This is a genomic window from Nitrosomonas oligotropha (genome assembly GCF_900106555.1).
GTDB lineage: Bacteria > Pseudomonadota > Gammaproteobacteria > Burkholderiales > Nitrosomonadaceae > Nitrosomonas > Nitrosomonas oligotropha_A.
The window spans coordinates 1-57,671 of the sequence record NZ_FNOE01000008.1; the positions used below are offsets into that span (position 1 = coordinate 1).

The following is a 57,671-nucleotide window of genomic DNA, read 5'->3' on the forward strand; positions in this document are numbered from 1 at the left end:
TTCCTGACGATCCAATAATGTTAAGCGAGTGCGTTTGTGTATGTTCATCTACAGTATTCTCCTGAATACTGTAAACAACGCTAGGAATTCTTACAGTTAATCATAATGATTAGGGTTTGATCAGCAGTGGCAACCAGCGATACCCATCGCAGTGACTGCAATGCCGTCGACGCGCAGATGCATGCGTGGATCACCGCTATCGCCAGGTATGACGAACAAGCATTGGCGGAGCTATACGAAGCAACACTGGCGCGCGTTTACGGCATCGCGCTGCGGATCACATGTAACCCGCAAGCGGCGGAAGAAGTGAGCGAGAGGATGTGTACAGGCAGGTGTGGCGCGAAGCGCCGCGCTTCGATGCGCAACGCGGCAATGTCATCGCCTGGCTGCTGACGATCGCGCGCAGCCGGGCGTTGGATTATTTGCGCAAGGCGGACGATGCCGAGCTTTGCGAAGAACCGGAGCTGCTATTAACCAACGAACCTTCGCACGACGGCGATCCGCAAGATTTGCTGGCGGCGGCGCAAAATAACGCCAAATTGAATCAGGCGCTGCAACAGCTCGAACCGGTGCAGCGCCAATTAGTTGCGATGGCTTTCTTCCGCGGCTTGACGCACGAAGAAATCGCCGCTTTCAGCGATATGGCCTTGGGCACGATCAAATCGCATATCCGCCGCGCGCTCAAGCAGCTGCACGATGTGCTCGAGGACGATTTAGTCAAAGGTTTTGAACGATGAAAAAACGCTACTCATTAGACTCGGATAATCCGCAGCACGCCGACAAAGTTGAAGCGTCGCTGCTGGAAGGATTGGAACCAGCACAGCCGAGCGATCAACAACGCGCAAAAATCCGCGCCCAGCTTTTCCAGCGCATCCATGCCAGCACCGCAGCGGAATCCGCACGCATCACGGTACGCAGTGATCAGGGCCAATGGCACAAGATTCTCCCCGGCGTGCGCGCCAAAACACTCGATCAACATAACCGCGCTTTCCTGCTCGACATCGAACCCGGCGCCAGCCTGCCGATGCACCGCCACCACGAAGACGAAGAATGCATCGTGCTGCGCGGCTCCGCCAGCCTCGGTCACCTCAAGGTGAACAGCGGCGATTATCACCTGGCACGCGCGGGCAGCCGTCACGGCAAAATATCATCGGAAAGCAGCGCGTTGCTGTACCTGCGGGGTATACCGGTGGGCCACACCGCCGAAGTCGCGCGCGACCTGCTCACCGCATACCTGCCCGGCGATGGCCGCGAATTGATCACCATCCGCGCCAACGAAGGCGAGTGGTCAGAACTCGCACCCGGTGTCTCCAGCAAGCCGCTGCACGACGACGGTCAAACCCGCTCATCATTACTGCGCATCGCCGCCGGAACCCATTGGTCATCGCAGCAAGCATCGCTCGCCCACGATGAAGAATGCTTGTTGCTCGAAGGCGACGCGTTCTTCGGCGACACGCTGCTATGCAGCGGCGACTGGCAACTCGCGCCGACGGGTTCCGAATCCCGTCCGATTTCCTCCGATCGCGGCGCGCTGGTATTCATGCGCGGCGCGCGCATCGCGGCGTAACCGTTCGAGGCTCGCCCATGCGCATCGGTATTGATCTCGGCGGTACTAAAATTGAAGGCGTAGTGCTGGACGCTGACGGTAAAGAGCTGGTTCGAAAGCGCGTGGATACGCAGCAATCGGCTGGCTATTGGGCGATTTTGCACACTATTGTGCAGCTCACCCGGCAATTGGAAATGGAAACCGGCCAGCAATGCCCGGTAGGTATCGGCACGCCGGGCGCGATCTCGGCGGTCAGCGGCACGATGAAGAATTCCAATACCGTGTGTCTGAACGGACAACCGCTGTTCGAGGACTTGCAAGGACTATTGAACCGGCCACTGCGCATCGCCAACGACGCCAATTGCTTTGCCTTAAGCGAAGCGCTGGACGGCGCGGGCAAAGGTTACGGCGTGGTGTTCGGCGTCATCATGGGCACCGGCGTCGGCGGCGGCATCGTGTTCAACGGACAATTACATCAAGGCCGTCAACATATAGGCGGAGAATGGGGTCACAACATCCTGGAACGGAACGGGCCGGATTGCTACTGCGGGCAGAAGGGCTGCGTCGAAACATTCATTTCCGGTCCCGCCCTGGCCGCCGATTATCACCGCCACGGCGGCAATCGCGCCTTGCAAGCCAATGACATTGTCGCACTGGCAGCGCAAAGCGATGCCTTGACGGAAGCGGCGATGCAGCGCTTCCTCGACCGCTTCGGCCGCGCGCTGGCGACCGTCATCAACATCCTCGACCCCGATGTCATCGTGCTGGGCGGCGGATTATCGAATATCGACCGGCTCTATAGCGAAGGCCGCGAGAACGTCGCACGCTATGTGTTTAACGATCAATTCATCACGCCAATCTTGAAAAATATCCACGGCGACAGCTCCGGTGTTAGAGGGGCTGCGCAGTTGTGGCGGAGTGATGAAGTCTGACAGACAAACAACGAAAATCAAAAATACCCCTCGTTTAAAAATCCAAGATATACTGCCAATCAGCGTATATCACCAACTAAGGATACAAAATGCAAGTTTCTAAATGGGGCAATAGCTTAGCGGTAAGATTACCCGCCGCCGTAGTCGAAGTATTAGATCTCAAGGAAGGCGACGATATTGAAATTCATGTCACCGGATCGCGCAACCTGGAGATCAGCAAAACACCGGAAGCACGCGAGATTCTCGCCCGCTTAAGAAAATACCGGGGGAAATTACCGGCGGATTTCAAATTTGACCGTATCTAAGCCCATGATCGATAAGGCATTTCTGGATACCAACATTCTCTTGTACTTACTGTCTGCGCCCCCCCCCTGAGTATCGGCTTCAAGCAACACACTTCAACCGCTTCACGATCCCTCCCGAATTCAACAGCCAAACTTGCATAGGTTTGATGCGCCGCACTATTAACTCAGCCAGCAGGAATAGTCCAGCCGTTACTTGAATTAACGACGTTCCTGACTATTCTGAAGTCTGACTTTGGATTAGCCGGGACATGGAAAAAATATCACCGCCCCTCGGGAAAGCCGTTCCGGAAGCAAGTGCTCGCTTTAAAGTCATTTCACTGACCGACTGACTGAATGCCGGTGCTCTGGAGCTCGACGCGATGTCAGTCGCGATATTGGAAACCTAAGCTATCGCGGAAACCATCAAATCCTATTTGCATCATAGCCGCAGCCCCCGGATCTATTTTTACCGCGACAAGGAAAAGCGGGGAATCGATCTACTCATTGAAGAAAACGGAACACTCTATCCGGTCGAAATCAAAAAATCGGCAGCTGTTCACACTATGAAATTCAGAGGATTCAGTATGATCGAGAACCTCGACACCCCGATCGGTCATGGTGGAGTAATCTGTTTTGTAAATACCTGGATACTGCTATCCGATCATGTGGATGCGATACCGGTAGGGTATTTGTGATTGTCATGTCAGCAAGAAGCATTTGAGAAAATATCCTGGGAAGCTGCCAGTATATTTTAATTTCAGCGTTTTAATCTAAAGACCTATCAATTTCATTGCTTTACCATGAAATAAATACCAGTGTTTAGAAAATATTAAGAGTAGAAGAAATTATTCCCTTACTTTATGCAACAACAGTATACTCAATCGATCTTGTGATAGAATTCAATACAACCTATTAATTTATAGATACTTTTAAATTATTTTCAGCAGAACTATTTTGTCACATAAAGAATCCATCTTCTTTTTGCTATTCAAATCATTTCTTTCCGTAATTTCGTAGTGCTTTGCATGATGATCTAAAGTGAGCACGAATTGATAACTAAAGAATCTCAGATGAAACCTGACGTTTTCACCGAATATCGCACAATAGCAATCCCTCTTCAATCCTCTAAATCTACTGATGAACTAATTAATCATAACGAAGATCAAGAACGATTCTTTGTCGGTCGAAAAAATATCACAGAAAAATTAGTTGATCTGTTACAAAGCACCAGAAGACTAAGAGGCAGCTACTTGATTGCCGGTTATCGTGGCTCTGGAAAAACCAGTGTGGTTGACAAAGCTTTAAGTTCAGCTGTAGCGAACAAAAATGAGGAGAAGAAAAGAAATCTAAAGATATACCACGTAAGGATTAACTTAGGTGACAATAGTCAATTAACACCAATGAATATTTACTATTCCATTGCCAATATTTTGCGCAATACGATTGCTGATGGGAATAATAGTACCAAGTCACCACCATCAACGTGGGAAAAGATATCCAAATGGACGCGGAATTTTTTTTCAGAACCTTCCATTAAGCTACGAAATATAGGCGCAAGCTCTGTACTTTTCGCCTGCATGGCAGCGCCATTGATCCTCTTACTTAATCCAGAGCAGATACTTATTGTTTCTGAGTGGCTAATACCTATTTTATTACCTCTGACTGCATTGATTTGGATAGTCTTATATTTAAGAAATTATAACGAAATTAAAGCACTCAGGGATATTGATGAGCTGATTGAAAGGATGAGTTACGAGATCACTGAAGAACGGAATGCGACGCTGAAGCATGATTCAAGTATTTTATTTTCAAATAGTATTGGTTTTTCAAAACATAAAAAAAGACTTCCTATCAAAGCCAGGGAGGCTGAGGAACAGCTAATCAGGATCTTAAACCATAATGGGCTATTCAATAATGCTAATGCAAAAGTAGTCATTGTAATGGATGAAATAGATAAACTTTCGGATGACGAAGAGCTGTCCGAAATTCATCATCACGATCAATCTAGCACACAAGAGTCCGACAAAAGTAGCAAAATAAACACCCTGCTCGGCTCACTAAAAAATTTCATTACCACAGCGCCCGTCATATTCTTTTTTATATCAGGGCGAGAAACGTTAGATAGATACTATTCAGAAAAAGGAAGTCCAAATTCCTTATACGGTAGTCTCTTTGATCAAGTTTTCGAAATACCCAGTCTTTTATCCGACAAAGGAGAACGTAGTACAAGAAATACACAGCTCTATGCAGGGGTAGCAGAATATGTATGTCGACGAATTAGAAAGGTCCCCGAAATAAAGAAGGAATCCTATTTCACTTTGGAGGGCTTTTGGCTGAGGAAAAAATACCGGCCTGTGATGCCCGAAATAAAGAAGGAGTCCTATTTCACTTTGGAGGAGTATAGAAAATCTCTCGATACTTCTAATACCTCACCAGAGGAGATTCGTTATGGCATTGCTATCTTAATGAATTTTATTTTTTACCTTACCTTTCATTCATGGGGAAATCCAAAGAAACTTTCCTCGATATTTGAAAGCTTCACTTATCCGATTGGACTTGTTGAGAAATTAAACAAAGAAGAAAACTTACTCTTAATTTTGGATGATAAAGATTTGGGTAAGGCTAACAAATCTGAACAATGGCTAGTTTTCAATGTCAATCATTTGCGAAGTTTTTCTCTTGCATCCGAAATCACCACCCTTTTCCAGCATCATCTCAGTCGCGAAGTCTCGCAAATCAGCGACAAGCTAACTGTCTCTTCGTTTTCATCCTTGCATTTCATTCTCAAACTGCATTCATATGGTTTTAAACGCGAATCTCTGCACTTGATGTCAGAGGCTATCAACGTCTATCGTTCCCCTGAACTCAACACGATCGTCGATGATTTACTGACTAACATTTTTAAATCCTATATCAGGAGAGTGAGAAATGGACTTTACAGATACCGCTTTCACAGCGGATTTGAACAGGAACTCCGTTATATCAGCCATGTCAGCGGATTGGAATCGGCCTCTTTTAACTTCTCACTGGATTCGATGAGATATGTGAAACGTTTTTTTGAAGTCATTCTCGCCAACACCAGTAGTTCGGAAACTGATGTAACTTCCAGATCCCATCTCTCTTTGGGAGATATGTGCACCATCGAACAATCCTATAATGCTGCCTCCATACATTACCATACCGCCAGTAGAATCCTGGCGAATACATTGAAAGAAGAAGGATCCAGTATCAATCAAGAAACCTTAATGCAATACATTGAAGTTTTACTTAAGCATGGTGATCTTGAAGAACGTAGGCAGAATTATAACCACGCTGCTGCCATCTACTCAGAAGCAGATCATATTGTTCAGAGTCTCAGTAATGATAAAGAATTGAGTCTTCATCTCCAAAGTGGAGACTCGAAATGGGATTTATTGAAATTACCTTTCTGGGCTGGTCTCTACCTGGATTTAAAACGTAGCCCTCGTCCCTATAAAAAATATATACCCCACAAAAACAAAAAAATTCAACTACCAGAACATCTATATCGTTTGGAAGATCAGAGATTCCATTATCGCGCTGCCAGTCTGCATTTCTTTTTAGGTGAAGCAGAATCAGCTCTTGAATCCTTCGAAACCACTTTAGAGTATGCAAAATCTGCCCCTGATTCTCTACTATCTAAATTTGACGAACGAAATGCCTATATGATTGGCAATGCACAGGTCGGAATAGTTGAGAGTACCTTGATCCTTAAGTCGCGCAATCTATTCGAAGTAATTGTAAAACCCAAAGAGCCCGAGGATGAAGCGATCAATCCCCAGGAATCAAATAAAGAAGAATTTCTTAAAAACTTATTTATGTTTGTCTGCAAACCAAATGCGTCAAAAATGACGCCATTGGAGAAAGAGCAGACTTTAGATTCTTTACTGGATAGTGCCGTAGAGATTTTCGAGATGAATCGGTTATACATCAGTGCCGCGATGACGCACATTAAAGCTATCCACTACACCACTTCATTATTAGATTGCTTCGACTATGACTTCTTTAACAATACTAATTTAGTATGTGAATCCGAGTCAGATCAAGCACCTTTAAATTATAAGCAACTTATGGACAAGATGTATCCGAAACTCAAGAATAGAGCCCTAGAAGCAATCAAGTGCATTGATAAAGCTCGACAGTTAGAGTCGAATCAGAGCAACAAGACTATGCTGGCCTATGACTATTTAGGTAATTGGCCTGATCCAGATATTACGAGTATCTCAACCTTATTCGGGATGTTGCTTGAGTCGAATGAAGAAACCAAGATTTTAGAGGAAGGAATACTTTGGCAGCACTCACTGTGGACACACAAACTGGCCTCTTCTCTTTTCTGGACGGATTATGTGAAACGCAAAATAGAAAAATCTGATTTTCATAGTTCTAAAGATGCCATACCGCTACCGAAAGATTTAAGTATGCTCTCAGTTAGATCTACAATCGTCATGCGCTGGACTCATGCACGTAATTTATGTCGTAAGCACATCGATAAAAATTTGGTAAGATTCAAAAGGGCGACTGCAGAAAATCAACAATCTATTGAATTAGAACCATGTAGCACGCTTAGAATATTTGAAAGTATATTAGAAGATAGAAGCAAAATAGAGCTTTCAGCAGATGGAAAAAAACTAATTGAATATATCAATCTCAAGTATAGGAATGAAGAATCAGGAACCTCGAGTCAAAATGCGTCAAATACTAGTGATCTTCCCGTAGTATTAGAAAAGGCATATGAAGCTTCCAGACATCTTCACTTAGCTCAAGAATCCAGCCGTATCATTTCAAGAAAAAATTTAGATCTCATTTTTCCACGTTCACCACAGCTCTATTTAGCTCAATGGAAGCTATTATCAAATTTCACTTCGACTATTCTAATGAATCGCGAAGAAATTTTTAGCACCACACAAATAAAACTGAGCACTATCAGAGAGATTTCGTTCTTTCTACAAAAAATTTTCTTGGATATAGAAAAGAAAATGCCTCGAGAAAATTCCACCTTACCAATGCCTTTCGAGAAAATTCCACCTTCCCATTTTGATTACGAACACATCTATATGCGACTAATAGAATCCCTTGATAGCTCGATAAGTCTAATCGATAGAAATAGCCGTACACATATGGGTATATTTGAGTATAAATACTTTTGCCATGATGATCACAATGATCCCGAGTTCCGCATGGACTATACATTAGCTTATATGTTCACACCTCTCGCCAAATATTGGCAAACTGAAGTGAAAAAAACTCATAAAATATTTGTTGAAGCCACTGCCAAAGAAACTGTTGTCTTTACGAAATCTGTAAACAAAACACCACCCCTGCCAACGGCGGCAACGTAATCGCGATCGAATCGGCAAATCCCATCCAGGGCATTTGCACGCTGGCGATGTTGCCGAGGTTGCCCATGTTACTGCCGCCGTAATAGGCCGAATCGCTGTTGAAGATTTCGCGGTACATGCCCCCGGCGGGAACGCCGATGCGGTAGCCGATGCGCGGCACCGGAGTGAAGTTGAGGACGATCAGCACGAAGCCGCCGTCCTTGGCGCGGCGCAGGTAGCTGATGATGGATTGCTCGGCATCCTGGCAGCCGATCCATTGAAAGCCTTCGGCGGCGAAGTCGAGCTGGTGCAGCGCCGGGATATTTTTGTAGCAGTGATTCAAATCGCGCTGCAATGCTTGCGCTCCGGCATGCGGCGATTGTTGCAGCAATCCCCAGTCGAGTTCCGCATTGACGCGCCATTCCCGCTGTTGCGCAAATTCGTTGCCCATGAAGTTGAGTTTCTTGCCCGGCCAGGTCATTTGGTAAGTCAGCAGCAGACGCACGTTGGCGAACTTTTGCCAGTCGTCGCCGGGCATTTTGTTGAATAGCGAACCTTTGCCGTGCACCACTTCGTCGTGCGAGAACGGCAGCACAAAGTTTTCGCTATACGCATAAAGCTGGCTGAATGTGAGTAGGTCGTGGTGATAACGCCGGTAGATCGGATCTTGCTGCATATACGACAAACTGTCGTGCATCCAGCCCATATTCCATTTCATCGAAAATCCCAGGCCGCCGACGTAGGTCGGGCGCGACACTGCGGGCCAGGCGGTGGATTCTTCGGCGAGTGTCAGCGCGCCGGGAAATTCGCCGTGCACCATAACATTCAGATCGCGCAGGAAATCGATGGCTTCCAGGTTTTCCCGGCCGCCGTATTTGTTCGGCAGCCACTCGCCTTCCTTGCGCGAGTAATCGAGGTACAGCATCGAAGCGACCGCATCGACGCGCAATCCGTCCAGATGGAATTCGGATAGCCAGTAATGCGCGCTGGATAGCAGAAACGATTTCACTTCGTTGCGGCCAAAATTGAAAATGTACGTGCCCCAGTCCTGATGAAATCCCAGGCGCGGATCTTCGTGTTCATACAAGGCTGTGCCGTCAAAGCGCGCCAGCGCGAAAGTATCTTGCGGAAAATGCGCGGGCACCCAATCGAGAATTACACCGATGCCCGCCTGATGACAAGCATCGACAAAAAAGCGGAAATCATCGGCTGAGCCGTAGCGGCTGGTGACGGCAAAATAGCCGGTGGTTTGGTAACCCCACGATTCATCCAGCGGATGTTCCGAGACCGGCATCAATTCGATATGCGTATAGCCCATTTCCAGCACATACGGCAGCAGATGCTCGGCCAACTCACGGTAGCTATAAAAACGCCCATCCGGATGGCGCTTCCACGAACCGGCGTGAATCTCAAAAATGTTCAGCGGCGCGTGCAGCCAATCCCAGTTTTCGCGATGGGTCATCCATGCCGCATCTTGCCAGTCAAAACCGCTATCCGCGGGCACCAATGCCGCCGTCTGGGGGCGCAGTTCAAAGCGCTGGGCATAAGGGTCTGTTTTGATCAGAATTTCACCGCTGGCGCGGTTGCGAATCTCTAATTTGTACAGTGAACCGGGCGGCAATTCCGGAATGAACAGTTCCCAGACTCCGCTGGCGTGATGCACATGCATGGGGTACATACGGCCATCCCAGCGATTGAAATCACCGACGACACTGACGCGCTCCGCATTCGGCGCCCACACCGCGAAACGTATGCCGTTCACTCCGGCATTGCTGACAGAATGTGCGCCGAGCGTACGATACGTCTGCCATAACTTGCCTTCGTTGAACAAGTACAAATCGTGATCGGAAATTTGCGGTGCAAAAGCATACGGATCGAATAACTCATAAACGATATGCCGTTCCCCTTTTTTCTCGATGCGCAAACGGTAAGGCATAGCAGGCGAAGTATCTCCGCGCCACTCGAAAATTCCATCCGGATGAATACGCTGCATCGGCTCAAAACCGGTTGCCGTCCTGATCCATACCTGTACGTCATAGGGACGGAACACCCGTACCAGCGTTTGACCCTGCTCACGGTGCAACCCGAGGTAGGCATAGGGATCATGCAGGCGGGCATCGAGCAGCGCATTTTGCATGACATTGGTTTTTCTGACTGTAATCACATTATTTGACCGGTTGGCTGATATCTTGGGAATTATAGCGTGTCTGCTCTTTGACTTAAGACAATTGAACTGAAAGCTTAATGTAAGAAAATGCCATAATACGATACTATATCGACATGCATTAGAAAGGGACATCGCGATGGACAATCATAATGAACCACACTATGCCAGTGAATCCCCGGCGCAGCACAATACCGGCAGTCACTTCCACAGCAACATCTCGCACGATACACTGGCACTGATACTGGCCGGAGGACGCGGCAGCCGCTTGCATCAACTGACGGATTGGCGCGCCAAACCGGCGGTTCCCTTCGGCGGCAAATTCCGCATCATCGACTTCCCGCTCTCCAACTGCGTGAATTCAGGCTTCCGGCGTATTGGTGTGGTAACGCAATACAAAGCGCAGAGTTTGATCCGCCATATCCAGCACGGTTGGAGTTTTCTCGATGGCCGCTTCAAGGAATTCATCGAGTTGCTACCCGCGCAGCAGCGCACAGCCGATGAAACCTGGTATCAGGGCACGGCCGATGCGGTTTTTCAGAATATCGACATCATGCAGCGCCACACAGCCAAATACGTGATGATTCTCGGCGGCGATCACATTTATAAAATGGATTACAGAAAATTGCTGGCCGAACATATCGAAAAAGCAGCCGATATGACGGTGGCCTGCCTTGAAGTTCCGGTAGAGGAAGCCAGTGCTTTCGGCGTGATGGGCGTCGATACGGCATGGCAAGTTACCAGTTTCACCGAAAAACCGGCTCACCCGGCATCAATACCGGATCAACCGGGGAAAGCGCTGGTGAGCATGGGAATTTATGTATTCAATGCCGCATTTCTTTATGAACAATTGATACGCGATCATAAAACCCATGACTCAGCGCATGATTTCGGCAAAGACATCATTCCCTACCTAGTGCCTCGCAATCGTGTCTTCGCCCACCGGTTTCAGCATAGCTGCGTCAATATGGCTCACGACACAATACCTTATTGGCGTGACGTGGGAACGATCGACGCGTATTGGGAAGCCAATGTAGATCTGGTCGGCGTCACGCCGGAATTGAATTTGTATGATGCGGATTGGCCAATCTGGACGCATCAGGAACAATTACCGCCCGCCAAGTTCGTTTTCGACGACGACAACCGGCGCGGCCAGGCTTTGGATTCTTCGGTATCGGGCGGTTGCATTATCAGTGGCGCGACAGTGCGCCGTTCCCTGCTGTTTTCCAATGTCAAAGTAAATAGTTTTAGCAGCGTAGAAGACTCGGTCATACTGCCCGATGTGGTGGTCGGCCGGCATGCGCGCCTGCGCCGTGTGGTCGTGGAAAAAAGATGTTCCATTCCCGAAGGGCTGGTCGTGGGATACGATCCCGATGAGGATCGTAAGCGGTTCTATGTATCCGAAAAAGGCATTACCTTAATCACACCCGAAATGCTGGGACAGGAAATACATAAGGCATGCTGATCAAATGATCTTGAACGTTACCTATGTGACGCCTCTCCAATCACAATAATCAAGCAGGTACGTCATTCTTAAATGAAACAATTAAATCTAGTTTTACTGTGGCACATGCACCAGCCGGACTACCGGGATTATGTCACCAACGAATTCGTGTTGCCGTGGGTATATCTCCATGCCATCAAGGACTATACCGACATGGCGTATCATCTGGAAATGCACCCGCGCACCAAAGCGGTGATTAATTTTGTGCCGGTGCTGTTGGATCAGCTGGAGGATTTCTCTACGCAATTCTCCACCGGGGAAATCCGTAGCCCTTTGCTACGTCTGTTAGCAACGCCCGACCTGGAACACATCTCCATTCAGGATCGCTTATACGTGTTCGACAGCTGTTTTCTCAGCAATCACACCACTATGCTACAGCCGTATCCGGCTTATAAACGTTTGCACGAGCTGTACCAGATGTTCAATAAACGCAGCGAAAGCGAGCTGACTTATTTTTCCGGGCAATATTTAGCCGATTTGCTGGTGTGGTATCACTTGGCGTGGATGGGCGAAAGCGTACGCCGCAACAACGAGTTCGTGATGAAATTGATGGCGCAAAGCCAAGGATTCAGCTACGAAAACCGCTTGCAACTGTTCAACCTGATCGGTGAATTGATCCGGGAACTGATTCCGCGCTACCGCAAACTCGCCGAATCCGGCCAGATCGAGTTATCCACCACGCCGCACTATCATCCGCTCGCACCGCTGCTGATCGATTTCACTTCCGCCCGGGACAGTCAACCCGGCGTGGCGTTACCGGAGCATCAGCTGTATCCGGGTGGCCGCAGCCGCGTTGCGTTTCATCTTGCTTCGGCCATCTCCAGCCACACCCAGCGTTTCAATGAACAACCTACCGGCATATGGTCGGCCGAGGGCGCTTTGTCGTCAGCGTTACTGAAAATCTTTGCCGAGCAAAATTGCCAATGGAGCGCCAGTGGCGAAGGCGTACTGGCCAATAGCCTGCAGGCTTCTTATCCGGACGCGCCATTGCCGGACCGCACTGAGTATTTGTACCGTCCTTACCAAGTCGATGGAGAATCCGGGCAAGTCATCTGCTTTTTCCGCGACGACCAGTTATCCGACTTGATCGGCTTCGAGTATGCCAAATGGTTTGGACGCGATGCGGCGGAAAATTTTATCCAATCGTTGGAACGGATCTACCATGGCACCCCCGCTGGCGAGAATCCGGTGGTCAGCGTGATTCTCGATGGAGAAAACGCTTGGGAGTCGTATCCCTACAATGGCTTTTATTTTCTCGATGATCTCTATGGTTTGCTCGAGAACCACTCGTTTATCCGCACCACGACGTACCGGAACTATATCGCCGATACGGAGAAAACCAATATGATTAGAATATTGCCAACGCTGGCGGCCGGAAGCTGGGTGTATGGCACCTTCTCCACCTGGATCGGCGACAAGGAAAAGAATCATGCCTGGGATATGCTCTGCGCCGCAAAACAGAGTTTTGACTTGGTCATGCAAAGCGATCGTTTAAGCGAAGAAAAGAAAATCGAAGCCAGCCGGCAATTGGCATCCTGCGAAAGCTCCGACTGGTTCTGGTGGTTTGGCGATTACAACCCGGCGCACTCGGTCGCCAGTTTCGATCATCTGTTCCGGTTGAACCTGATGAATCTGTATCGCTTACTTAAACTGCCGGTACCACCGGCATTACAGGAATCGATTAGCAAAGGCAATGAGCAAAACGAAGCAAGCAGCGCCATGCGGCGGTCTTCGTAGCATCTGATCAGTTCCAACTGCCTCGCGCAGTTGTCGAATTGGGTGTGCGGCCGCGCTGGTTTTTAAAAACGACTACCAGGATCATTGAATGTCACAACGTGTATCGCTACTTTTCGGTGTGCATGCGCACCAGCCCGTCGGTAATTTCCCCGAAGTGCTCGAAGACGCGCATCTGCGCTGTTACAAACCGTTTCTGCAGGTACTTTACCGCTATCCCGATTTCCGTTTTTCCGTGCACTTTTCCGGTTGGCTGCTCGATTACCTGTTGCAGCGTTTTCCCGATGATATGGTATTACTGCACGAAATGGTCGCGCGGCGGCAAGTGGAGTTATTCGGCGCTGGCGATACCGAACCAGTGCTGGCGGTCATCCCCAACCGCGACCGCGCCGGGCAGATTGACGCCTTCTCCAATAAACTGGCGGCAAAATTCGGCCAACGCCCGCAAGGCGCATGGCTCACCGAACGCGTGTGGGAATCCACCGTTGTTCCTTCGCTGGCGGATTGCGGCATCCGTTATGTTACCGTGGATGACTACCATTTTCTCTGCGCTGGCAAAACACCAGAGGAATTGAACGGTTACTTCACCACCGAAGAAGATTCCCATAAGCTCGACTTATTCCCGATTTCCGAATCGCTGCGCTACAAAATTCCGTTTTCCCCGGTCGAGGAAACCATCACCTATTTGGAATCACTCGCCGATCAGCATTCGCAAAATACCCGCGCGGCGGCGATTTATTTTGATGACATCGAGAAATTCGGCATCTGGCCGGAAACTTACCAGTGGGTATACGAAAAAGGCTGGCTTGAACGTTTCATTCAGGGCGTGCTCGCTTCAAACAAAATCAGCACGCAGCACTACAGCGAATATCACGCCAGCGAGAAAACCCGTGGCATCGTTTACCTGCCCACGGTTTCGTACATTGAAATGAACGAATGGACTTTGCCCGCGCAATCCGCCAATACCTACGCGGAATTGGTGCAACAAGCCAAAACCAGCGGCTGGTACGAACACAAAAAAGCATTCTTACGCGGCGGCATCTGGAAAAACTTTTTCTCGCGCTATCCGGAATCCAACTGGATGCATAAGCGCATGCTGAGTCTATCTGCGCGATTGAATGCCCTGCCGGAAAAGCATCGTACCGCCTTGATGCAGCAAAAACTGTATGAATCACAGGCCAATGATGCCTATTGGCACGGCCTGTTCGGCGGGCTGTACCTGCCGCATCTGCGCCGCGCCGTCTACAACGCGCTGGTCGAACTGGAAGCATTGCTCGATGCCTGCGCGCCGCGCGCAGCCTATTTCACCGAAGACACCGATCTGGATGGCGTGGAAGAAACTTATTTGCACAATGGCATTCTGCAAGCCGTGCTGAAACTCGATCGCTTCGCCAGCATTTGCGAGTTGGATGCCTATCCGCTCCGGCATAACTTTGGTGATACCCTGCGCTGCCAGGTCGAACATTATTATCAGAAAATTCAGCCGGGCGCGGGCGCTCCATCCAGCCATACCGCCAGCGGCATCGCCTCCGCGCATGACAGAATCAGCTATAAACATGAAATCAGCGCCGAAGACATTGTGCCGGACGATCATCCGCGCAATCTGTTCGTCGATCGCCTGGACGGGATGTTCATCACCTACCGGTCTTCGGCTTCAGCGCTTGAAAACAACCATTTCCAATCGGAAAACACCGCGTATCCGGTGCATAAACTGATTATGCTGGACAACAACCGGCTGCAAGTCACCTATCATTTCACCGCCAAGCTGGCGCACAGCTTCAGCACCGAAATCAATCTGGCCATGCCGAGCTGCGACGGTGTCGGCGGACGCTATATTTATCAAGGTAAAATTCCCGGCGGCTTTGGCCAATGGCTCGAACTGACCGGTTTATCCGAACTCACCTTGGACGATGACACCTTGGGCGGTAGTGTCACACTGACGACATCTCATCCGGTTACATTACGTGCACACCCGCATTTCTCGGTGTCGCAATCCGAGAGCGGCTTTGAAAAAATCATGCAAGCAACGACGCTTATCCTGGAATGGCCGGTCACAGCACCGGAGTTAATCGTCACGTTGCAAATTAATACACGCAAACCGTAATCAATGAATCGGCAATCTGCACAATCTATCATTCTCAGCAACTAAAATATCATGCCATCCCTTACGCAATCACCCGCCTGGCTTGCTTTACAGGCACATCAATCCGTCATGGCGCAACAGCATTTGCGCAGTTTATTCCAGCAAGATCCGCAGCGTTTTGAGAAATTCTCGCTGCTGTTCAACGATATTCTGCTCGATTATTCAAAGCAGCCGGTCGATCAGGAAACGATCAATCTGCTGCTGGCACTGGCACGGCAGCAAAAACTGAGCGATTGGATCGAGCGCATGTTTGCGGGAGAAAAAATCAACTCGACCGAGCAGCGCGCCGCATTGCATATCGCGTTGCGCAGCGAGCAGCCGGTCCATGTGGATGGCATCGACGTGTTGCCGGAAGTCAAACGCGTGTTGAAACAAATGGAGCGTTTCACCATCGCGGTGCACAGCGGCGCGCGTAGAGGCTACACCGGCAAAATGTTCACCGATATCGTCAACATTGGCATCGGCGGCTCGGATCTCGGCCCGGTGATGGTGACCGAAGCGCTCAAGCCTTACCAGCTCAACAGCATCACACCGCATTTCATTTCCAATATCGACGGCGCGCAATTATCCGCCACGTTGTGCCATCTCAATCCTGAGACAACTTTGTTCATCATCGCCTCGAAAACCTTTACCACGCAGGAAACGCTCACCAATGCGCACGCCGCGCGTACCTGGTTTCTGGCGCATGGCGGCGGCGAGCAAGACATCGCGCAGCACTTTGTCGCGGTATCGACCAATCGCACCGCCGTGGAGAAATTCGGCATCGATCCGGATAACATGTTTGAATTCTGGGATTGGGTCGGCGGGCGTTATTCGTTGTGGTCGGCGATCGGTTTGCCGATTGCACTCGCCGTGAGCATGGACAACTTTTATGCGCTGCTCGCCGGTGCGCGCGCCATGGATCAACACTTCGCCACGGCGCCGCTGGAAAAAAACCTGCCCGTGATGCTCGGCCTGATCGGTATCTGGCAAATCAATTTTTTCGCCACATCATCCCATGCAGTATTGCCGTACGATCAATCGCTGCATCGCTTTCCCGCTTATTTGCAGCAACTGGAAATGGAAAGCAACGGCAAGCGCATCACCCGTGACGGTGAGGCGGTCGATTACGCCACTGGCGCGGTCGTCTGGGGTGAACCTGGCACCAATGGCCAGCATGCGTTCTATCAATTATTGCATCAGGGCACGCAAACCGTTTCCGCCGATTTTCTGGCGCCTTGCCAGAGTCATTATCCGGTGGGCGATCACCATCGCATGCTGTTGGCGAATTTCTTTGCCCAAACGGAAGCCCTGATGACCGGCAAGAATGCGCAGGAAGTCCGCGCCGAGCTCGCCGCACTGGGCATGAACGCGGATGCCTTGGAACAATTGCTGCCGCACAAAATTTTTCCCGGCAACCGCCCGACCACGTCAATTCTGTTCAAAAAACTCGATCCTGAAACGCTGGGAGCATTGATTGCCCTGTATGAACATAAAGTGTTCGTGCAAAGCGTGATCTGGAATATCAACCCATTCGATCAATGGGGCGTGGAGCTGGGTAAGCAACTGGCCGGAAAAATCCTGGCCGAACTGCAACAAGACAGTGCCGTGACTTCGCATGACGCATCCACCAACGGCTTGATCGGTTACTTCAGGGCCAACCAGTAGACAATCCTCATGCCTTCACCGCAAGAACTGCGTGTTCTATTCATCACGCCGGAAGTTTTTCCACTTTGTAAAACCGGCGGCTTAGGCGATGTCAGCGCGGCATTGCCCGCCGCATTACGCGCATTGCATACCGATGTGCGTCTGCTGCTGCCGGGTTACCCGCAAGTCCTGGCCGGGGTTAAATACAAATCCAAAGTGGCCGAGTTCACGGCACTGCCGCAATTCCCTCCCGCCACCTTGCTGTCGGCACGGCTTTCGCTGAGCAAAGCCGAGCACATTCCGGTTTTTGTCATCGATTGCCCTGGATTGTATAACCGCGATGGCGGGCCTTACATGGATGAATTCGGACGCGACTGGCCGGACAATGCGCTGCGTTTCGGCTTACTGTCGAGAATCGGCGCTATTTTGGCCAGCGATGCCAGTCCGATCGCCTGGCGCCCGCACATTGCGCACTGCAACGACTGGCAAAGCGGTCTCACGCCCGCTTACCTGCATTTTCACCCCGGTAAAAAAGCCGCCACGTTGATGACAATCCATAACCTCGCATTCCAGGGTGTTTTCCCGCCCGGCAGCGTGGTGCAACTGGGATTGCCGCCGCACAGTTTCGCTATCAACGGCGTGGAATATTACGGCAATCTATCGTTTCTCAAAGCAGGGCTTTTTTATGCCAATCACATCACCACGGTCAGCCCAAACTACGCAGAGGAAATCCAAGCGCAAACGTTGGGATTCGGCTTGCAAGGATTACTGGCCGCGCGCCGCAGCCATTTGACCGGAATCGTGAATGGCATTGACGTCAACGAGTGGGATCCCGCGGCCGACCGGCATCTGGTCAAAAACTACAGCAGTAAAAAACTCGCGGATAAAGCGCTCAACAAGAGCGCATTGCAACAGCAGATGGAACTGACGGTAAATGCCGAGATCCCGCTATTCGGTGTGATCAGCCGCTTGAGCCACCAGAAAGGAATCGATGTGCTGATCGAGATAGCGCCGCAACTGGTAAAAATCCCCGCGCAACTGATCGTGCTCGGCAGCGACCAAGCACAATTGGAACACCAGCTGTCAATGCTGGCGCAGGCTCATCCCGGTACCATCGCCGTGCGCATCGGCTTTAACGAGGCGCTATCGCATTTGATCGAAGCCGGCGCGGATTGCTTCCTGATGCCGTCACGCTTTGAACCGTGTGGCCTGAATCAAATGTACAGCCAGCGCTACGGCACGCCGCCTGTAGTACATGCAACCGGTGGCCTGCTCGACACCGTAGTCGACTGCACACCGCAAACCCTGGCCAATGGCAGTGCCAGCGGGTTTGTATTCGACACGATGAGCGCGGAGCATCTACTCGCCACCATCAAACGCGCGGCAGCGGCTTATCATGACAAAAAAATCTGGCATCGCTTGCAGAAAAACGGCATGGCAAAAGACTTCAGCTGGCATACCAGCGCAACGGCTTACCGGGAAATCTATTTGTCGTTGTTATCCTGATTCCAGGATTCCGGTGTTCCCGTGTCTTGATTTCCCCGATCTATTGGGATTTGGAACCCCCCAAGCATGGCGGCGAATCGTTGCGTGTTCCGTTCTTTTCAAACCATTCCTCCATCGTCATGGTGTGCAGAACAAGCGCATGAATCGATTGCGCCAGCTCATCAGCCAGGATTTGATTCACCATCCGGTGACGCGCCACAAGCATTTTGCCCTGAAATGCACCGGAAACGATCGTCACCTTGAAATGGGATTCGGATCCTACCGGTACATTATGCTGGTGGCTTTCATTAACCACTTCCAGAAATTGCGGTTGCAGTGATTGCAATTTGGTTTCGATCGAATTCTTAATGTTCACAGTACGGTCACTCTCCTATCGCGCAGCGCGGATTCCAACAGACAAAGTCCGTCAGTCTACCGCGATTCGCCGGTCCTGTTGAGCTTTGCTCGTGTCATTTACCTTGTTCAATATCTTGCTTGAGGTCACCATAACCCTTCTGGGCTTTGCCGACATTTTTCTGAACATTGCCTTCCGTTTGCATTTTTTTATCGTCCAGTATCACGCCAGTGGCTTCCTTAACTTTACCTTCGGCTTCATCGATTCTGCCGTCTACTTGGTCTTTATTCATCGGCGCGGGCACGTGGCTTTTTTCTGCATTCACGGCAAATGCGCAAAAAGTCAATACGATGACGGTCACTAACTGAGTACATTTCATTTTATTGAATTGCATGTTTTTTCTCCCTGAGAAAATAATTGAAATCAGGAATTTCTCCTGAAAACTTTTCAGCCGCAACCGGATAGTTGCAACCCGGGCGTGAATTACTTATTCCACTGCCCGGAAGTTACATTACAATCATCTTTGAATTGGATCTGTACAGTAACGCACATATACACAGGATAAAATCAAAAAAACCGGTTAATCCGCTCCCGATGCGCCATCAAAGCCAAGCGGCAACCGGCCCGCGCTGAGAAATGCCGCACAGCCTGGAGCCTTCTATACAACCTCACGACAAGGAATGTCCATGAAAAACCGGATCGCTGTTCTGTTTGCCCTATCCGCCATCACCCTCGCAGCTTGTAGTTCGCATCCATTGGAAGCCCCTTCTCCTCCGGCCTATGTCAGCCCGGTGCCGGATAACTGGCCGCAGGCGCAAGCCAAAATAGTGCAGAAAAAAGCGGACTATCTCGAGTCGCATCAGGTCGCTTACGACTGGTTCGGCAATTTTGCTTTCAGTGAAGCCGACGGCATTCCCTATCTGGTCTTGAAACTGTTGCCGAAACTCGCGCCGGAACTGTGGGGCAGCGAAGAGAATTTTCTCGACGCGGTCGGCCTGTTCATCGACGAACGGCAAAAAACTTTCCCGGTCGCGCGTGGTATCGGTTTTAGCGGCTTATCGCGGGCCGAAGCGCAAGGCAACATCGACTACGCCTCGTTTACTTGCGGCGCTTGCCACATTGGCCGCGTACGGCTGGAAAACGGACAAATGGATTACCTCGACGGCGGGGTGAATGCTTCGTTCAACATTGTGCAGTTCCGCGTCAAAGCATACCAAACCCTGCAAAAAGCCTACGCGGGCAAAACCGGCGATGACCGCTACGCCGTGTTAACGCAAAAACTGCTGGACACATTGGATGCCACGCATCAGAAAAACCCGAATTATTTTTACAACAATTACCAATCCGCGGGCAGAAACTTTGACGCGAATTACGAAGCGGCGCAGATTGCACTGTTCAAGAAAACCGCCGGGCAAACGGTGAAAAAATATGCGCAACGCGTCGAAGCCGAATACGAAGGCTTTGGTGCTTTGATCGCCAAAAACTACCCCGGTCTTGAATCCGCGATGATCGCTGGATTTCCTGGCATGGCCGACGCCACCGGCTTGAGCGCGATCAATGGCTATATCGGTTTGCGCAGCACACCGATATTGAAATGGTTTGCTGGTATCGTCCTGCCGCCGGAGCCGGGCATTACCGATTTCATGTCGGTCTGGGAACAAGACAAGCGCCTCGCCAGCTGGGATGAAAGTCATAAACGGCTGATCAACGGCGGCGGGCAATGGAACGGCAATATACCAATGCCAATCTACCGCAACTTGGTCGCCATGCTGACACTGGGCTTGGAACAGACCGACGTGCGCGTCGCCGCATTCGCCGAGGAATTGCTCGATGGCCTGCCCGCCAGCCCTTATCCCTTTGCAGTCGATATTGCATTAGCTAAAAAGGGACAGGACTTATTCGCCGAACACTGCGCCGATTGCCATCAGCCGAAAAACGGCAAGGTCTACGACAACCTCGGCACCAGCATGAAACGGGCTTACGTGGTCGGTGCAGTGCTGAACTACGCTGCGCGCAAGGGGTTGTACGACAACTGCTCCCCGGATACCACCATCCGGCTGTACAACAAAGACATTAAGCCTTGCGCCGAGTTTGACGGCGTCTCGCTGGCCGGTAAAAAAGACTTGCTGATGTCGCCCAACAGCGAACACCACGGCTACAATGCGCGGCCGTTGAGCGGTGTGTGGGCGCAAGCGCCGTATTTGCACAACGGCACGGTGCCGACGGTTTACCATCTGCTGGTGCCGGAAGAGCGCCCGGCCAGTTTTGTCAAAAGCCGCCTCGATTACGACCAAAAACTGCTCGGTTTCTCCTGGAACTCGCAACAGACAAGCGGTAAAGAAGAAGGTTATGTGTTCCAGACCAACGCGGTTCCTGCGTTGAGCAACAAAGGTCACGACAAGGATATCGTCGAAGGCAAGAAAACCTACCGTCTCAACTGGTCTGGCGACAAGGACGGCGCGTTTGCGATCATTGAGTATCTAAAAACTTTGTAACGCTCAGCAAAAGGAGGAATCATCATGGCCAGCCCTTTAATTCAACCGTATTTGATGTTCGGCGGGCGCTGCGAAGAAGCGCTCGAATTCTACCGCACCGCACTCGGCGCGCAAGTCGACATGCTGATGCGCTTCAGCGAAAGCCCCGATCCCACGCCACCCGGCATGTTGCCGCCAGGTTTTGAAAACAAAGTCATGCACGCCAGTTTCCGCATCGCCGGTAATGTGCTGATGGCTTCGGACGGCTGCGAAGTGGGAGCGCAATTCAAAGGCTTTTCACTGTCGATCTCAGTCGCCACCGAAGCCGAAGCGGATCGTTATTTTTCCGCGCTATCCGACGGCGGCCAAGTGCAAATGCCGCTGACCAAAACTTTCTGGTCGCCGCGCTTCGGCATGCTCACCGACCGCTTCGGCATCGCCTGGATGATCAACGTCGTCAGCAACGAACACGCCGCATGAATTTCCGCATCCTGGCCACAGCCTTCGCTACTGCCGCTCTGACGGTTGCAACCGGCTGCGCTACTCAGCAACTCTACTCCACCGGCCAAGCGTGGCAACGCAACCAATGCACCCGGCTGGTGGATCAACAGGAACGCGAGCGCTGCATGGCCAATGCCGGTGCTTCTTATGAAACTTATAAGAAACAGTCCGATCTGGAAAACACGCAAGGAAAGTAACGATCCGGTAGCCGGACACTTCCTGTTCATAGACGAAACCTTCAAGGAGATTCCCATGGATCAAAAGGTATACAAAGGCCATTGTTTTTGCGGCGCGGTTGAGTTCACCGTAACCGGTGAGCCGGACGCGATGGGCTATTGTCATTGCGAATCCTGCCGGCATTGGTCTGCCGGTCCGGTCAACGCTTTCACGCTGTGGAAACCCACAGCCATGCAAATCACGCGCGGCGCGGAAAACATCGACACCTACAACAAAACACCGCAAAGTTCACGCAAATGGTGCAAAACATGCGGCGGCCACATTTATTCCGAGCATCCCGGCTGGAATCTCATCGATGTATTTGCCCCCATTCTGCAGAATTTTTCGTTCCAACCGGCCATTCACGTGCACTACCAGGAATCCGTGCTGCGCATCGCGGACGGATTACCCAAGATGAAAGACGTTCCGAAGGAAATGGGCGGCTCGGGCATCAGCATCGCGGAATAAAACCCGGTTTTAGCGTTGAAGAACATGACTCTGAACTTTGAAACAATGAGCGAACAGCAGATTCTGGCGATCGCCGATCCGATCATGGACAATTTGATGGAAGCCTCAACGCAACGCGATCACGCCCGGCATGTCCGCGATTTCACCGGTCGATTGAAAGCCATCGTCACGCCGGACTATCTAGAATGCGTCTGCCAGCAGTACCAAACGGAGAAAGGCTACTTCACCACCCGCACCCCCATCGCCGTCCTCCGCCGCCCGGATTCGGTAGCGATCATCTGGAAACAACACTTCACGAAAGCACCCGGCGAATTTGTCGCGGAAATGGTGCTGGTGCACCGGGATGGCCGGTATTGGGTGGATCATGTGATGGTGTTTTGAGATTCGCGTGAAATCTGCAGCTGATTATGGCTCTGGCAAAGTTTGTTATGATGAGAGCTGAATGAATGAATGAATGAATGAATCAAACCCTATGAAACGTAAAGATATCATATGACGCATACAATGACAGATCACATCTGTCGTGATCTCTAATTCTAGTTAACCCACAACAAATGTCGCATACACACTTCACCAACCAGATTGCGAAAACCGGTTTCGTTCTTGAGAACCGCATCGCGCAGGAACTGAAAGCCGCGAAGTGGACAGTCATTAGCAACAGGTATTACGTTGATGATGCTGAAGAGTCAGTTCGTGAGATTGATTTGATCGCGTATCAAGCGACTCGAGTTCAACACTTTGACGTCTACACGACACTTATCATCAGCTGCAAGAAGAACGAGACAAATGCTTGGGCGCTCCTGGCAAGAGACATCGATCTGAAAGATCCTAACTCCGATTGGCAGCCGCTCCATGCATGGTCAAACGATAAGGCTCTTGCCTATCAGCTATCTAGTGCAGGCTTCGCTAAACGCTATCACGATGGAATCGCAAAACATGGAGTCATCACAGCCCTTCAGACTCCCGCGGTAGAAGTCTTTGCATTTCAAGAAATGAAGAGGGATTCCGGTGTTCCGCAGAACGACAAAAACATTTTCACAGCGGTAACATCGTTAATGAAGGCACAAGCCTATGAGCTTGGCGCATTGCCACAACGCAAGAAGACACCGGCCATCTATCAGTTCAACTTACTATCGATTGTTGACGCAGATCTCTTTCGCCTCATGTTCTCCGGTCGCTCTATTGAGGCCATCGCGGTGGAAAGCGAGCACTACATTGCGCGTTACATCATCAAGAAGCGCGAAACCTTTTCAAGAATACGATTTCTTCACGCCAATGCTTTCGCAGGCGCACTTCCAGATTACAGCACCCTACACTCGGCAAACTGTCAGTGGTTCGGCTCCGAATGCGATGCTTTCTATCGAGATATTGCGAAAGACGGCAATCGCCTGAATATCCTGTTGGAAGAATTCCGCAAACAGGCTGCCTGGGAAATCAGGTGGCCTCTTTTCCACAACAATATCAAGGCACCTGATGCTGCGTCCATCAACCTTTACTGGAATAGATCGGGCGACTCATTGAACATATGGGCGCCTTTCGGAACAGAGGGCGCAAGCCTTCTGAATGGAAATGTGAAGACCAAGAAGGTCGTTGCAGATACACTTCAATCTATCTATCGGTACTCTGGCCCTTTTGTGTTTGAAGATGATGATATTCACTTTTAGCACAATGCGAGCTAATCCATCGTTGCAAGTGACGCTCCCGAATGTTCCGATGGGTAAATGGTTAGTTGAAGTAGAGATCCGAGACGTAAATAGAAACACCCATTGCAACTTAAAACTCATTTCATCTTAAAGACTGGCGATTAGCACGACTCAAACATCACCTTATGCCCGCAAGAGGAATCAAGTCATAAACAAAGCATCTAACGATGCCGAGGAAAACCGTGACTATGCCCACCGCCGCCACGGCCTTTACCGAATAGTATCGCAACGGCGACAAGCGCAACGATAGCAACGCCCGCCACTACTTTTCTCCAGTCAACAACGGTTTTATAGAGCTGAAAATCCTCGCGCCAGCGCATGCGTTGCCATAGCTCATCCGGCCCCAGGGCGTGGGGTTGTCCGATGGCATCCGGCGTGACGGTAATTTTTTGATCCGCCCGGACAACCACGAATTTCCCGGTATCCTCCCGCGTCATCACTTCGATCGTGCCACTGAGCACCATGATGCTGGTTTGCTGTTGCGACACGTTGATTTGCAGGACTGCGTTTTGGGCTTGTATCCTGGCATGCAGTGTCTCGATGTCATGCAGACAACTCGATGTGTCGGCGTACGCTTTGCCGGCATTGAATCGGTCGATGCGTATCGAGCAGGTTGAATCCGATGCTTTGAATTCAATGCGCGCGCCGCTTTGCATCCCCGAGCTTATGAACGCGTTATTCTTTACCGGCGCGGAAACTTTTACTTGATCGCCATTCAGCAGCACACTCTTGCCCGACGCATAGAGCGTTCCGATGACGGCATCGCTCGCACTGGCGTTGTGATGAAAGCGAACCCCCATATTCTCGTCTTGCTCCCAGAAACCGCTACTTTCAGCAAAATTCCTATCCTGAATGGGCACGGTTTTACAACCGGAAAGCAGCAGAACGGCTAGTACAAGGAACAACCAAGTTTGAATGTGCACACCCAGCTTGCAAAAGAATGATTTACTTTCAGCAATGTTCATTTTGCTTCTCCTTTCAGCCGTACTTTCCACACGAATTTCCGATGGGATCACTGTAGTGTGAGTTGTCTGAATCGAGACTGAATGAAGCACGGAGCCCGATAGGAAATTATTGCTCTATCATATTATCTTTTTATATTTTGTTATATAATTAATTGACGAATGGTCGAGTAGTAGTCTTAAATAAACAAAGCTCCAGTTTGGTCCCATGCGGTTGGGGATAATGTTCAATAGCATTCAAGGAGGCAGACATGGCACGTATTGTTATTTTGGGTGCGGGTATCGGCGGTGTACCGATGGCTTATGAAATGATGGAAGTTGCCGGTCAGCATCATGAAGTAATCGTGATATCGGATTCGCCGACGTTCCATTTTGTGCCGTCGAATGTCTGGGTCCCGCCCGGGTGGCGCACGGCGGAAGAGTTGAAAATCGAGCTTGCGCCCGTGATGCAAAGTAAGGGTATCACGTTCATTCAGAAAGCGGCATCATCCATCGACCCTGACAACAATCAAGTGATCCTCGCGGATGAATCCGCCGTGGCCTACGATTTCCTGATCATCGCGACAGGACCGCGGCTAGCATTCGATGAAATTCCAGGATTGGGGCCGCAGGGTTATACCTCATCGGTCTGTCATGTCGACCATGCCGCCGTTGCCGCGAAAGACTGGCGCAAATTTATCGAAAATCCCGGTCCGATTGTTGTCGGCGCGGTTCAGGGTGCCTCTTGTTTCGGCCCGGCGTATGAATATCTGATGGTTCTTGAAACCGAATTGCGTAAAAAGAAAATGCGCGACAAAGTGCCGATGATCTTTGTAACCTCGGAGCCTTATATCGGCCACCTCGGGCTAGGCGGTGTCGGCGACACCAAGGGTTTGCTGGAAAGCGCCTTGCGCGACAAAACCATCAAATGGATAACGAATGCCCGAGTCGACAAGATTGAACCTGGGATGATTTTTGTGACCGAAGTCGACGAAGACGGTCACGACAAAAAAAAGCACGAACTACCCTTCAAACACTCCATGATGCTGCCCGCCTTTACCGGCGTCGATGCGGTGCGCCATGTCAAGGCGCAAGGTCTGGTGAATCCGCGCGGTTTTGTTCTAGTGGATGAATATCAGCGCAACAAGGCTTACAAAAATATTTATTCGGTCGGCGTCTGTATCGCCATTCCGCCGATTGAAAAAACACCGCTGCCGGTCGGCGCACCCAAAACCGGGTATATGATCGAATCCATGGTAACCGCGGTCGCTCATAACATTGCCGAAGAGCTGTCCGGCAAGGAACCGTCGCACAAGGCGACATGGAATGCCTTATGCTTGGCCGATTTTGGTGATACCGGCGTGGCTTTTCTGGCGCAGCCGCAAATTCCGCCGCGCAATACCACATGGTCTTCGGAAGGAAAATGGGTGCATCTGGCGAAAATCGGTTTTGAGCAATATTTCATGCGTAAAATTCGCAAAGGTATCACTGAACCCTATTATGAGAAATTAATCCTCAAACTGATGGGACTTACCCGGTTAAAGGAAAAAGGTGAATAAAATGACATTGGATAGAGCAGTTATGGCAGTTGCGGGCAGCTTTATTTTATTGAGTTTGTTGCTGGCTCATTTTCATTCCAATAACTGGCTGTGGTTTACTGCCTTTGTCGGCACAAATTTGTTGCAATCGGCATTCACAGGATTCTGCCCGATGGCCATGTTCCTGAAGAAATTGGGGGTTAAGCCGGGGAGCGCGTTCTGATCGCTTGCGTGCCGTTCCGTTGAAACTCGAATTGGATGAAAATGCGCGGAAACGCAAAACCAGAGAACAAAAGCTTTCTGCTTGCCTGCTGTTTGTACTGAGCCGGTTCTATTTTTTCCGGCCGGGTGATAACGTCGGCTGGTTGCCGCTTCTACGTGAGATATGCCAAAAATAATTCAAAACAAGCTGGTATCCATCCTGATATTGATCGCGATGTCATCGCATTCGGCGGCAAACGAGAATACGGTTTTCGGGCCGGATACCAGTGCAGTGGCTGCGAAAAAACCAGTTGCGCAGGTATTTACGCTCGATCAGGCCATTGATTACGCCTTGGCCAACAACCCCGACTTGCAGATCGCCGCCGAACGCATCAAACAGGCAGAAGCCCGCCTGGGCATGGCGCTTTCCGCGTTTTACCCGCAGATCTCGGCGCGGGCCAGTTACGAGAACTCCAACAATCCGGCGCAGGTGTTTGCCATGATCGTGGCGCAGCGGGATTTTGATGCCAATGCCATGCAGAACATCAATAGCCCGGGCTACCGGCAGAATTTCCGCCCGGAAATCATCGGCACGATGTCGCTTTTTCGCGGCGGACAGGATTATCAGAAAAGCAAAGCAGCCGAACTGGGCATCGATGCCGCCGAATTCGAGCGCTCGACCGTGAGAAATGCGCTGGTGGAAGCGGTGACGGTTTCTTACTACGCTTATCTGGCGGCGCAGGAAGCGCTGAAAGTCGCGAAAGACTCGATCCATGCGATTTCTAGCGAACTCAAACAAACCAAACTGCAATACGAAGCGGGAACAGCGTTGAAATCCGAAGTGTTGTCCTTGGATGTCAAACTGGCCGAAGCGCAAGAAGCCGAAATTAGGGCCGCCAATGCCATCGAACTATCCAAAACCAGCATCGCCAATCTGCTCGGACTGGAGCATTCCATGGCGTTTGCTGTTGCCGCAACATCCAAACTGACCAAACCTCAGCCGACCGGATCGTTTGACGAAATGCTTGAGCAGGCGCTGGCCAGACGCCCGGAAATCATGGCGGCGGCCAGGCAGGTGGAAATCAGCGAGCGCGAACTCAAGGCCGAGCTAGGTGCCTATCTGCCCAAGGCCGATGCGTTTGTCAGCTACGGCCAGAACAGCCAATCGCCCGGCTTTTCCGGGCAGAAGGACAATGTCACTGTCGGAGTCGCCGTGGAAATGAATCTGTTTTCCGGTTTCAATACCAAACAGCGGGTCAGTGCCGCGGAAAGAAAGGCGAAGGAAATGCGCGAAATGGAGCGAAAAACCAAGCTGGCCATCGAGCAGGAAGTCAAAACCGCTTTCTTGAAACTGCAAGAAGCATTGACGCGGCTGCATGTCGCCGAAACCTCGGTGCAGGCGGCTGAAGAGGCGCAAAGACTGGTGCATGAAGAGCGTCGGGCCGGAATGACGACGGTCACGCGCTACATCGAATCCGAAACCGCTCGCAACAAGGCGCAGTCCAGTTCCATTGCAGCGCATTACGATGCATTGAGCGCGGAAATGGCGCTAAAAAAAGCAGTCGGTAACTGGAAATAAAGGAGCGCCTATGTTTTCGGCTCATGGACAAAAAAATACCGGAAGAATCATTACAGCTGGCGCGGTAACACTGGTGTTGATCTTACTGCTGATTTACATGCAGGGCGGTTTTATCGGCAAGGTGACACCGGGAACGACGCCGCTGACCCGCGAAGCGGATCCGCCGCCCGGGCTGACGGCAGCCGTAACTGAACAGCAAGTGGGCGACATACTGGCCTGGCCCGGCGTGGTGAAATCCAGAACCGTCGCCGATATCGCGCCCAGATTGACAGCCCGGATCGTCGAAATCAAAGTCAACGCGGGCGATACCGTCAAGAAAGGCGATGTAATCGCCCGTCTGGACGAGCGCGATCTCAGGGCGCAAGAAAAAGCGGCGCTTGCCGCGCTGGCGGGTGCCAATGCGCACGCGGTGCGAAGCAGCGCGGACAAGCAGCGCATCAGCAGTTTGTACGAAAAAGAAGCGGCGACGCGCGAACGTTATGACGCCGTTGTAGCGCTCGCAAAGGAAGCGCAGGCAAGCGCCGGCCAGGCAAGCGGCGCGTTGAATGAAATCCGGGTGCGGCTGGCCGACACGCTGTTGCTGGCGCCTTTCGACGGCATCGTCGTTAAACGCCTGAAACAGCCGGGAGACATGGGAATGCCGGGCGTTCCGGTGGTGACGCTACAGGTGCCGCGCGGTCTCAGACTGGAGGTCGAGGTACCAGCCGCCTGCGCCGGAGCGTTCCATCCCGGAGAATCGGTGGTGGTAAGGATCGATACGCTCGATCAGACTTTCAGCGCAACGATCGACGAAATCATTCCGGAAATGGATGCCCATACGCACTCGCAACTGATCAAAATCGCACTGCCTGCGGTTGAAGGTCTGAAACCGGGGCACTTTGGCTGGCTGAAACAGGCTTGCGAAGAACATACCGCATTGCTGATACCGGCCAGCGCCGTGCAGTACCTCGGCCAGCTGGAAATCGTCCGGGTGCTGTCCAACGGGCGGCAGTCCACGCGCCATATCCGCACCGGCAAAACCTTTGGCGACCGGGTCGAAGTCATTTCCGGTTTGCATGCGGGCGAAATCGTCATGTCCGATCCCCGGCAGGCACAGTGATGGACAATGACAATAAACAGAACGCCAGACATGGTCTGACGACCCGGATCGTTAAGGTTTTCACGACCTCCCAGCTTTCCATCCTGTTTCTGATCATCTCGATGCTGGCGGGCGCGGTTGCGCTGATACTGACACCGCGCGAGGAAGATCCGCAAATTGTCGTGCCGGTGATGGATGTGCTGCTCGAGTACCCCGGCGCGTCGAGCGAAGAAGTGGAAAAACTCGCGGCCACGCCGCTGGAAGTGTTGCTGAAGCAAATCGAGGGCGTGGAATACGTGTATTCCGTATCCCGGCCCGGCACCGCAGTAATCACCGTGCGTTACTATGTCGGCCAGAATTACGAGAACAGCCTGATCAAAACCTGGAACAAACTGCTGTCCAATCAGCATCTGATTCCACCGGGTGTGACCGGCTGGCGGGTTAATCCGGTCGAAATTGACGATGTGCCAATCGTCTTGCTGACGCTGTCGCCGCAAAGCGGTCAGCATGATTCCATGGCATTGCGCCGCGTTGCCGATGAACTAATTGTCGCATTCAGGAGCATCGACAATGTGGGCAAAAGCTGGGTAGTCGGCGGTGAGCAGCGGCGCGTATCAGTTCATGCCGACCCGGCGCGGCTGGCCGTGCATGGCGTTACCTTGAACGAGATCGTGCGGGCGCTGGCTGACACCAATGTCAATCTGCAAGCCGGCCGATTTGAACGCGGCAACCGCGAAATTCTGCTCGAGGCCGGTCCGCATTTCACTTCGTCTGCGGAAGTCGAAGCCGTCGTCGTCAAAAGCATCGGCAACCGGCCGGTCTATCTGCGCGATGTCGCGCGCGTCGTCGACGGCCCGGCCGACGTCAGTCATTACACGCGCATCGGTTTCGGTCCGGCGGTGGAAAACATGATCACGGCCGGACAGGCAACCGGCGCGCAACCGCACACCGGGCAGGAGCGCCAGATGGTGACGCTCGCCATCGCCAAGCGCAAGGGCAGCAATGCCGTTACGGTGGCCGATGCCGTGCTGGCCATGGCGGGCAAGCTGCACGGTACGCTCGTGCCGCAGGATGTGTTACTGACGGTGACGCGGAATTACGGCGAAACCGCCAATCACAAGGTCAACGAACTTGTCAAACATCTGTGTTTCGCGATTGTGATCATCATGGCGCTGCTAGCATTCTCGCTCGGCCCGAAGGAAGCATTCATCGTGTCAATTGCAGTACCGATGACGCTGGCGCTGACACTACTGCTCGATTATCTCACCGGGTATACCATCAACCGGGTCACGCTGTTTGCGCTGATTCTGTCCCTGGGGCTGCTAGTGGACGATCCGATCGTCGACGTCGAAAACATTCACCGCCATTACCAATTGCGCAAGGAATCGCCGCTGGATGCCCTGCTGACAGCGGTCGAGGAAGTCAGGCCGCCGACCATACTGGCGACATTCACCGTCATCGTTTCCTTCCTGCCGATGTTTTTCATTACCGGTATGATGGGACCGTACATGGCGCCGATGGCTTTCAATGTTCCCGTGGCCATGCTCATTTCGCTGATCGTGGCCTTTACCGTCACACCTTGGGCCAGTTACAAACTGTTACAAACCGATTATCACAAGCCGCAGCATGAAGCGCCGGCGGAATTCAAACAAACAGCGGTTTACCGCATGTATCACGCCACATTGCACCCGCTGCTCGCGACACCCGGGCGGGCACGGCTGTTCCTGCTGATCATTCTGGCCGCCTTTGCGGCTTCGGTCATGCTGGCGGTTACCCGAGCCGTGCCTCTGAAGCTGCTGCCGTTCGATAATAAAAACGAGTTGCAGATCGTCATCGACATGCCGCGCGGCTCGACGCTGGAACAAACCGACGAAGCCGCGCGCGCGCTGGGACGCTATCTCGCCACCGTCAATGAAGTCACCGATTATCAAACCTACACCGGCACGGCTTCGCCGATGGATTTCAACGGCATGGTGCGGCGTTACTATCTGCGCGATAGCGGTTATATGGGCGATGTCCGGATCAACTTGATGCCCAAGGATATGCGCAAGCATCAATCGCATGAAATCGCGCTGCGCATCCGGCCCGAAGTGGAAAAAATTGGCAAGCAATACGGCGCCAGCCTGAAAATCGTGGAAATCCCGCCCGGTCCGCCGGTGCTGGCCAGCGTGGTGGCGGAAATCTACGGCCCGCCCGAGGCCCGCATTGCCGATCTGGTGCAAGTCACCCGGCGCGTACGCGGCGATATCGAGACCATCGAAGGGGTTGTCGATACCGATGATTTTTCCGAAGCGTTGCATGACAAGATTCATTTCCGGCTCGACCGCGAAAAGGCCGCGTTGTCCGGTGTCAATGCCGCACAAGTTGCGGAAGCGTTGCGCATAGCCGCTGCCGGGCATGTGGCCGGTATCGTGCATGCGGATACCGAGCGCATGCCGCTGGAAATCGTGCTGCAACTGCCGCGCGCACTGCGCTCCTCCGCTGCCGATCTGCTGGCGCTGCGGGTAAAAAATGTGCAAGGCGCCTTGATCCCTTTGAGTGAAATTGTCACGCCGGTGCCATTACACGCCGACCAGCCGATCTATCACAAGAACCTGCGCCGAGTGCATTTCGTCGTGGCCGAAATGGCGGGGCGCAGCCCGGTCGAAGCCATTTTCGATCTGCAGGATATTCTGGCCAAGCGGCCGCTGCCGGAGGGTTATTCCGTGGAACTCGCCGGTGAAGGGGAATGGAAAATCACCGTCGACGTATTCCGCGATCTCGGTCTGGCTTTTGCGGCCGCACTGGTGATGATTTATATCCTGCTGGTCGGCCAGACTGCTTCGCTGACCATGCCACTAGTCATGATGATCGCCATACCGCTGACGATCATTGGCATCATGCCGGGTTTCTGGCTGCTCAATTGGGTCATGGCTTCGCCCATCGAAGGTTATCCCAATCCGGTTTATTTCACCGCCACGGCGATGATCGGCATGATCGCGCTGGCCGGCATCGTGGTGCGCAATTCCATCATTCTGGTCGATTTCATTGAGCGTATCCGCGCGCGCGGCGATGTCACGTTGCCGGAAGCCTTGATCGAAGCCGGTGCGATCCGCCTACGCCCCATTTTCCTGACCGCCGGTGCCGCGATGCTCGGCGCGTTCGTGATCATTCTCGATCCGATTTTCTCGGGGCTGGCCTGGAGTTTCATCTTCGGCATCTTCGCCTCAACATTATTTTCCCTGCTGGTTATTCCGGTGGTCTACTTCCTGATTCACAAACGGAATGGCAGTCATATTGCAGTCCGATAATTCCGGATGTGTCATTGACTCGATCAACCAGAGCGTTTTGATCCGGTTTTTTATTTTCTTGCCTGCGTCAAGAAATTAGTTTCCGCCGCACGCAGCAAGCGTTGAAACCCGGTCCCGTGAAATTCTTCAGCAATCCGGAATTACCGGCAGACATCGATTCTTATCCATTTTTTGCGCAAACATTCTCTTGTAAATCGCCGCACCCGTTGCAGCTTCTACACTCGCCGCCATCTTGTACTATAATGCCCCACTATCCGGAAATTCATATCCTTATCAAACGAAAGCCATGAACACCATAGACATCAAAAGTTACATGCAATCCGTCGGACAGGAAGCGCGTGCGGCATCGCGGTTGGTTGCAAAAGCGGATACGGCGGCGAAAAATCGCGCGCTGACGGCGATGGCGCAGGCCATCCGGCGCGACGAAGCGCTGTTGCTGGCGGCGAACGCCAAGGATCTGGACAATGCGCGCGCCAAAGGCTTGGAGGCGTCGATGATCGACCGTCTGACGTTGTCGGCCAAGGGCGTGGCGACGATGGCGGAGGGTTTGTTGCAGATTGCCGCGTTGGCCGATCCGGTGGGCGAAATCAGCGGACTGAATTACCGCCCGTCCGGCATTCAGGTGGGGAAAATGCGCGTGCCTTTGGGTGTCATCGGCATCATTTACGAAGCGCGTCCGAACGTTACCGCCGATGCTGCAGGGTTATGCCTGAAAGCCGGTAATGCGGCGATTTTGCGCGGCGGTTCGGAAGCAATTCACAGCAATCAGGCGATTGCCGCGTGCGTCAAGGAAGGTTTGCGTTCAGCCGGTTTGCCGGAAAGCGCGGTACAGGTGATCGAAACCACCGACCGCGCAGCGGTGGGTGAGCTGATCACGATGAAGGATTTCGTCGATGTCATCGTGCCGCGCGGCGGCAAGGGGCTGATCGAACGCATTGCCAACGAGGCACGCATTCCGGTGATCAAGCATCTGGACGGTGTTTGCCATGTCTACATCGACGATCAAGCGGATTTCGATAAAGCGATCCGCATCGCCGACAACGCCAAAACGCAGCGCTACGGCACTTGCAATACGATGGAGACGTTGCTGATCCACGAAGGCATTGTAGAGAAAATTCTGCCCGCGCTGAGCAAGATTTATTTCGACAAGGGCGTTGAATTGCGCGGCGACGCAGCGGCGCGCGGCATCGTTGCGCAAATCAAGGAAGCCACGGAACAGGATTGGTACGAGGAATATCTTGCGCCGATTCTCAGCATCCGCGTTGTCGACGGATTGGATCAGGCGATCGATCACATCACGAAATACGGTTCGCAGCACACCGATGCGATCGTCACAGAGAATTACACGCACGCACGGCGTTTTCTGCGCGAAGTCGATTCCAGCTCGGTGATGGTCAATACCACGACACGTTTTGCCGACGGATTTGAATACGGTCTGGGTGCGGAGATCGGCATTTCAACCGACAAAATCCACGCACGCGGCCCGGTCGGTCTGGAAGGATTGACCAGCCAGAAATTTATCGTGCTGGGCGACGGCCAGCTGCGGCAGTAACCCGCTGCCAGCCGGTTTGATAACGCGTAAGCCAACGCTCATTGCAGCCAAAGGATGTCATGACGCAAGTTGTTGAAATAAAAATTCCCGATATCGGCGATTTCAAGGATGTTCCGGTCATCGAAGTGCTCGTTGCGCCCGGTGACAAGGTTGAGAAGGAAACTTCGCTCATCACGCTGGAAACCGAAAAAGCTTCGCTGGAAGTGCCCGCGCCGCAAGCCGGAGTGGTGCAAGACATTAAGGTCAAAGTCGGCGATAAAGTGTCGGAAGGAACTGTCATCCTGACGCTGGCAGCCACAGCGCAATCCACGCAAACGGCGCGTCCCCAAACAACAAGCGCAGCGCCGGAAAACGCGCCATCCGCACCCGTGCAGCCCATCGGACCAAGCGATATGCACGCCGATGTCGTGGTGCTCGGCGCGGGACCGGGCGGTTATACCGCCGCTTTCCGCGCGGCCGATCTGGGCAAGAAAGTCATCTTGATCGAACGTTATCCAACACTCGGCGGCGTGTGCCTGAATGTCGGCTGCATTCCGTCGAAAGCGTTGCTGCACGCGGCGAAAGTCATTACCGACGCAGACGAAGCGACAGCGCACGGCATTGTGTTCGGCAAAGCGCAGATCGACCTCGACAAGCTGCGCAGCTGGAAAGAATCGGTCATCGCTAAGCTGACCAAAGGATTGAAAGCGCTTGCCAAGCAGCGCAAAGTCGAAGTTGTGCACGGCAACGGAAAGTTTGTCACAGGCCACAGCATTCAGGTCGAAACGGCGGAAGGTTCGAAAACCATTTCGTTCGAGCACTGCATCATCGCCGCTGGTTCCAGCGTCACGCGTATTCCCGGTTTTCCGTACGACGATCCGCGCCTGATCGATTCCACCGGCGCGCTGGCGCTGAACGATGTGCCGCAGCGCATGCTGATTATCGGCGGCGGCATCATCGGCCTGGAAATGGCCACAGTTTATTCCGCGCTGGGCAGTAAAATCAGCGTGGTGGAATGGATGGATCAATTGATTCCGGGCGCCGATCCAGATCTGGTCAAACCGTTGCACCGCCGCATCGGCAAACGCTATGAAGCGATTTATCTGAAAACCAAAGTCACCAAAATAGAAGCCGCCGAAGCCGGGTTGACCGTTACTTTTGAGGGTGACAAAGCACCGCAGCCGCAAACGTACGATCGCATTCTGCTGGCGGTTGGGCGCCGTCCCAATGGGCGCGAAATTGGCGCCGAAGCAATCGGCATTCAGGTCAACGAACGCGGATTTATCCCAGTGGATCAGCAGATGCGCACCAATCTGCCGCATATTTTCGCCATCGGCGATATCGCCGGTGAACCGATGCTGGCGCACAAAGCCACGTACGAAGGCAAGCTGGCCGCCGAAGTGATCGCCGGACATAAAGTAGCTTTCGACGCACGCACCATTCCGTCGGTCGCGTACACCGACCCGGAAATCGCCTGGATGGGATTGACCGAGAAAGAGGCGATCAAACAGGGTATCGATTACGAAAAAGCCGTCTTCCCTTGGGCTGCCAGCGGCCGCGCGATTTCGATGGCGCGCGAGGAAGGCTTGACGCAACTGCTGCTGGATAAAACCACGCGCCGGATACTCGGCGCTGGCATGACCGGCATCAACGCCGGTGAATTGATTGCCGAAACCGTACTGGCGCTGGAGATGGGCGCGGACATGCAGGATCTCAGCCTGACCATCCATCCGCATCCGACGCTATCGGAAACCGTGCTGTTTGCTGCGGAGATGGCAGAAGGAACTATTACCGATCTTTTCCTACCCAAGAAATAGCCTTCTGCACCGGCACTGACTTCCCGTTCCGATCCCATAATGAACTCTTACTTGTTACCGCATTGATCATGATCTCAAAAAAAACCTTTCTGCTTTTATCCGCATGGCTGATGGTCTTAACCGGATTCATCGGCCAAGCATGGGCAACGCATATATCCCAGCCCATTCTGACCGATCCCAAGACGCACTATGCCGCCGGTGAAACCGTCATTCTGCACGGCAGGGTGGACTACAACGAACAACCGGCACCCGATGTTTTGCTCAACTTTAAATTAACCCGTGCTGACGGATCGGTAGCTGCCGATCAATCCTATCCAAGCGATCAAAACGGGCTATTTGAATTCAAATTCGATACCCGCAACGAAAAAGCGGGCAGTTATCAATTCACGGTAACGTCACACTGTCTGGAAATTCACCGCTACGCCTGCACGTACAAAAACCAGACCTTATCTATCCAACTACAATAACAGAGCACACAATTATCTTGCCGATAAACCGCTGTATCCGCCTTATTGACGGACATTGCAATGAGGCATCCGGCACAACCGGCCCGCTTTACGGGTACCATTTATTCAGCAGTAATGCCATACTCTCGAAGAATTAGAAAAACACGGTCATGAGAATCGCTCATTTATACAACTTCACTCAAATTTCCGGCCATTGCTTAATCATACTGCTCGCGTGCTTCATGCTATCCGCTTGCAATCCGCAGACCGATCCATTATCGGAACGCGAAGCCCGCGTCAATGCGCGCGAATCCGAACTGGTCACATTGTTCGCTGAATTGGTCGAGCTGAAAAAATCGCTGGAAAAAGATCAACCGGACAAACATTCCGTTGGCGAAAACAATCCTCGCGCCCCCAATGTGGATGGCTGCGTTTGCGAGAATACGGAAGCATCCTCTGTTCTGAAAGACACCGGAAAAATCGACGCAAAAACCGTGCTGGGCGGCATAGAAATGGTTCATCTTGATCCGCCTGGCCTTGAATTCAGCGCACGTATCGATACCGGCGCGCAAACATCGTCGTTAAATGCGCTGGATATTGTCGAATTCGAACGGGATGGAAAACCCTTTGTAAAATTCAATTTAATTCACCCCCAAACTGGGGAGAAAATAGAACTCACCCGGCGTCTGCGCCGTTACGCGCGCGTCAAGGAGCTGAGAAGCCAAGAATCGCAGCGGCGTCCGGTGGTCAGAATGCGCGTGATACTGGCCGATATTGATGAGCAAATCAATTTCACCTTGGAAAATCGCAGCCGGTTTAAACACCAGGTGCTGATCGGACGCAACTTGCTGCAAGATCTGGCCATTGTCGATGTCAGCAAGAAACCCGATTCCGTTACAGCCGATAATTCCGCAGACGCCACGACAAAATAATGTATGCCAAATTAAGACTCTATATTGTAGTCATCCTGCTCCTGGGATTTGGGATCGGCTTGACCTTGTACAAGCATTTCGCTTTGGGGTTTCCGTTATCGCCGGATGACAAAAAATCGGTTTGGACCATCGAAGCCAGAATCGATTTTGTTGCACGCGGCGATCCCGTGATCGTTTCCTTCGCACTGCCGCCGGAAACACCGGATGTTGTTTTCATGGAAGAGGATTTCGCTTCATCCGATTACGGCTTCAGCGAATTGACTTCGCCATCCGGACGGCGTGCACAGTGGAGCAAGCGGGTGGCATCCGGCTTGCAGACGGCTTATTATCGCCTGAGCATGTACGAAACCGGACAGATCGCTCATCCGGCTATGGCGGCGGACCTTCCGTCCGAACCGGAGAAGCCCGAATTTGACGAGGTGCTGAAAACTGCGGCCACTACATTGCTGGATCAGGTACGTAGCAAATCCGCCAATACCGAAATTTTTACCCGGGAACTGATCACCACATTAAATTCCAAAGCGCCCAGCCAGAACTTGAGTTTGCTGATAAACGATCAATCCAGCGAAGATTACAAAACGCACTTGATCATCAACTTGCTGGCGCTGGAAGGTATCAGTGCACGCATTGTGCGCGGCTTGTACTTGGAAGACGGCCGCCGCAGACAGTCGCTGACCAATTTTGTGGAAGTGTATATTGGCAACGAATGGTTGTTGTTCAACCAAAACTCGGGAAAAAGCGGAAAACCGAAAAAATTTCTGGTTTGGCAACGCGGCGACCAATCTCTGCTGGATGTGGTCGGCGGTAAAAACTCGCAGATATCCTTTTCCATCATCCGCAATGTTCATTCCACCCGGGATCTGGTGGTACGCGACAGCATGAACAAACAAGCCGGTATCATCGACTTTTCCATTTACAGCCTACCGATTGAGCAGCAGAACGCGTTCAAAATGATTCTGTTACTCCCGATCGGCGCGTTGATCGTGGTCATCATGCGCTTGCTGATCGGCCTCCGCACGTCCGGCACGTTCATGCCGATCCTGATTGCATTGGCACTGATACAAACCACGTTGCTCACCGGTATCATTATTTTTCTGACCGTGGTCGGCACGGGATTGCTGATCCGGTCTTACCTTTCACGCTTGAATTTATTGTTTGTTGCGCGAATCTCAGCGGTGATCATCGTCGTCATCGCCATTATGGCGAGTATCAGCATCCTCAGTAACAAACTCGGGCTCGATCAGGCCATGACCGTGACGTTCTTCCCGATGATCATTTTGGCATGGACCATTGAGCGCATGTCGGTGCTGTGGGAGGAGGACGGCCCCCGGGAGGTTTTCATCCAGGGCGGCGGCAGTTTGTTGACTGCGGTTATTGCTTATCTATTCATGACCAACCGGACGATTGAATACTTAACCTTTAATTTTCCCGAGCTGATGCTGGTCAATCTGTCGCTGATCCTGATTCTCGGACAATATACCGGTTACCGGTTATCCGAGTTGTACCGTTTCCATGCCCTGGAACGACGTAATGTTGCTGGCAAGCGCTAAGAAACTCAGAAGTTTCGGCATCATCGGCATGAACCAAAGAAATTTTGGTTTGATCTCGCGCTATAACCCGCGCCATTTATACCCGCTGGTCGATGACAAGTTAAAAACCAAACTGCTGGCGCAAGAAGCCGGGATCACCGTGCCCAAATTGCTCGGTACCGTGCAGTATCAGCATGATGTGAAATCGCTGAAGGAAATACTGCATCCGTACAGCCAGTTCGTCATCAAACCGGTCAAGGGCAGCGGCGGTAAAGGTATTCTGGTGATTACCGAACATGACCATAATCTTTACTTCAAGCCCAGTGGCGATGCGATGCAGCTGGCCGATATCGAACGGCATGTATCGAATATTCTGAGCGGTTTGCATAGCTTGGGCGGCAAGCCCGATACCGTGATGATCGAATCGCTGATCCAGCTTGACCCGGTTTTCTCCGACTACAGCTATGAAGGCATTCCTGATATCCGCATCATCGTGTTGCGCGGTTATCCCATCATGTCGATGTTACGCTTGACCACTCACGCCTCCGATGGCAAGGCGAATCTGCATCAGGGTGCGGTCGGCGTTGGCATCGATATCGGAACAGGCCGCGCATTACACGCGGTGCAGTACGGCGAGTCCGTCACGCACCATCCGGATACGCGCAAGACTTTTTCCGAATTGACCGTACCGCATTGGGATAAGCTATTGCAATTGGCCGCCGCTTGTTATGAGATGACCGGTTTGGGCTATTTGGGTGCGGACTTGGTGCTGGATAGGGATCAAGGGCCGATGATCATCGAGCTCAACGCCCGCCCCGGGCTTGCCATTCAGGTGGCTAATCGTACCGGTCTGGCGCCGCGTGTTGCAGTCATCGAGGCGATCAAAACCATCGATCCCGATCCACAATCCCGCGCCGCCTTCAGTAAGCGGCAATTCGCCTTCGATGCGGATATCCGTCCCCCCCGCTTGCTGCGTACCCGCAGCGATGACCGGTAACTACGCGGACTCAATCCCCGGCATTCACAATCACCTTGTTGCGCCCTCTTTGTTTCGCCTGATAAAGCGCTTTATCGGCTGCTTCGCTCAGGCTCACGGCATCAGAAAAATGCGCGAGATCGGCAATCCCGCAGCTGAAATTGACCGAAAACTCTTCATCGTGGCTCAGATGCAGCAAGCGCGAGAAAACTGTGCGTATCTCATCGATTACTTTGGCCGCCGATGCCGCATCAGTATCGTTCATGATCACGGCGAATTCCTCGCCGCCATAACGCCCGACGATATCCGTTTCGCGCAAGCGCTGTTTCAACAGCCGCGCCAGGCTCTTGAGCACACGATCGCCTGCGGCATGTCCGTAGGTATCGTTCACTTTCTTGAAGAAGTCGATATCCACCATCGCCAGTGAGAGCGGCGAATTCAGACGGCTGGATCGTATCACTTCGCGCGCCAATTCTTCCTTGATCGCGGTGTGATTGAGCAAGCCGGTTAAACCGTCATGAATCATCAGCGAACGCAAAAAGCGCGCGCGCGTCGCCCGTGTCGTCACTGCCGAAACCAAATGCCCGGCTCCGATCGGTTTGACCAGAAAATCATCACCGCACAGACTCATGGCTTCCGCTTGCGTATTGAAATCATTTTCCGAAGAAAGATAGACGATCGGCGTGCTCAGAAAACCATCGATTTGCCGGATGACCCGCGCCAGTTCAACACCGTTACAACCCGGCATATACAAATCCATCAGAATCAGATCGGGATTGAAATCATTCAATGCGCCCAGCAGTTTCAGCGGTTCGACCACGGTTTTCACCAGCATCCCGGCTTGTTCCAGTATTGCGGCATGGTACGCCAATATGGTTTGGCTATCGTCCACAATCAGAACCCGGAACGGCTCCTGAATTTGCGACGCTGTAATCAAATCGAGTTGATCGATCAATTCAGTGGAGTTGATCGGTTTGGGGAAATACGCCACGCCGCCGGCACGCACGGCACCGAGCCGGTACGCCATAGCGTCGTGCGTTGAGATAAAGATCACCCGAGCCGGTTGCGCCAGCTCTTTCTGAATCTGTTCCATGATCAGAATCCCGCCCATTTCATCTTCCGGAAACTCAACATCCATCAGAATGATGGCATCGGGCCTAAGCTGCACGGCAGTGCGGAATTTATCCAGATGGTTGAATACTTCCACTTCGTAACCGTAATAGCGCAGTTGCAGTGCGAGTTCCTGCGCGGCTTCGGCATCCGCTTCCACGACATATATCAGACTGGATGCTTGCCCATGCGGCAACAATGCGCTTTCGTCATGGGCTGATGAAGCGGCGTCCTGTGTTTGCTTGGATTCCTGCTCGATAGAAATCCGCTTCAAGGCATCGATCTGCTGCAAAATCCGGCTCGATTGCGAATCGTCTAACGGGGTCGTAACCTGCAATAGGCTTTTCAGGATTTTTTCCAGCGCACGTGCTTCCGTACTCAGTTCCGGGTAACCGAACGTTTTACCATTGCTGACCAAATGGTGCACAGAGCGATGCATTTCCTGCAAAGCTTTGCTATCCCATTCCGATCGCAGCTTTTGCCATAGAGATTCAATTTCACTGATCCGGTGCGGCAGCTCTTGCGCAAATGCAGCCAACACCAAACGCATCCTCTCCTGAAATTCTTTGTGCTCTTTAGTAATCATGATAAGGTATCCAATCCTGCCTACTCGTTGCAGTTTAATGCATAGGATTTATGTCTCTGTGATAAAACCTGCCGTGCCGCGGCAGTCAGAGCAAAAGCATCCATTGCGGGTTAACGTTTCTTACGATCTTTATATCTTTTGCAGCCAGTGTATTCAAAAAAAGGAAATTCAATCTCACAATCTAACCCCTAAAAGTCGATCACTAAATTAATTTACTTTTAAATTTCATTAGCATCATATAGAGAACTGAAAGTGAAATGTCAAAATCATCTCTATCCGGGCTTTTTTATCATCGGTTAATGCGCTCGTCACCGTTTTTACCCAATTCCCTGCGCGCTATGTATTACGCCCTATTCAGCAGTATTGGCCGGATTAGAAGATAAATAAACATTTCCCCAACAACGCTTATCACTCATTTGCAATTATGCAACACACAACACGCTTCCGGATCCTACTCGTCACCATCGTCATCGCCACCACATTCATAGTGTTTGCCCTTGGCCCGCTTCTGACCGCTCCGGCACCCACAGCGGTGAGTACGCTATCAGCGGACTTTCCGGTTGAATCCGTGGAAATTCCCTCACAACAAGGAGTCACCGTGCATGGCTGGCTAGCTCGCGGAAAACCCGGTGGTGGTGTCTTGCTGCTGGTGCATTCGATGCGTAGCAACCGGATGGAAATGCTGAGCCGGGCGCGATTCCTGAAGGATCAGGGATACAGTGTGCTGTTTATCGATCTGCAAGCACATGGGGAAACTGCCGGAGATCACATTACGTTCGGTTTGCGCGAAGCGGAAAATGTCGAAGCATCCGTCGCTTTTCTGCGTAAGACCTTTCCAGCCGAGCGAATGGGCGCGATCGGCGCTTCTCTGGGTGCGGCCGCAATTGTGCTCGCACAGCAGAATCTGAAACTGGATGCCGTCATTCTGGAATCACTTCACCCCACCCTCGAAGAAGCGGTTGATAACCGGTTAAAGCTGCATTTTGGCGATCAGGGCTCAATCCTGTTACCGCTCATGCTGTGGCAACTATCGTTTTACCTGGACGTTTCCCTGGATGCGCTGAGTCCGATCACGCGGATCAATAACCTCAACTCACCCGTATTGTTCATTTCCGGTACGCATGATGTGCATACAACGCAACCGGAAACCGAACGCCTTTACGCCGCGGCAAGATTTCCCAAGGAATTATGGATTGTCCCCGGTGCGCAGCATTTCAATATGCACAGCTATGCCGGCAGAGAATACGAGCAGCGCGTCAGTGATTTTTTGTCCTATTATCTGCGCCTGCATGATGACGGATAGCGCGGCATCATTGCGGCTCTCACGAGCACAGCTATGATAAAGTGCCTGCCTGTTTTAGAATGCGTATTTCCGCTTTTGCATCCACTCAATAAAAAGAGCTCAACATGAATCATTATCAGAATATTTTGCTCGCTGTCGATTTCTCCGATCATGGCCAGGCTGTCGCACAAAAAGCGCAATCGCTGGCGGAACAATTTAATGCGCAGCTTCACATCATTCATGTGCTGGATAATATTCCCATGCCTGATACACCTTATGGCACGGTGATTTCACTCGATGAAGACTCCTCGAATGATTTGCTAGAAGCGGAAAAAAACAAATTCATACGGATGAGCGATCAACTCGGTATTGCAGCGGAACGGCGCTGGCTGATCTGGGGCGAACCGCAACAGGAAATTATCCGGCTCGCGGCACAAGAACGGATCGACTTGATTATCGCCGGTTCTCACGGACGGCACGGATTGGCGGTGCTGATGGGTTCGACGGCGTCAAGCATTCTCTATCACGCGCAATGCGACGTGCTTGCCGTTCACCTGTAGCGCATCAGAAAATCACACTGGTGTGATCGGGTAGCGTCAGCTTCTCCAGAATTGCCACCACTTTTTTCCGCCCACTTCGGGCAATTCGGTCAAAAAGTAACTTTGCGGAAAATTGATTCGCATCACGCGTTCCGCATCCTCACGCAAATCGTGCATTCCCAGCGCTTCATAGGCTTTGATCATAATATACAAGGCTTCTTCAGTAGCCGGTGTGCGGGGATATTCCTTCACCACGTTTTGCGCCCGGTTGGCCGCGGCGACATAGGCTTTGCGCTTCATATAGTAACGCGCGACGTGAATATCGCTCATGGCGATGGAATTCAGCAAATAAGCCATCCGCTGTCTGGAATCGGCCGCATATTTGCTCTCCGGGTAACGTGTCACCAGTTCCTTGAAATTCTCAAACGACTCGTATGAAGCTTTTGAGTCGCGCTCGCTCATGTCCTGCTTCAGCGGGCCTCTCAGCAAGAACCCCATCATGCCCCAATTATCGTTAAAGTTTGCTAACGCTTTAATATAATAAGCATAATCTACATTCTGATGATTCGGATGCAATTTAATAAACCGGTCTGTTGCCGCGATCGCAGAAGCATGCTCTTCGTTTTTATAATGCGCATAAGCAATTTCAAGCTGCGCCTGCTGCGCAATCCGGCCATAGGGATAGCGCGCTTCCAATGATTCATACAGCTTGATAGCCGCAGTATAATTGCCCTCATTAAGTTTTTCTTTCGCCTCCGAATAAAACTTATTGGCCGACCAGTCTTGCTGATCTTCCGTGCGATCTTGCAATAATTTGCACGCGGATAACGTTAATAACAGAATAAAAGCTAAACTACGTAACATGACGAATTCCATAAAAAACAAAGATGCAGCCGGGGATTATAGCGTAAAGCCGCCAGCGCAAGCACGCAATGAACTTACAGCGCCTGTCATTGAATTAACGATTCCCTCGGATTATGCCGGCTTACGTCTTGATCAAGCGTTGGCGAAATTGTTGCCCGATTGGTCGCGCAGCCGGTTGCAAACTTGGATTGGCGAAGACAGGGTCACGCTGGACGGTGTAAAAACCAGTGTAAAACAGAAAGTGTGGGGGAATGAACATATCCGGATTTCGCCTCAGGACAGCGCTGCGGAATCCGTGTACACGGCGGAAGCGATCAGCCTGACCATCGTGTACGAAGATGAAGCGCTCATCGTCGTCAACAAACCCGCCGGTCTCGTTACCCATCCGGGCAATGGCAACTGGCAGGGCACTTTGCTGAATGCCTTACTGTATCACGCGCCGCAATTGGAAAGCGTGCCGCGGGCCGGTATCGTTCACCGCTTGGATAAAGATACCAGCGGACTATTGGTCGTGGCCAAAACGCTCGAAGCGCAAACAAACTTGGTGCGCCAGTTGCAGCAGCGCACGGTGAAACGCGATTATCTGGCACTGGTTTTAGGTGAAATCACACAAGCGGGCAGTGTCGATGCGCCGGTCGGACGCCACCCCGTTCACCGCACGAAAATGGCGATAACCCGCACAGGTAAACCGTCAGTTACACATTATCAGGTGCTCGAGAATTTTTCCGGTTGCACTTTGCTGCAATGTAGTCTTGAAACAGGCCGCACACATCAAATACGGGTGCATATGCATTCCATCGGACACCCGCTGGCGGGCGATCCTGTTTACGGCGGTAATCCCAAGAATATCCAACAAGTCATCGGACAACGATTAGCTGGTTTCCCCCGGCAGGCGCTGCACGCTCAGAAACTGGCGCTCACTCATCCGCAAACACAACAAATGCTGGCATGGGAAGCTGATATACCGGCCGATATGGATAATCTATTGCACACAGTGCGGCAATACAACCAGCCGGATATTGCAGAATAAAAAAATGCGCCCAAGGGCGCATTTTTTTGTTTCATATTTCATAACTCTCGTCACATGTATCAAACTATAAACTTAGAAAGGCAAAATCGCATCCAGTGAAAATACGATCTGATCCTTGTTGCCGCCAAAAGGCCGGTAAGCCGAAGCTTGCAGCGATTCGTGCAATGCATCCACCCGGTCATAACGGATATTAGGACGTACATTCAAGTGCTTCAGTCCTTGCCAGCCGATTTTTAATGTTTTAGCTGCTTTCCAGTTCGCGCCGAGGGTCACTGCATAATAATCGGCGGGTGTACTGGTACCCAGCAAGCCGATGTTACTCGCAAAACTTCTTCCCGTATAATCGGTTGCCGCAGTCACCCTGCCCGGTGCAAACACACGGAAGCCGTCACGGTCACGAAACCATTCAGCCCGCACACCGACCGATACATCCGGCGTCACGTCGTAGTAAAAGTGAGAATTAACGCCATACCATTCCGCATCTTTAACAACACCGGAATATACGTTATTAAATAACATGACGTTATCTGCAAAACCGTGATCATGTTGCAAAATCAAGTGCGTTTTATCGGTAAATTTATGTTTCAGGACGATGCTGTACATTCCCCAAAAACTGCTGTTGCGCGTTGAAGTCGTACTGCCGGTACCGCTGACATTGAGAGAAGTGTTGTAATCATCACTGCTCCACGTGACACCACCGATCCCGCCCCAATTTTCCATTTGTTTGTCAAAATTACCATCCCAGCCGCCTGTTCCGCTACCACCGATGGTCCCAAACATCGCCACGATGTTTTTATTCACGTTGTAGTTACCCAATACACCGGTATGCGTGAAAGGTTCGCCGTACTGCATCGTATAGGCATGGGTATAGAAGAAGTTATTGGGTGCTGGAACCGATTCATACCCGATTGGTGTATAGAAATGGCCCACTTTAATATTCAAGCCATTACCAACTGGCGCATATATCTCGGCAAAGGCTTGCGGAATTGCAATACCGTACGTGCGGCTGGAATTACAGCATATCTCCAGATCCCAATTACCTCTATCCGCCAACGGCCTGCCGTTATTCACATCGAAAGCGGGATTACCGTAAGCTTGGGTGAAAATAGCATCGGTACCGAACAGGAAATCAGCCCGGAAACCAAAATCCCAACCTTTCCCTTCCGTTTTTACCCCGCGTTGTATGAAGAAATTTAATTGATTTAATTGAAACCGGTTCGCTTGATCCGCGAAAGTAACCGGCCCCATGAAACCGTGTGTCTGACTTGGATTAAACGTTGCACCACCTTGCACCCAGCCACCAAATTCAATACCGCTATTTTTAATTGCTTTGGCAAAAGGATTATTATTTAAACTGTCGATACTCATCACGCTGTTTGCATGAACACCAGATGAACTCATACCAAGCAGCAACAACCCTCCTGCCACAGCATGCGTCATCTGTTTTTTGACGATCGCTTTATACGCCATTCTTCCCCCCCTTTAAAAAAGACTATAAAAAATAAACAAATAACAGAGCCAAAAACCATAACTAGCACATGGATTGAACTCTAACACCGAATTGCTTGAAGGGTCAACGCAAACCTTTGGGATATTTGACTGATCAGAAAAAATACAATATGGAAAAATTGTGTTGCGTACTTACGTTACTGACATTTGATCCGACACCAAAGTATTAGCGGGAACACACGCTTAATATTTAATTTTTCCTACAATCCGTAGGCAATATCCTTATATTTGTTCTATATCTTAACGCTGTAATACACCTACTGCTGTTAAAGTTTTGAAACTACCGCTCCGTTAAAAGCAAATCTGATACTGACAGTTAAATACAGGTTCGCGCCCCATGACCCGATTGACTAGTCCGTTGAACAAATTCTCACGATTAACTTTAAGTAAACAATTATGGATTTGATACCCATACAAACAACAGACTTGATGGTTGGCCAACCGCTGCCGTGGGATTTATTCGATCAGGGTCGTCAACCCATACAAAAGCGCGGTTACATCTTCAAGACGGAAGATGAGTTAAAACAGCTGGAAGAATTACCGGTCTTTCGCATGGAAAAGCAAGCCCCGGAACAAGCGGAACAGGCTACTCATTCACCAGAAAAAACCAGCTTTGAAGACATGCACCTGAAAGTAGGCCATAAAATGCATCTTACTTTAGCCACGTATTCAAAAAATGGCAGCGAAAACAACTCATGCGCAGTCTCCATGATCGGCTATGTGCCAGACAGCACTTTGATTGTTTCCATGCCTGCATCCGATCAATTAATCGGCGAACCTTTTATTGAAGGCGATCAAATTCACGTGCGCTTAATTACCGGGCAACATGCGTATAAATTTACCGTTTTTGTCGACAAGATTATTCGAGTGCCTTTTAAATACTTACACTTATCTTTCCCCAAAGAGATACAGGGTCAAAGTATCCGGAAGTCACGCAGAATCAAATGCAATTTCCCCGCAACGGTTGCCGAAAAATCAATTCCGATCAGCATCACGGATCTCAGTATCTGCGGTGCCGCAATCACTTCAACCCTGCCATTGGGAACATTAGGCTCAGAAGTTACATTATCTTTTGCTATCGCCTTACACGACAGGAAAATACCTTTATCCATTAAAGCGACCATCAGATCCGCCAAGCAAAGCGCGAAGAAAAATCAGAAAATAATCTGCACTGGCGTTGAATATACCGGCATCAAACCGGATCAAGTATTCGCACTACGTCACTTGATTTATCAGGAAATAGTTGAACATCCGGAAAATGTGATTTAAACGATGGTAAGGATTTCTTCTTACCATCGTTTCCCGTCTACCAGAAACCCCAATTACCCGTCACCACAATCCATATACCCAATACCGCATTGGTAACCGCATGCGCGAGAATCGGCAACCACAGCGTTCTGCTGCGCGTGTATAACAGGCCGTAAACGATACCGGCAAATAACCCGGCCAGCCATAAGCTGTGCGCTAGCGCAAATAAGGCGGCTGCGATGCCGAAGGCTTTAATTCCCACTTGCGCCGGATTGACGGTCAGAAAATTGGGATGCTCAATCCAGCGCATCAAAAACGAACGCCAGAAAAGTTCTTCCATCACCGGAACCACAAGCGCCGCGCCGATGATTCTCACTGTTACAAGAAACCAGTCAATTTCACCGTTATCGCGCGGATCAAACCCCACAGCGTCACCCATCACCATCCAATCCGCGGTCAGATTAATCCACGCGATAAAGACCACGATACCGGCGACCAGCGCGGCCCCCCAAATCCGGAAGCCCGCACCATCCGGCCAGCGCAATTCGCTGTACGCGCTACGCATCGCCCACAACAAACCAGCCACGACCGCAATTTTCACCGCATAAAGCAAACGCAATTCATCGGCTTGCCAGCCAAACTTCAGCAACAAATCTTCCAATATCATGAAAAAAACATAGGCGGCAAAAGGCGCAATCCGGTACAGATTCGTGCGATCAATCATTGATCAATTCCTCATTAAATTTTTGTGATGGGCAACGAACAACAACAGCGAGTATTCAATTCATGGATCTCATCCCAGCCAGTGTATAAGAGCGAGCAAAAATCAAAATAGCAATAAAAACCAGTTACCTGTCCTTTATCGAACATTAAGGTTAGCCGCGTCGCAATGAAATCACAACACCAGCGGCAATTCCTGTTGCCGGGAAGCCTCCGCCATCGGCACGGCAGTCTCGGCGCACAGCGCACTGACTTTCACGCCCAATAACCGGATCTTCTTCTGCAACGGCACCCTGCGTAAACACTCCCCGGCAGCAAGGCGTATCCGAGCTGGATCGTTGGTATAGGCAGGCAGAGAAAAATCGCGCGTGATGGTGCGGAAATCCTCAAAACGCAGCTTGATACTGATGGTACGCCCGGCATAGCCCTTGCGTTTCAAATCAGCGGCAACCTGCACGCACAATGCGGTAAATGCCTCGGATAAACCAGGACGATCCTGGCGCGGATGCAGGTCGCGCTCAAACGTAGTTTCCCGGCTGATGGATTTGGGCTCTGCATTCGTAATCACCGGACGTCGATCGATACCGCGCGACACCTCATACAACCAGGCCGAGTAACTGCGCCCGAAGTGCATCTGAAGCAAACTCAATTCGGCGCGCGCCAATTCGGCAATCGTCGTAATATCCAGTGACGCCAGCTTATTCGCCGCTTTGGGGCCGATACCGTTGATTTTCCGCACCGGCAACGGCCAAATCCGCTCCGCGATGTCATCAAACGCCAGGATGGTCAAACCATCGGGCTTCTCTAAATCGGAGCAGATTTTTGCCAACAGTTTATTCGGCGTGATGCCAATCGAGCACGATAATCCGGTCGCATCTTTCACCGCCTGTTTAATCCGTCTCGCCAGCGGCAGCGTATCTTCCGGCAGACCAGTCAAATCGATATAGATTTCATCAATGCCGGAATCTTCGATCTGCGCGGCAATACCGGCAACCGCGCTTTTGAACAAACGCGAATAATGCCGGTAAATGGGAAAATCAACCGGCAGCAGAATCGCATCCGGCGCCAGCTGCGCCGCTTTCATCACCCCCATGGCGGAATGAACACCCAACGCACGCGCTTCGTACGTAGCGGTGGTAATGACACCGCGCCCGGCATAATCGCGCAAACGGTAAAAATGCCGCTTGCCATCCGCTTGCAACACCGGCTGGTGCTCGTCCCGCCCGCCGATCACCACCGGCAAGCCACGCAACTCGGGATAACGCAGCAACTCGACCGATGCGTAAAAAGCATCCATATCCAGATGCGCGATGCGGCGTTGCGGGATATTCATTGTTTACACGATAGCAAAATGAGGATTGTGATAAATTACACCATAAAACCAATATCAGTGAGCACGGCCTCTTCTTTGGCAACAAGCCTTTTACTTTTATTGTTCAGGATTGAACGATCAACAAAGAAAAATATATGCATTGGACAGTCTATATCCTACGATGCGCCGATGGAAGTCTGTATACCGGAATCACAACGAATCTGACGCGCCGGGTCAAAGCCCACGACGCAGGTAAAGGCGCACGATATACCCAAGGCCGTGGGCCATTCCAGCTAGTACACCAAGAATTCCACAAAAACCGCGCAGAAGCGACAAAAAGAGAAATGTCGATAAAATCCCTATCCCGCACTCAAAAACTGGAATTAATTTCCGCATACTCAAAATCTTGAACACCAGCGTGAAGAACACAAAAGAATCATCCTGTCCGTGTAGCAGCGGCAAACCATACAGCAGCTGTTGCGGCCATTATCTGGATCAAAACGAAACCGCCGCCACGGCGGAAAACCTGATGCGCTCACGCTACACCGCGTATACGCTAAAGCGCGAAGACTATCTCCTGGCCACCTGGCATTCCAGTACACGCCCGGCATCCTTAGACTTGACCGGACAACCGGCACAGCAATGGCTGGGATTAACCGTCAAACGGCATGAACAAACCGCTGCGGATCAAGCGATCGTGGAATTCGCCGCACGTTACAAAATCAACGGCCGGGCGCACCGCTTGCACGAAATCAGTAACTTTGTACGGGAAGGAGGATTGTGGTTTTATGTGGATGGGGAGATTCTGTGAATTTTGCGGGATTGCGTTCCAGCACGCCCGGTTTTCCGAATCGCAAAAGATGTTCCGCAAGTGCTTAAGGCGATACTTTATTTCCCACACCAAAAAATTGCGCGATCAAGGTCATAAGGTCAACGATCGGTTGAATATTCCGTGCACCAACAAAAAATCGGCCCTCTTCGATCACATCGCTCCATAAGAACATACCCAGCCCGCCAATTTCCTTGCGTTGACTTAATAGATAGGCATATTGGTACAGTTGATCCAATAGTGTTTCGACATCGTCAAAGAGTTTGTCCGCCAGGAATCCTCCGGGGACTAAAAAGAATTTACGGCCTATCGGATTCGCTGATTCGAGCGCCTGCATGGTATCCCACACCCCTGATCCATACTCTATTTGCGAGTAATAGCCAAGTTCCGGCGAGCCGCAGAAATAAAAATTACCATAACAATCAAAACCCAAATACTCAGCATCATCAAGCATAATCGCAAGTTCATCGGGGTAAGCTTGTTTTTGCAGGACTAACTCAGCCCAAGCCTCAATATGTATCACACCAGCCCCCGGAAATTGCTGTCTGAGCAATCGCCCCACCGATCTCAGTGTAGACAAAGTGTCTGCATAGCGATTTTCGATGTCATGACATGCCTTGGGTTTTCCTTCGCGACACGCCTTTCGTATCGTCCACAAGGGTTCGTCGAGTAAAAATAAAATTTCGCGATGACGCACGGCGGACATCTCAATTGCATCAATAATCCCATACGGATCATTCCGGTACAGGCCTGTTTCCGGATCGAACAGAAACTTGCTAATCGAAATCACCGGAAGCATCTTGTACACATTGGCATCAAGATAGCGTGTAATTTCATCGATATTTTTCGGTGAGAATGCAAACGCATTACTGAATTTTGCTATTTCATCGATGTGCTCGACCTCATTCAAAAATGATCCAATGATTTTTTGAGGCCGATCGGTATTGAAATACGATGCTTGAATATCAACCGGAGATAACAAAATAACCAGTACAAAAGCAATATACTTATCCATGCGTCTTCCATCTTTTTCACCATGGATTCAGTATAAGACTATGATTAATATTGTTCTGTGCGAAAAATCACGAACTTATCGCGATTAAAAACAAACTGCTTATCCGGATAAATTGCTGATAAGGAATAGAACCTCACAACGCTTCGTAACGGATCTCCACCACCTCCAGTTCTTCCAACCCACCCGGCGTATGCAGTCTCACCACATCGCCTTCATGCGCCTTGAGCAGCGCTTTGGCGAGCGGGGAAATCCAGCTGATGCGGCCGCGCCCGGGATCGGCTTCGTCCATGCCGACGATGCTGTAGGTGTTTTCCTCGCCTTGGCTATTGCAAATGGTCACGGTAGCGCCGAAAAACACTTGATCGCATTCGCCGCGTTGCGCGGGGTCGACCACTTCGGCGTTATCCAGGCGCTTGGATAAAAACCGCAAGCGTCGGTCGATTTCGCGCAGCCGACGCTTGCCGTAGATATAATCGCCATTTTCCGAGCGATCGCCGTTGGATGCCGCCCAGGTAATCGTTTTAACCAATTCCGGCCGTTCCACTTTCCACAACTGATCGAACTCATCCTTCAGCCGCTGATGGCCTGCCGGAGTGATGTAGTTTTTCAAACCCTTCGGCAACTTCGGCGTATCGTCGGGTTCGTCGTCGTCTTCGTTTTCCTTGGTAAAGGCTTTACTCATAGTCACCATTATTATCAGCAAAAGAGAACCGCTAAGATAGCGGTCTTCCCTGTTCTATTCAAGATCATTCACCGCAACGCCTCTCCCATCTTGCAAAATAGATAAGAAACCTTACGTTCAGCACAGTATCTAATGATCGTACTTAACAGGAGGTCATCATGCTAATGAACCGGCGCCAATTTTTGAGCATATCCGGCGCAACAGCCTGTATGGCTGCATGCTCACCTCAGGCCCTCGCAACGCAATCGCTGACGCGAGTTCCGCAACAAAACGCTGCAACCGCATTGAAAGCCATGCGGCATCTCTCGCAACAGCGGAGCCGGATGCTCGGTTATCCCATCAATATGACCACTCCGCCGGATGAGTTTTTCGCCTGGCGCAATGAACTCGCGGCCGTGGGCTTCAATCAATTCGCTTTCAACAATGTTGGCAATCCTTACGACCACAGCCATATCCCGTTTAATTGCCATCCGTTTGAAAAGGAATTGATCGATCGTTTCGGCGCAGTGTATGGCTTCGCACCGGATAATATTTGGGGATTCCTCACCAACAGCGGCACCGACAGCAATATGCACGGGTTGTATATGGGCCGTACGATTCTTAAAAGCCGTACCGGTGTCATGCCGAAAATCTATTTCACGCGTGAAGCGCATTATTCGATTCAGATTCTGCGTGACCTGTTGCATCTCGACTGGGTGGTAGTCGGCACGCGGCCCGACGGCAGCATGGACGCCAATGATCTGGAACGGCAGTTGAATGCCAATCCCAATCATCCCGCCTTGGTGGTCGCAACCATTGGCACCACGTTCAAAGGCGCGATTGATCCAGTTGATGCCATCCAAGCCAAGCTAAAACACCGCACCGCTTATCTGCATTTGGACGCCGCGTTATTCGGCGGCTATTTGCCACACACCGCGTTTGCCGCTGACTTGCGGCACAACGTCAGCAACCCGGTTTCCAAAACAGAACTGAAACGCTACGATTCCATCGCCGTTTCCTGTCACAAATTTTTTGGCTTTCCCTCGCCCGCCGGATTGTTCATCACCACGCGCGCGAACTTTGAAGCATTCCGCACCCCGTTCAGCCAAATTCACGACCCGGAATACATCCAGCAAGTACCTGGCACGATCACCTGTTCGCGCGATGCCGTCAAACCCGCTGAATTCTACTTTTTCAGTTCGGAATCCGCTTTTGCCCGGCAAGCTGCCGATGCCAAAGCAATGCTGGATAACACCGCTTATTTGCTGAAAGAAATGAACAACCATTATAGTTACCTGCGGCCGGTGCGCGCCAATGACCGTTCGAATACGGTTTATTTCATCACCCCGAGTAAAGCCATCGTCGATCATTACTCATTAGCGACCATGCAGCTTGATATTGACGGAGAACGGACACCCTGCGCGCATGTCGTGGTCATGCCGCATGCCAAGAAAGAAATTCTCGACCGGTTTCTAACCGACTTGCGCAAATCCTGACGGCGGCATCAATGCACGACGGTGCGGGAAAACACATTGATCACGGCCACACCCGCGATGATCAGAGCCAAACCGATCAGCGCGGGCGTATCCAGCGACTGCCCCAGAAAAAGCCAGCCGCTCAGCGCGATCAATACGATGCCAACGCCCGACCAGATCGCGTACGCCACGCCGACCGGAATGGTTTTCAGCGTCAACGACAGCAAATAAAAAGCCAGCAAATAACCGATGACAACGATCAGCGATGGCCACAAACGGGTAAACCCTTCGGCGGCTTTGAGGAATGATGTCGCGATCACTTCGCTGACGATGGCGACGGCAAGAAAAATCCACTGCTGCATGGGTATCACTCCTTGTATTGGGATGGTCACAAGCACCGGTTTCAACCGGATACATTGAAATAGCTGCGCTATGTTACCAAAACACGATGGAGTAAACGCAAACCGCAGCGTAAACGCTGCATGATGATGAAGATAAACGTGACAGCTGAACGCTGTCAGCTCAATGATTCATAAAAAAACCGGCGCTGCGTTTACCGCAGCGCCGGTTCTTCTAAAACGATTTACAGCAATCCTACGATCAAGCGATTAAACTGCAGCCGCTTGTTTACGACGGTAGCCAGCAAAACCGATCAGACCAAGACCTGCCAGCAACATCGCATAGGTTTCAGGTTCTGGAACAGGAACGAGGTTAGCGGCAACGTCATGTCCGACAATGCCCATCGTGCCTGAATAGGTGAGAACCTCAGTAGCAGAAAAGCGAACCGATGCCGTGACCACAGTACCAGCCAGTTCGGCTACGATTGCACCGTAACCGCCGTTACTGGCAACATCCGGATCCCAGGAAAATGTGAATACATTCAGTGGATCGAAGCCGGTGAAATCAAAACCGAATACCGTTGAGCCCACCGCGCCAAATAATGACGATGTGCCATTGGCTTCCGGATCATAGGCAAAAGTTCCGCCACCCGAACCACCGAATACCAGCGGCTCGCCCAATATGCAACTTCCACCATCCGTGCAATGCGTTCCGGACAAATCGAACGTGAGTTTCTCGATTACGCCGCTGGTACCGTCAAAAGCAGCGGTATTGATGCTGAAAGAACCTAACGGGCCAGGATTGGTTACGGTGATTGAGCCAGCTGGCGATGCATAGCTGACGCCGCTCAATAGGACAGAGAGTCCAAGCGCGGCAGCAACTTGCGTAGTGCCTTTAATAAATTTCATTATTTTTCTCCTCAAATTTGAAATAATCAGTTTGATACTTTATCAAAACATGTTCGTTTAACTGCACGTTCGCTTTTTAATCGCTTACGGCGGTAAACTGCCAAATGGCATTAACGAGCCCTTCTCGCAAAAGATTCCTATTCTTTGTAGGAATTTTCTTTCTAATTTTACCTTCTTTTTATTTTTTTTAGTGCCAATTTTGTACTAATTTCAGGTACCCCCAATCGCATCGGTAACCTGATTAAATGGTTTATTTTGGAAAAAATGCTCGATATTACCCGCCAGTTGATCGAGCAGCCGCTGCCGCGATTCCCGGCTGGCCCAGGCGATGTGTGGCGTGACGATCAGATTCGGCGGCAATGTGCGCAGGATCGCATTATTTTGGCCGGGCGGTTCGCCCTGGATCACGTCGATAGCCGCACCAGCGATCTGTCCGCTGGATAAACTCTGCAATAAATCGGTCTCGTTCACCAGCCCGCCGCGCGCGGTGTTGATCAGATACGCCGACGGCTTCATCAATGCCAATTCGCGGCGGCTAATCAAATACTGCGTTTCCGCTGACAATGGACAATGCAGCGTGACGAAATCCGCCTGCCGCAGCACATCGTCAAACGCGGTTCTACCGGCACGCGGCGGCTTGCCTTTGTGATCCGCGATCAGCACCTGCATGCCGAATGCCCGGGCGACCTGCGCCACGGCATGCCCGAGTTCGCCGTGGCCGATGATGCCGAGCGTCTTGCCGGATAGTTCGATGACCGGAAAATCCAGCGGACAAAAAAACTGGCTTTTCTGCCAGCCGCCGCGCTTCACCAGCGCCTGATAATCCGGAAAATGCCGCGCCAGATTCAGCATCAGCGTAAACACATGCTCGACCACCGACGGCGTAGCGTAGCCGCGCACGTTGCACACCGGCACGCCGTGTTCGGCGGCAGCCGCCAGGTCGACGTTGTTGTACCCGGTCGCAGCGATGCAAATCAGCTTGAGTCGTTGCGCCGTTGCAATGGCGTCACTGCTGATATAAACCTTGTTGCTGACGATCACCTCGGCGTCGCGTATGCGTTCCGCCACTTCCGCCTCGGAAGAATCGTGATAAAACTGCCACGGCGCAATCGCCCGCTCCAGCGTGGCGCAGTCCATATCGCCACGGGTGACGGAACCGAAATCCAGAAAAATAGCGCGCATATCTTGCTCCTGATAATGATGGAAAATCATACCACAGGCGATCCTTGGCGTTTCCCGGCGCGATCACGTAGAATCGGGCGGGTCAAAATAAATAAGAAAGCTCTGAAAAAAGCAGCGAGCGCAGTAGTTTTTCAGAGCTTCCTAAGAATAAACCGGAGACTGCATGGCGCTAGCCTGGAACGAAATCAAAGACCGCGCGCTGGCGTTTTCCCGCGACTGGGCCAAAGCGGAATCGGAAGACGCCGACGCCAAACCGTTCTGGATCGAATTTTTCCAAGTCTTCGGCATCAACCAGCGGCGCATCGGCAGTTTCGAGCAAAAGGTCAAAAAACTCGGCGACCGCGACGGATACATCGATTGGCTGTGGAAAGGCAACCTGCTGATCGAACACAAATCACGCGGTAAAGATCTGGATCGCGCCTACCAGCAGGCCATCGACTATTTCCCCGGACTGAAGGAACACGAACTGCCGCGTTTCGTGCTGGTCAGCGACTTCGCGCGCTTCCGCCTGTACGACATGATCGAAGGCACGCACAGCGAATTCCTGCTGAAAGGGCTGTATAAAAACGTCAAGCTGTTCTGGTTCATCGCCGGGTACCAGCCGCAAAAAATCTCGCCGCAAAGCCCGGTCAACGCCAAGGCGGTGCAGCGCATGGCGCGGCTGCACGACCGCCTGAAACAAATCGGCTACACCGGCCACGCGCTCGAGGTCTATCTGGTGCGCCTGCTGTTT

General features: G+C 51.4%; 49 protein-coding genes and 1 pseudogene (1 of these 50 running past the window's edge). 36 read left to right on the forward strand and 14 right to left on the reverse strand.

The genetic code is table 11. The annotated features are described in order from the left end of the window. Positions 1–320: 320 nt before the first annotated feature. The 6 genes and pseudogenes from BLU57_RS06155 (at position 321) to BLU57_RS06180 (ending at position 8,119) form a co-directional block, all read left to right on the forward strand. A complete protein-coding gene (locus tag BLU57_RS06155; RefSeq protein ID WP_256206183.1) occupies positions 321–737 on the forward strand; it encodes a sigma-70 family RNA polymerase sigma factor in 417 nt (138 codons plus the stop codon). Continuing rightward, complete coding sequence (locus tag BLU57_RS06160) at positions 734–1,567, forward strand: cupin domain-containing protein (RefSeq protein ID WP_090317887.1); 834 nt, start codon at positions 734–736, stop codon at positions 1,565–1,567. The genes BLU57_RS06155 and BLU57_RS06160 overlap by 4 nt, the downstream gene beginning before the upstream one ends. A gap of 17 nt (positions 1,568–1,584) precedes the next feature. Further along, complete coding sequence (locus BLU57_RS06165; protein WP_090317890.1) at positions 1,585–2,478, forward strand: ROK family protein; 894 nt, start codon at positions 1,585–1,587, stop codon at positions 2,476–2,478. 89 nt (positions 2,479–2,567) lie between these two features. Beyond that, positions 2,568–2,783, forward strand: a complete 216-nt coding sequence (locus BLU57_RS06170; RefSeq protein WP_090317893.1) for an AbrB/MazE/SpoVT family DNA-binding domain-containing protein — start codon at positions 2,568–2,570, stop codon at positions 2,781–2,783. A 401-nt stretch (positions 2,784–3,184) separates the two neighbouring features. Next, positions 3,185–3,298 (forward strand): annotated as a pseudogene (locus tag BLU57_RS16825) (hypothetical protein); the annotation flags it as partial. Positions 3,299–3,832: 534 nt separating this feature from the next. Further along, positions 3,833–8,119, forward strand: coding sequence for an ATP-binding protein (locus tag BLU57_RS06180; protein WP_090317900.1), 4,287 nt, complete (start codon positions 3,833–3,835; stop codon positions 8,117–8,119). On the opposite strand, the gene glgB is transcribed toward BLU57_RS06180, so the two are convergent. Beyond that, positions 8,070–10,235 carry a 1,4-alpha-glucan branching protein GlgB gene (gene glgB / locus BLU57_RS06185; protein WP_090318100.1) on the reverse strand — a complete coding sequence of 722 codons (2,166 nt, stop codon included), beginning with the start codon at positions 10,233–10,235 and terminating at the stop codon, positions 8,070–8,072. The genes BLU57_RS06180 and glgB overlap by 50 nt on opposite strands. A 166-nt stretch (positions 10,236–10,401) precedes the next feature. Here glgB and glgC point away from each other — a divergent pair, with 166 nt between their 5' ends. The 5 genes from glgC (at position 10,402) to glgA (ending at position 18,775) form a co-directional block, all read left to right on the forward strand. After that, a complete protein-coding gene (gene glgC / locus BLU57_RS06190; RefSeq protein WP_090317903.1) occupies positions 10,402–11,727 on the forward strand; it encodes a glucose-1-phosphate adenylyltransferase in 1,326 nt (441 codons plus the stop codon). 72 nt (positions 11,728–11,799) lie between these two features. Then, positions 11,800–13,503 (forward strand): glycoside hydrolase family 57 protein, encoded by a 1,704-nt coding sequence (locus BLU57_RS06195; protein ID WP_090317905.1) that lies wholly within the window; start codon positions 11,800–11,802, stop codon positions 13,501–13,503. A gap of 88 nt (positions 13,504–13,591) precedes the next feature. Then, a complete protein-coding gene (locus BLU57_RS06200) occupies positions 13,592–15,604 on the forward strand; it encodes an alpha-amylase/4-alpha-glucanotransferase domain-containing protein (RefSeq protein WP_090317908.1) in 2,013 nt (670 codons plus the stop codon). A gap of 51 nt (positions 15,605–15,655) precedes the next feature. Beyond that, entirely contained in the window at positions 15,656–17,290 is a 1,635-nt protein-coding gene (gene pgi, locus BLU57_RS06205) for a glucose-6-phosphate isomerase (protein WP_090317911.1), read from the forward strand. Between the two features lie 9 nt (positions 17,291–17,299). Then, entirely contained in the window at positions 17,300–18,775 is a 1,476-nt protein-coding gene (gene glgA / locus BLU57_RS06210) for a glycogen synthase GlgA (RefSeq protein ID WP_090317914.1), read from the forward strand. 40 nt (positions 18,776–18,815) lie between these two features. Here glgA and BLU57_RS06215 read toward each other — a convergent pair whose 3' ends face one another. Both BLU57_RS06215 and BLU57_RS16225 read right to left on the reverse strand, forming a co-directional pair. Continuing rightward, positions 18,816–19,130, reverse strand: a complete 315-nt coding sequence (locus tag BLU57_RS06215; protein ID WP_090317917.1) for a BolA family protein — start codon at positions 19,128–19,130, stop codon at positions 18,816–18,818. Between the two features lie 94 nt (positions 19,131–19,224). Next, positions 19,225–19,503: a CsbD family protein gene (locus BLU57_RS16225; protein WP_090317921.1), complete on the reverse strand. Its 279-nt coding sequence runs from the start codon at positions 19,501–19,503 to the stop codon at positions 19,225–19,227. 292 nt (positions 19,504–19,795) lie between these two features. Here BLU57_RS16225 and BLU57_RS06225 point away from each other — a divergent pair, with 292 nt between their 5' ends. From BLU57_RS06225 to BLU57_RS06250, 6 genes are all read left to right on the forward strand, one after another. After that, positions 19,796–21,604, forward strand: coding sequence for a c-type cytochrome (locus BLU57_RS06225; RefSeq protein ID WP_090317924.1), 1,809 nt, complete (start codon positions 19,796–19,798; stop codon positions 21,602–21,604). Positions 21,605–21,628: 24 nt separating this feature from the next. Beyond that, positions 21,629–22,063, forward strand: a complete 435-nt coding sequence (locus tag BLU57_RS06230; protein WP_090317927.1) for a VOC family protein — start codon at positions 21,629–21,631, stop codon at positions 22,061–22,063. After that, positions 22,060–22,281, forward strand: a complete 222-nt coding sequence (locus BLU57_RS06235) for a hypothetical protein (protein ID WP_090317930.1) — start codon at positions 22,060–22,062, stop codon at positions 22,279–22,281. The genes BLU57_RS06230 and BLU57_RS06235 overlap by 4 nt, the downstream gene beginning before the upstream one ends. Beyond that, positions 22,232–22,768 (forward strand): GFA family protein, encoded by a 537-nt coding sequence (locus BLU57_RS06240; protein ID WP_256206184.1) that lies wholly within the window; start codon positions 22,232–22,234, stop codon positions 22,766–22,768. The genes BLU57_RS06235 and BLU57_RS06240 overlap by 50 nt, the downstream gene beginning before the upstream one ends. Before the next feature lie 24 nt (positions 22,769–22,792). Then, positions 22,793–23,149 carry a hypothetical protein gene (locus BLU57_RS06245; RefSeq protein WP_090317936.1) on the forward strand — a complete coding sequence of 119 codons (357 nt, stop codon included), beginning with the start codon at positions 22,793–22,795 and terminating at the stop codon, positions 23,147–23,149. A gap of 173 nt (positions 23,150–23,322) precedes the next feature. After that, the gene (locus BLU57_RS06250) at positions 23,323–24,432 is read left to right on the forward strand and encodes a hypothetical protein (protein ID WP_090317939.1); all 1,110 of its coding nucleotides are present in this window, start codon (positions 23,323–23,325) and stop codon (positions 24,430–24,432) included. 200 nt (positions 24,433–24,632) lie between these two features. Here BLU57_RS06250 and BLU57_RS06255 read toward each other — a convergent pair whose 3' ends face one another. Further along, positions 24,633–25,436 carry a hypothetical protein gene (locus BLU57_RS06255; protein ID WP_090317941.1) on the reverse strand — a complete coding sequence of 268 codons (804 nt, stop codon included), beginning with the start codon at positions 25,434–25,436 and terminating at the stop codon, positions 24,633–24,635. Between the two features lie 248 nt (positions 25,437–25,684). Between BLU57_RS06255 and BLU57_RS06260 the strand changes: the two genes are divergently transcribed. The 11 genes from BLU57_RS06260 (at position 25,685) to BLU57_RS06310 (ending at position 40,350) form a co-directional block, all read left to right on the forward strand. Further along, positions 25,685–26,971, forward strand: a complete 1,287-nt coding sequence (locus BLU57_RS06260; protein WP_090317944.1) for an NAD(P)/FAD-dependent oxidoreductase — start codon at positions 25,685–25,687, stop codon at positions 26,969–26,971. Position 26,972: 1 nt separating this feature from the next. Then, positions 26,973–27,173, forward strand: coding sequence for a YgaP family membrane protein (locus tag BLU57_RS06265; protein WP_090317947.1), 201 nt, complete (start codon positions 26,973–26,975; stop codon positions 27,171–27,173). 162 nt (positions 27,174–27,335) lie between these two features. Beyond that, positions 27,336–28,730, forward strand: a complete 1,395-nt coding sequence (locus BLU57_RS06270) for a TolC family protein (protein WP_090317949.1) — start codon at positions 27,336–27,338, stop codon at positions 28,728–28,730. Positions 28,731–28,740: 10 nt separating this feature from the next. After that, positions 28,741–29,829, forward strand: coding sequence for an efflux RND transporter periplasmic adaptor subunit (locus tag BLU57_RS06275; protein WP_090317952.1), 1,089 nt, complete (start codon positions 28,741–28,743; stop codon positions 29,827–29,829). Continuing rightward, on the forward strand, positions 29,829–33,098 hold the full coding sequence (locus BLU57_RS06280) for an efflux RND transporter permease subunit (RefSeq protein WP_090317955.1): 3,270 nt from the start codon (positions 29,829–29,831) through the stop codon (positions 33,096–33,098). The genes BLU57_RS06275 and BLU57_RS06280 overlap by 1 nt, the downstream gene beginning before the upstream one ends. A 286-nt stretch (positions 33,099–33,384) precedes the next feature. Further along, complete coding sequence (locus tag BLU57_RS06285) at positions 33,385–34,650, forward strand: glutamate-5-semialdehyde dehydrogenase (RefSeq protein ID WP_090317958.1); 1,266 nt, start codon at positions 33,385–33,387, stop codon at positions 34,648–34,650. Between the two features lie 59 nt (positions 34,651–34,709). Next, the gene (gene lpdA, locus BLU57_RS06290) at positions 34,710–36,446 is read left to right on the forward strand and encodes a dihydrolipoyl dehydrogenase (protein ID WP_090317960.1); all 1,737 of its coding nucleotides are present in this window, start codon (positions 34,710–34,712) and stop codon (positions 36,444–36,446) included. Positions 36,447–36,514: 68 nt separating this feature from the next. Beyond that, complete coding sequence (locus tag BLU57_RS06295) at positions 36,515–36,913, forward strand: hypothetical protein (RefSeq protein WP_090317963.1); 399 nt, start codon at positions 36,515–36,517, stop codon at positions 36,911–36,913. Positions 36,914–37,062: 149 nt separating this feature from the next. After that, entirely contained in the window at positions 37,063–37,824 is a 762-nt protein-coding gene (locus BLU57_RS06300) for an ATP-dependent zinc protease family protein (protein WP_090317967.1), read from the forward strand. Continuing rightward, complete coding sequence (locus BLU57_RS06305; RefSeq protein WP_090317970.1) at positions 37,824–39,374, forward strand: inactive transglutaminase family protein; 1,551 nt, start codon at positions 37,824–37,826, stop codon at positions 39,372–39,374. The genes BLU57_RS06300 and BLU57_RS06305 overlap by 1 nt, the downstream gene beginning before the upstream one ends. Further along, the gene (locus BLU57_RS06310; RefSeq protein WP_256334375.1) at positions 39,337–40,350 is read left to right on the forward strand and encodes an alpha-L-glutamate ligase-like protein; all 1,014 of its coding nucleotides are present in this window, start codon (positions 39,337–39,339) and stop codon (positions 40,348–40,350) included. The genes BLU57_RS06305 and BLU57_RS06310 overlap by 38 nt, the downstream gene beginning before the upstream one ends. 10 nt (positions 40,351–40,360) lie before the next feature. Here the strand turns inward: BLU57_RS06310 and BLU57_RS06315 are convergent, their stop codons facing one another. Further along, complete coding sequence (locus tag BLU57_RS06315) at positions 40,361–42,025, reverse strand: GGDEF domain-containing response regulator (protein ID WP_090317976.1); 1,665 nt, start codon at positions 42,023–42,025, stop codon at positions 40,361–40,363. Positions 42,026–42,449: 424 nt separating this feature from the next. Here BLU57_RS06315 and BLU57_RS06320 point away from each other — a divergent pair, with 424 nt between their 5' ends. Further along, positions 42,450–43,328 carry an alpha/beta hydrolase gene (locus tag BLU57_RS06320; protein WP_090317979.1) on the forward strand — a complete coding sequence of 293 codons (879 nt, stop codon included), beginning with the start codon at positions 42,450–42,452 and terminating at the stop codon, positions 43,326–43,328. Between the two features lie 104 nt (positions 43,329–43,432). Continuing rightward, entirely contained in the window at positions 43,433–43,867 is a 435-nt protein-coding gene (locus tag BLU57_RS06325; RefSeq protein WP_090317982.1) for a universal stress protein, read from the forward strand. Positions 43,868–43,903: 36 nt separating this feature from the next. Here BLU57_RS06325 and BLU57_RS06330 read toward each other — a convergent pair whose 3' ends face one another. Further along, positions 43,904–44,710 carry an outer membrane protein assembly factor BamD gene (locus tag BLU57_RS06330; protein WP_090317985.1) on the reverse strand — a complete coding sequence of 269 codons (807 nt, stop codon included), beginning with the start codon at positions 44,708–44,710 and terminating at the stop codon, positions 43,904–43,906. On the opposite strand from BLU57_RS06330, the gene rluD reads away from it, so the two are divergent. Next, positions 44,709–45,740 carry a 23S rRNA pseudouridine(1911/1915/1917) synthase RluD gene (rluD, locus tag BLU57_RS06335; protein WP_090317988.1) on the forward strand — a complete coding sequence of 344 codons (1,032 nt, stop codon included), beginning with the start codon at positions 44,709–44,711 and terminating at the stop codon, positions 45,738–45,740. The genes BLU57_RS06330 and rluD overlap by 2 nt on opposite strands. 72 nt (positions 45,741–45,812) lie before the next feature. On the opposite strand, the gene BLU57_RS06340 is transcribed toward rluD, so the two are convergent. Next, positions 45,813–47,210, reverse strand: a complete 1,398-nt coding sequence (locus BLU57_RS06340; RefSeq protein ID WP_090317991.1) for a porin — start codon at positions 47,208–47,210, stop codon at positions 45,813–45,815. Positions 47,211–47,645: 435 nt separating this feature from the next. Between BLU57_RS06340 and BLU57_RS06345 the strand changes: the two genes are divergently transcribed. Next, on the forward strand, positions 47,646–48,518 hold the full coding sequence (locus BLU57_RS06345) for a flagellar brake protein (protein ID WP_090317994.1): 873 nt from the start codon (positions 47,646–47,648) through the stop codon (positions 48,516–48,518). A gap of 37 nt (positions 48,519–48,555) precedes the next feature. On the opposite strand, the gene BLU57_RS06350 is transcribed toward BLU57_RS06345, so the two are convergent. Together BLU57_RS06350 and dinB are read right to left on the reverse strand one after the other, a co-directional pair. After that, positions 48,556–49,221: a CAAX prenyl protease-related protein gene (locus BLU57_RS06350; RefSeq protein WP_090317997.1), complete on the reverse strand. Its 666-nt coding sequence runs from the start codon at positions 49,219–49,221 to the stop codon at positions 48,556–48,558. Between the two features lie 171 nt (positions 49,222–49,392). Then, complete coding sequence (dinB, locus tag BLU57_RS06355; RefSeq protein WP_090318000.1) at positions 49,393–50,550, reverse strand: DNA polymerase IV; 1,158 nt, start codon at positions 50,548–50,550, stop codon at positions 49,393–49,395. 134 nt (positions 50,551–50,684) lie between these two features. Between dinB and BLU57_RS06360 the strand changes: the two genes are divergently transcribed. Together BLU57_RS06360 and BLU57_RS06365 are read left to right on the forward strand one after the other, a co-directional pair. Further along, on the forward strand, positions 50,685–50,939 hold the full coding sequence (locus BLU57_RS06360) for a GIY-YIG nuclease family protein (RefSeq protein WP_090318001.1): 255 nt from the start codon (positions 50,685–50,687) through the stop codon (positions 50,937–50,939). A gap of 8 nt (positions 50,940–50,947) precedes the next feature. Further along, positions 50,948–51,340 carry a YchJ family protein gene (locus BLU57_RS06365; RefSeq protein ID WP_090318103.1) on the forward strand — a complete coding sequence of 131 codons (393 nt, stop codon included), beginning with the start codon at positions 50,948–50,950 and terminating at the stop codon, positions 51,338–51,340. Positions 51,341–51,404: 64 nt separating this feature from the next. On the opposite strand, the gene BLU57_RS06370 is transcribed toward BLU57_RS06365, so the two are convergent. Further along, positions 51,405–52,373: a hypothetical protein gene (locus BLU57_RS06370; protein WP_090318004.1), complete on the reverse strand. Its 969-nt coding sequence runs from the start codon at positions 52,371–52,373 to the stop codon at positions 51,405–51,407. 133 nt (positions 52,374–52,506) lie between these two features. Continuing rightward, positions 52,507–53,055, reverse strand: coding sequence for a transcription elongation factor GreB (gene greB, locus BLU57_RS06375; RefSeq protein ID WP_090318105.1), 549 nt, complete (start codon positions 53,053–53,055; stop codon positions 52,507–52,509). A 209-nt stretch (positions 53,056–53,264) separates the two neighbouring features. Between greB and BLU57_RS06380 the strand changes: the two genes are divergently transcribed. Then, positions 53,265–54,530 (forward strand): pyridoxal-dependent decarboxylase, encoded by a 1,266-nt coding sequence (locus BLU57_RS06380; protein ID WP_256206186.1) that lies wholly within the window; start codon positions 53,265–53,267, stop codon positions 54,528–54,530. 8 nt (positions 54,531–54,538) lie between these two features. Here the strand turns inward: BLU57_RS06380 and BLU57_RS06385 are convergent, their stop codons facing one another. The 3 genes from BLU57_RS06385 to BLU57_RS06395 all read right to left on the reverse strand — a co-directional run bounded on the left by BLU57_RS06385 (position 54,539) and on the right by BLU57_RS06395 (position 56,938). Continuing rightward, the gene (locus BLU57_RS06385) at positions 54,539–54,871 is read right to left on the reverse strand and encodes an SMR family transporter (RefSeq protein ID WP_090318010.1); all 333 of its coding nucleotides are present in this window, start codon (positions 54,869–54,871) and stop codon (positions 54,539–54,541) included. Positions 54,872–55,117: 246 nt separating this feature from the next. After that, on the reverse strand, positions 55,118–55,756 hold the full coding sequence (locus BLU57_RS16485; RefSeq protein ID WP_256206187.1) for a PEP-CTERM sorting domain-containing protein: 639 nt from the start codon (positions 55,754–55,756) through the stop codon (positions 55,118–55,120). A 210-nt stretch (positions 55,757–55,966) separates the two neighbouring features. After that, complete coding sequence (locus BLU57_RS06395) at positions 55,967–56,938, reverse strand: 2-hydroxyacid dehydrogenase (RefSeq protein ID WP_090318112.1); 972 nt, start codon at positions 56,936–56,938, stop codon at positions 55,967–55,969. Positions 56,939–57,101: 163 nt separating this feature from the next. Here BLU57_RS06395 and BLU57_RS06400 point away from each other — a divergent pair, with 163 nt between their 5' ends. Continuing rightward, a protein-coding gene (locus tag BLU57_RS06400; protein ID WP_090318013.1) for a DNA methyltransferase crosses the window boundary here: on the forward strand, positions 57,102–57,671 show its beginning. 2,220 nt of this gene lie beyond the right edge of the window; 570 of the gene's 2,790 nt are visible here — the first part of the coding sequence; the start codon lies at positions 57,102–57,104; the stop codon falls past the right edge of the window.

Excerpts from the sequence above, each read along its gene's own strand:
- glgC (WP_090317903.1), top strand. The coding sequence starts at position 10,402 with ATGGACAATCATAATGAACCACACTATGCCAGTGAATCCCCGGCGCAG.
- BLU57_RS06345 (WP_090317994.1), top strand. The coding sequence starts at position 47,646 with ATGGATTTGATACCCATACAAACAACAGACTTGATGGTTGGCCAACCG.
- BLU57_RS06285 (WP_090317958.1), top strand. The coding sequence starts at position 33,385 with ATGAACACCATAGACATCAAAAGTTACATGCAATCCGTCGGACAGGAA.
- BLU57_RS06350 (WP_090317997.1), bottom strand. The coding sequence starts at position 49,221 with ATGATTGATCGCACGAATCTGTACCGGATTGCGCCTTTTGCCGCCTAT.
- BLU57_RS06170 (WP_090317893.1), top strand. The coding sequence starts at position 2,568 with ATGCAAGTTTCTAAATGGGGCAATAGCTTAGCGGTAAGATTACCCGCC.
- BLU57_RS06195 (WP_090317905.1), top strand. The coding sequence starts at position 11,800 with ATGAAACAATTAAATCTAGTTTTACTGTGGCACATGCACCAGCCGGAC.
- BLU57_RS06310 (WP_256334375.1), top strand. The coding sequence starts at position 39,337 with ATGCCCTGGAACGACGTAATGTTGCTGGCAAGCGCTAAGAAACTCAGA.
- BLU57_RS06260 (WP_090317944.1), top strand. The coding sequence starts at position 25,685 with ATGGCACGTATTGTTATTTTGGGTGCGGGTATCGGCGGTGTACCGATG.
- BLU57_RS06160 (WP_090317887.1), top strand. The coding sequence starts at position 734 with ATGAAAAAACGCTACTCATTAGACTCGGATAATCCGCAGCACGCCGAC.
- rluD (WP_090317988.1), top strand. The coding sequence starts at position 44,709 with ATGACGAATTCCATAAAAAACAAAGATGCAGCCGGGGATTATAGCGTA.
- BLU57_RS06165 (WP_090317890.1), top strand. The coding sequence starts at position 1,585 with ATGCGCATCGGTATTGATCTCGGCGGTACTAAAATTGAAGGCGTAGTG.
- BLU57_RS06270 (WP_090317949.1), top strand. The coding sequence starts at position 27,336 with ATGCCAAAAATAATTCAAAACAAGCTGGTATCCATCCTGATATTGATC.
- BLU57_RS06250 (WP_090317939.1), top strand. The coding sequence starts at position 23,323 with ATGTCGCATACACACTTCACCAACCAGATTGCGAAAACCGGTTTCGTT.
- BLU57_RS06265 (WP_090317947.1), top strand. The coding sequence starts at position 26,973 with ATGACATTGGATAGAGCAGTTATGGCAGTTGCGGGCAGCTTTATTTTA.
- BLU57_RS06255 (WP_090317941.1), bottom strand. The coding sequence starts at position 25,436 with ATGAACATTGCTGAAAGTAAATCATTCTTTTGCAAGCTGGGTGTGCAC.
- BLU57_RS06230 (WP_090317927.1), top strand. The coding sequence starts at position 21,629 with ATGGCCAGCCCTTTAATTCAACCGTATTTGATGTTCGGCGGGCGCTGC.
- BLU57_RS06300 (WP_090317967.1), top strand. The coding sequence starts at position 37,063 with ATGAGAATCGCTCATTTATACAACTTCACTCAAATTTCCGGCCATTGC.
- BLU57_RS06395 (WP_090318112.1), bottom strand. The coding sequence starts at position 56,938 with ATGCGCGCTATTTTTCTGGATTTCGGTTCCGTCACCCGTGGCGATATG.
- BLU57_RS06275 (WP_090317952.1), top strand. The coding sequence starts at position 28,741 with ATGTTTTCGGCTCATGGACAAAAAAATACCGGAAGAATCATTACAGCT.
- dinB (WP_090318000.1), bottom strand. The coding sequence starts at position 50,550 with ATGAATATCCCGCAACGCCGCATCGCGCATCTGGATATGGATGCTTTT.
- BLU57_RS06225 (WP_090317924.1), top strand. The coding sequence starts at position 19,796 with ATGAAAAACCGGATCGCTGTTCTGTTTGCCCTATCCGCCATCACCCTC.
- BLU57_RS06320 (WP_090317979.1), top strand. The coding sequence starts at position 42,450 with ATGCAACACACAACACGCTTCCGGATCCTACTCGTCACCATCGTCATC.
- BLU57_RS06235 (WP_090317930.1), top strand. The coding sequence starts at position 22,060 with ATGAATTTCCGCATCCTGGCCACAGCCTTCGCTACTGCCGCTCTGACG.
- BLU57_RS16225 (WP_090317921.1), bottom strand. The coding sequence starts at position 19,503 with ATGCAATTCAATAAAATGAAATGTACTCAGTTAGTGACCGTCATCGTA.
- BLU57_RS06340 (WP_090317991.1), bottom strand. The coding sequence starts at position 47,210 with ATGGCGTATAAAGCGATCGTCAAAAAACAGATGACGCATGCTGTGGCA.
- BLU57_RS06380 (WP_256206186.1), top strand. The coding sequence starts at position 53,265 with ATGGCTGCATGCTCACCTCAGGCCCTCGCAACGCAATCGCTGACGCGA.
- BLU57_RS06240 (WP_256206184.1), top strand. The coding sequence starts at position 22,232 with ATGAAACTTATAAGAAACAGTCCGATCTGGAAAACACGCAAGGAAAGT.
- BLU57_RS06370 (WP_090318004.1), bottom strand. The coding sequence starts at position 52,373 with ATGGATAAGTATATTGCTTTTGTACTGGTTATTTTGTTATCTCCGGTT.
- BLU57_RS06385 (WP_090318010.1), bottom strand. The coding sequence starts at position 54,871 with ATGCAGCAGTGGATTTTTCTTGCCGTCGCCATCGTCAGCGAAGTGATC.
- BLU57_RS06280 (WP_090317955.1), top strand. The coding sequence starts at position 29,829 with ATGGACAATGACAATAAACAGAACGCCAGACATGGTCTGACGACCCGG.
- BLU57_RS06360 (WP_090318001.1), top strand. The coding sequence starts at position 50,685 with ATGCATTGGACAGTCTATATCCTACGATGCGCCGATGGAAGTCTGTAT.
- BLU57_RS06180 (WP_090317900.1), top strand. The coding sequence starts at position 3,833 with ATGAAACCTGACGTTTTCACCGAATATCGCACAATAGCAATCCCTCTT.
- BLU57_RS06305 (WP_090317970.1), top strand. The coding sequence starts at position 37,824 with ATGTATGCCAAATTAAGACTCTATATTGTAGTCATCCTGCTCCTGGGA.
- greB (WP_090318105.1), bottom strand. The coding sequence starts at position 53,055 with ATGAGTAAAGCCTTTACCAAGGAAAACGAAGACGACGACGAACCCGAC.
- BLU57_RS06200 (WP_090317908.1), top strand. The coding sequence starts at position 13,592 with ATGTCACAACGTGTATCGCTACTTTTCGGTGTGCATGCGCACCAGCCC.
- glgA (WP_090317914.1), top strand. The coding sequence starts at position 17,300 with ATGCCTTCACCGCAAGAACTGCGTGTTCTATTCATCACGCCGGAAGTT.
- BLU57_RS06330 (WP_090317985.1), bottom strand. The coding sequence starts at position 44,710 with ATGTTACGTAGTTTAGCTTTTATTCTGTTATTAACGTTATCCGCGTGC.
- glgB (WP_090318100.1), bottom strand. The coding sequence starts at position 10,235 with ATGCAAAATGCGCTGCTCGATGCCCGCCTGCATGATCCCTATGCCTAC.
- pgi (WP_090317911.1), top strand. The coding sequence starts at position 15,656 with ATGCCATCCCTTACGCAATCACCCGCCTGGCTTGCTTTACAGGCACAT.
- BLU57_RS06245 (WP_090317936.1), top strand. The coding sequence starts at position 22,793 with ATGACTCTGAACTTTGAAACAATGAGCGAACAGCAGATTCTGGCGATC.
- BLU57_RS16485 (WP_256206187.1), bottom strand. The coding sequence starts at position 55,756 with ATGAAATTTATTAAAGGCACTACGCAAGTTGCTGCCGCGCTTGGACTC.
- BLU57_RS06295 (WP_090317963.1), top strand. The coding sequence starts at position 36,515 with ATGATCTCAAAAAAAACCTTTCTGCTTTTATCCGCATGGCTGATGGTC.
- lpdA (WP_090317960.1), top strand. The coding sequence starts at position 34,710 with ATGACGCAAGTTGTTGAAATAAAAATTCCCGATATCGGCGATTTCAAG.
- BLU57_RS06315 (WP_090317976.1), bottom strand. The coding sequence starts at position 42,025 with ATGATTACTAAAGAGCACAAAGAATTTCAGGAGAGGATGCGTTTGGTG.
- BLU57_RS06325 (WP_090317982.1), top strand. The coding sequence starts at position 43,433 with ATGAATCATTATCAGAATATTTTGCTCGCTGTCGATTTCTCCGATCAT.